The organism is Kosakonia cowanii JCM 10956 = DSM 18146 (genome assembly GCF_001975225.1).
Taxonomy (GTDB): Bacteria; Pseudomonadota; Gammaproteobacteria; order Enterobacterales; family Enterobacteriaceae; genus Kosakonia; species Kosakonia cowanii.
The window spans coordinates 4,423,506-4,481,176 of sequence record NZ_CP019445.1 but is presented as its reverse complement, the minus strand read 5'-3'; the positions used below and the strand labels follow the sequence as shown (position 1 = coordinate 4,481,176).

The 57,671-nt window shown below is 56.9% G+C and carries 55 protein-coding genes (2 of these 55 cut by a window edge); 43 read left to right on the top strand and 12 right to left on the bottom strand.

Going from position 1 to position 57,671, the window contains the following annotated elements; all coding sequences use genetic code 11:
* The 3 genes from fabB to BWI95_RS21205 all read left to right on the top strand — a co-directional run.
* Window positions 1–633, top strand: the 3' portion of a protein-coding gene (fabB, locus tag BWI95_RS21215; protein ID WP_054803328.1) for a beta-ketoacyl-ACP synthase I. Its footprint begins 582 nt before the window's first position; 633 of the gene's 1,215 nt are visible here — the last part of the coding sequence; the start codon falls outside the window, past its left edge; it ends in the stop codon at window positions 631–633.
* A 254-nt stretch (window positions 634–887) separates the two neighbouring features.
* Window positions 888–2,072 (top strand): MFS transporter, encoded by a 1,185-nt coding sequence (locus tag BWI95_RS21210; RefSeq protein WP_054803329.1) that lies wholly within the window; start codon window positions 888–890, stop codon window positions 2,070–2,072.
* 108 nt (window positions 2,073–2,180) lie between these two features.
* Window positions 2,181–3,614 (top strand): 6-phospho-beta-glucosidase, encoded by a 1,434-nt coding sequence (locus BWI95_RS21205; protein ID WP_076770197.1) that lies wholly within the window; start codon window positions 2,181–2,183, stop codon window positions 3,612–3,614.
* A 95-nt stretch (window positions 3,615–3,709) separates the two neighbouring features.
* On the opposite strand, the gene flk is transcribed toward BWI95_RS21205, so the two are convergent.
* On the bottom strand, window positions 3,710–4,717 hold the full coding sequence (flk, locus tag BWI95_RS21200) for a flagella biosynthesis regulator Flk (protein WP_042718481.1): 1,008 nt from the start codon (window positions 4,715–4,717) through the stop codon (window positions 3,710–3,712).
* Between the two features lie 113 nt (window positions 4,718–4,830).
* Here flk and pdxB point away from each other — a divergent pair, with 113 nt between their 5' ends.
* From pdxB to hisP, 15 genes are all read left to right on the top strand, one after another.
* Window positions 4,831–5,967, top strand: coding sequence for a 4-phosphoerythronate dehydrogenase PdxB (gene pdxB / locus BWI95_RS21195; protein WP_076770348.1), 1,137 nt, complete (start codon window positions 4,831–4,833; stop codon window positions 5,965–5,967).
* A 56-nt stretch (window positions 5,968–6,023) separates the two neighbouring features.
* On the top strand, window positions 6,024–7,037 hold the full coding sequence (locus tag BWI95_RS21190) for an aspartate-semialdehyde dehydrogenase (protein WP_076770196.1): 1,014 nt from the start codon (window positions 6,024–6,026) through the stop codon (window positions 7,035–7,037).
* Entirely contained in the window at window positions 7,037–7,849 is an 813-nt protein-coding gene (gene truA / locus BWI95_RS21185) for a tRNA pseudouridine(38-40) synthase TruA (protein WP_023479805.1), read from the top strand. Before BWI95_RS21190 ends, truA begins: the two co-directional genes overlap by 1 nt.
* Window positions 7,850–7,874: 25 nt before the next feature.
* A complete protein-coding gene (locus tag BWI95_RS21180) occupies window positions 7,875–8,534 on the top strand; it encodes a DedA family protein (RefSeq protein ID WP_054803330.1) in 660 nt (219 codons plus the stop codon).
* Window positions 8,535–8,637: 103 nt separating this feature from the next.
* Window positions 8,638–9,552, top strand: coding sequence for an acetyl-CoA carboxylase, carboxyltransferase subunit beta (gene accD, locus BWI95_RS21175; RefSeq protein WP_023479916.1), 915 nt, complete (start codon window positions 8,638–8,640; stop codon window positions 9,550–9,552).
* Between the two features lie 192 nt (window positions 9,553–9,744).
* Window positions 9,745–11,013: a bifunctional tetrahydrofolate synthase/dihydrofolate synthase gene (gene folC / locus BWI95_RS21170; RefSeq protein WP_054803331.1), complete on the top strand. Its 1,269-nt coding sequence runs from the start codon at window positions 9,745–9,747 to the stop codon at window positions 11,011–11,013.
* On the top strand, window positions 11,003–11,704 hold the full coding sequence (dedD, locus tag BWI95_RS21165) for a cell division protein DedD (protein WP_076770195.1): 702 nt from the start codon (window positions 11,003–11,005) through the stop codon (window positions 11,702–11,704). Before folC ends, dedD begins: the two co-directional genes overlap by 11 nt.
* Before the next feature lie 220 nt (window positions 11,705–11,924).
* The gene (cvpA, locus tag BWI95_RS21160) at window positions 11,925–12,413 is read left to right on the top strand and encodes a colicin V production protein (RefSeq protein ID WP_042716765.1); all 489 of its coding nucleotides are present in this window, start codon (window positions 11,925–11,927) and stop codon (window positions 12,411–12,413) included.
* A gap of 116 nt (window positions 12,414–12,529) precedes the next feature.
* Complete coding sequence (gene purF / locus BWI95_RS21155; RefSeq protein ID WP_023479726.1) at window positions 12,530–14,047, top strand: amidophosphoribosyltransferase; 1,518 nt, start codon at window positions 12,530–12,532, stop codon at window positions 14,045–14,047.
* Window positions 14,048–14,141: 94 nt separating this feature from the next.
* Window positions 14,142–14,723, top strand: a complete 582-nt coding sequence (locus BWI95_RS21150) for a UbiX family flavin prenyltransferase (RefSeq protein WP_023479639.1) — start codon at window positions 14,142–14,144, stop codon at window positions 14,721–14,723.
* 268 nt (window positions 14,724–14,991) lie between these two features.
* A complete protein-coding gene (argT, locus tag BWI95_RS21145) occupies window positions 14,992–15,774 on the top strand; it encodes a lysine/arginine/ornithine ABC transporter substrate-binding protein ArgT (protein WP_076770194.1) in 783 nt (260 codons plus the stop codon).
* A gap of 265 nt (window positions 15,775–16,039) precedes the next feature.
* On the top strand, window positions 16,040–16,822 hold the full coding sequence (hisJ, locus tag BWI95_RS21140) for a histidine ABC transporter substrate-binding protein HisJ (RefSeq protein ID WP_054803333.1): 783 nt from the start codon (window positions 16,040–16,042) through the stop codon (window positions 16,820–16,822).
* An 83-nt stretch (window positions 16,823–16,905) separates the two neighbouring features.
* A complete protein-coding gene (locus BWI95_RS21135) occupies window positions 16,906–17,592 on the top strand; it encodes a histidine ABC transporter permease HisQ (RefSeq protein WP_023479875.1) in 687 nt (228 codons plus the stop codon).
* Complete coding sequence (locus BWI95_RS21130) at window positions 17,589–18,305, top strand: ABC transporter permease (RefSeq protein ID WP_023479676.1); 717 nt, start codon at window positions 17,589–17,591, stop codon at window positions 18,303–18,305. The genes BWI95_RS21135 and BWI95_RS21130 overlap by 4 nt, the downstream gene beginning before the upstream one ends.
* A 7-nt stretch (window positions 18,306–18,312) precedes the next feature.
* Window positions 18,313–19,086 (top strand): histidine ABC transporter ATP-binding protein HisP, encoded by a 774-nt coding sequence (hisP, locus tag BWI95_RS21125; protein WP_042712051.1) that lies wholly within the window; start codon window positions 18,313–18,315, stop codon window positions 19,084–19,086.
* 103 nt (window positions 19,087–19,189) lie between these two features.
* On the opposite strand, the gene BWI95_RS21120 is transcribed toward hisP, so the two are convergent.
* From BWI95_RS21120 to yfcG, 5 genes are all read right to left on the bottom strand, one after another.
* The gene (locus BWI95_RS21120; RefSeq protein ID WP_232374399.1) at window positions 19,190–19,792 is read right to left on the bottom strand and encodes a hypothetical protein; all 603 of its coding nucleotides are present in this window, start codon (window positions 19,790–19,792) and stop codon (window positions 19,190–19,192) included.
* Complete coding sequence (locus BWI95_RS21115) at window positions 19,758–20,255, bottom strand: GNAT family N-acetyltransferase (RefSeq protein ID WP_054803335.1); 498 nt, start codon at window positions 20,253–20,255, stop codon at window positions 19,758–19,760. Before BWI95_RS21115 ends, BWI95_RS21120 begins: the two co-directional genes overlap by 35 nt.
* A gap of 68 nt (window positions 20,256–20,323) precedes the next feature.
* Window positions 20,324–20,896, bottom strand: coding sequence for a hypothetical protein (locus BWI95_RS21110; RefSeq protein WP_076770193.1), 573 nt, complete (start codon window positions 20,894–20,896; stop codon window positions 20,324–20,326).
* A gap of 65 nt (window positions 20,897–20,961) precedes the next feature.
* On the bottom strand, window positions 20,962–21,858 hold the full coding sequence (locus tag BWI95_RS21105) for a TIGR01777 family oxidoreductase (RefSeq protein WP_054803337.1): 897 nt from the start codon (window positions 21,856–21,858) through the stop codon (window positions 20,962–20,964).
* Between the two features lie 39 nt (window positions 21,859–21,897).
* Window positions 21,898–22,527, bottom strand: a complete 630-nt coding sequence (gene yfcG, locus BWI95_RS21100; protein WP_054803338.1) for a GSH-dependent disulfide bond oxidoreductase — start codon at window positions 22,525–22,527, stop codon at window positions 21,898–21,900.
* A 134-nt stretch (window positions 22,528–22,661) separates the two neighbouring features.
* On the opposite strand from yfcG, the gene yfcF reads away from it, so the two are divergent.
* Genes yfcF through yfcD form a run of 3 tightly spaced genes read left to right on the top strand, consistent with a single transcriptional unit; the run spans window position 22,662 to window position 24,517 of the window.
* Complete coding sequence (yfcF, locus tag BWI95_RS21095) at window positions 22,662–23,306, top strand: glutathione transferase (RefSeq protein WP_054803374.1); 645 nt, start codon at window positions 22,662–22,664, stop codon at window positions 23,304–23,306.
* A gap of 53 nt (window positions 23,307–23,359) precedes the next feature.
* Window positions 23,360–23,914, top strand: a complete 555-nt coding sequence (gene yfcE, locus BWI95_RS21090) for a phosphodiesterase (RefSeq protein WP_167552475.1) — start codon at window positions 23,360–23,362, stop codon at window positions 23,912–23,914.
* A 54-nt stretch (window positions 23,915–23,968) separates the two neighbouring features.
* Window positions 23,969–24,517 (top strand): NUDIX hydrolase YfcD, encoded by a 549-nt coding sequence (gene yfcD, locus BWI95_RS21085; RefSeq protein ID WP_054803340.1) that lies wholly within the window; start codon window positions 23,969–23,971, stop codon window positions 24,515–24,517.
* 216 nt (window positions 24,518–24,733) lie between these two features.
* Here yfcD and pta read toward each other — a convergent pair whose 3' ends face one another.
* Complete coding sequence (gene pta / locus BWI95_RS21080; protein WP_023479804.1) at window positions 24,734–26,875, bottom strand: phosphate acetyltransferase; 2,142 nt, start codon at window positions 26,873–26,875, stop codon at window positions 24,734–24,736.
* A gap of 82 nt (window positions 26,876–26,957) precedes the next feature.
* A complete protein-coding gene (gene ackA / locus BWI95_RS21075; RefSeq protein ID WP_023479643.1) occupies window positions 26,958–28,160 on the bottom strand; it encodes an acetate kinase in 1,203 nt (400 codons plus the stop codon).
* 336 nt (window positions 28,161–28,496) lie between these two features.
* Here ackA and yfbV point away from each other — a divergent pair, with 336 nt between their 5' ends.
* The 4 genes from yfbV to BWI95_RS21055 all read left to right on the top strand — a co-directional run bounded on the left by yfbV (window position 28,497) and on the right by BWI95_RS21055 (window position 32,181).
* The gene (gene yfbV / locus BWI95_RS21070) at window positions 28,497–28,952 is read left to right on the top strand and encodes a terminus macrodomain insulation protein YfbV (protein ID WP_023479712.1); all 456 of its coding nucleotides are present in this window, start codon (window positions 28,497–28,499) and stop codon (window positions 28,950–28,952) included.
* Window positions 28,953–29,107: 155 nt separating this feature from the next.
* Window positions 29,108–29,602: a YfbU family protein gene (locus BWI95_RS21065; RefSeq protein WP_054803341.1), complete on the top strand. Its 495-nt coding sequence runs from the start codon at window positions 29,108–29,110 to the stop codon at window positions 29,600–29,602.
* Between the two features lie 10 nt (window positions 29,603–29,612).
* Window positions 29,613–30,272, top strand: coding sequence for a sugar phosphatase (locus BWI95_RS21060; RefSeq protein ID WP_076770192.1), 660 nt, complete (start codon window positions 29,613–29,615; stop codon window positions 30,270–30,272).
* Between the two features lie 76 nt (window positions 30,273–30,348).
* The gene (locus BWI95_RS21055) at window positions 30,349–32,181 is read left to right on the top strand and encodes an SLC13 family permease (RefSeq protein ID WP_076770191.1); all 1,833 of its coding nucleotides are present in this window, start codon (window positions 30,349–30,351) and stop codon (window positions 32,179–32,181) included.
* 19 nt (window positions 32,182–32,200) lie between these two features.
* On the opposite strand, the gene yfbR is transcribed toward BWI95_RS21055, so the two are convergent.
* Both yfbR and BWI95_RS21045 read right to left on the bottom strand, forming a co-directional pair.
* Complete coding sequence (gene yfbR, locus BWI95_RS21050; RefSeq protein WP_023479739.1) at window positions 32,201–32,800, bottom strand: 5'-deoxynucleotidase; 600 nt, start codon at window positions 32,798–32,800, stop codon at window positions 32,201–32,203.
* Window positions 32,801–32,879: 79 nt separating this feature from the next.
* Window positions 32,880–34,094, bottom strand: a complete 1,215-nt coding sequence (locus BWI95_RS21045) for a pyridoxal phosphate-dependent aminotransferase (protein WP_054803343.1) — start codon at window positions 34,092–34,094, stop codon at window positions 32,880–32,882.
* Window positions 34,095–35,035: 941 nt separating this feature from the next.
* On the opposite strand from BWI95_RS21045, the gene lrhA reads away from it, so the two are divergent.
* From lrhA to nuoN, 14 genes are all read left to right on the top strand, one after another.
* Window positions 35,036–35,971: a transcriptional regulator LrhA gene (gene lrhA / locus BWI95_RS21040; RefSeq protein WP_054803375.1), complete on the top strand. Its 936-nt coding sequence runs from the start codon at window positions 35,036–35,038 to the stop codon at window positions 35,969–35,971.
* Between the two features lie 630 nt (window positions 35,972–36,601).
* Complete coding sequence (nuoA, locus tag BWI95_RS21035) at window positions 36,602–37,045, top strand: NADH-quinone oxidoreductase subunit NuoA (RefSeq protein WP_034812950.1); 444 nt, start codon at window positions 36,602–36,604, stop codon at window positions 37,043–37,045.
* Between the two features lie 15 nt (window positions 37,046–37,060).
* Complete coding sequence (gene nuoB, locus BWI95_RS21030) at window positions 37,061–37,735, top strand: NADH-quinone oxidoreductase subunit NuoB (RefSeq protein WP_023479723.1); 675 nt, start codon at window positions 37,061–37,063, stop codon at window positions 37,733–37,735.
* Between the two features lie 90 nt (window positions 37,736–37,825).
* A complete protein-coding gene (gene nuoC / locus BWI95_RS21025; protein WP_128482496.1) occupies window positions 37,826–39,628 on the top strand; it encodes an NADH-quinone oxidoreductase subunit C/D in 1,803 nt (600 codons plus the stop codon).
* A gap of 2 nt (window positions 39,629–39,630) precedes the next feature.
* Window positions 39,631–40,131 carry an NADH-quinone oxidoreductase subunit NuoE gene (nuoE, locus tag BWI95_RS21020; RefSeq protein WP_023479890.1) on the top strand — a complete coding sequence of 167 codons (501 nt, stop codon included), beginning with the start codon at window positions 39,631–39,633 and terminating at the stop codon, window positions 40,129–40,131.
* On the top strand, window positions 40,131–41,468 hold the full coding sequence (gene nuoF, locus BWI95_RS21015) for an NADH-quinone oxidoreductase subunit NuoF (RefSeq protein WP_054803344.1): 1,338 nt from the start codon (window positions 40,131–40,133) through the stop codon (window positions 41,466–41,468). Before nuoE ends, nuoF begins: the two co-directional genes overlap by 1 nt.
* Window positions 41,469–41,557: 89 nt before the next feature.
* Complete coding sequence (gene nuoG, locus BWI95_RS21010; RefSeq protein ID WP_076770190.1) at window positions 41,558–44,284, top strand: NADH-quinone oxidoreductase subunit NuoG; 2,727 nt, start codon at window positions 41,558–41,560, stop codon at window positions 44,282–44,284.
* Window positions 44,281–45,258, top strand: a complete 978-nt coding sequence (gene nuoH, locus BWI95_RS21005; protein ID WP_054803345.1) for an NADH-quinone oxidoreductase subunit NuoH — start codon at window positions 44,281–44,283, stop codon at window positions 45,256–45,258. Before nuoG ends, nuoH begins: the two co-directional genes overlap by 4 nt.
* Before the next feature lie 17 nt (window positions 45,259–45,275).
* Window positions 45,276–45,818 (top strand): NADH-quinone oxidoreductase subunit NuoI, encoded by a 543-nt coding sequence (gene nuoI / locus BWI95_RS21000; RefSeq protein WP_023479728.1) that lies wholly within the window; start codon window positions 45,276–45,278, stop codon window positions 45,816–45,818.
* 11 nt (window positions 45,819–45,829) lie between these two features.
* Window positions 45,830–46,384 (top strand): NADH-quinone oxidoreductase subunit J, encoded by a 555-nt coding sequence (gene nuoJ / locus BWI95_RS20995; RefSeq protein WP_054803346.1) that lies wholly within the window; start codon window positions 45,830–45,832, stop codon window positions 46,382–46,384.
* Window positions 46,381–46,683, top strand: coding sequence for an NADH-quinone oxidoreductase subunit NuoK (gene nuoK, locus BWI95_RS20990; protein ID WP_023479838.1), 303 nt, complete (start codon window positions 46,381–46,383; stop codon window positions 46,681–46,683). The genes nuoJ and nuoK overlap by 4 nt, the downstream gene beginning before the upstream one ends.
* On the top strand, window positions 46,680–48,521 hold the full coding sequence (nuoL, locus tag BWI95_RS20985) for an NADH-quinone oxidoreductase subunit L (RefSeq protein WP_023479646.1): 1,842 nt from the start codon (window positions 46,680–46,682) through the stop codon (window positions 48,519–48,521). The genes nuoK and nuoL overlap by 4 nt, the downstream gene beginning before the upstream one ends.
* Before the next feature lie 162 nt (window positions 48,522–48,683).
* Window positions 48,684–50,210: an NADH-quinone oxidoreductase subunit M gene (gene nuoM, locus BWI95_RS20980; protein WP_054803347.1), complete on the top strand. Its 1,527-nt coding sequence runs from the start codon at window positions 48,684–48,686 to the stop codon at window positions 50,208–50,210.
* Between the two features lie 6 nt (window positions 50,211–50,216).
* Entirely contained in the window at window positions 50,217–51,674 is a 1,458-nt protein-coding gene (gene nuoN, locus BWI95_RS20975) for an NADH-quinone oxidoreductase subunit NuoN (protein ID WP_023479817.1), read from the top strand.
* A gap of 656 nt (window positions 51,675–52,330) precedes the next feature.
* Here the strand turns inward: nuoN and BWI95_RS20970 are convergent.
* Window positions 52,331–53,356, bottom strand: a complete 1,026-nt coding sequence (locus BWI95_RS20970) for a chemotaxis protein (RefSeq protein ID WP_023479862.1) — start codon at window positions 53,354–53,356, stop codon at window positions 52,331–52,333.
* Window positions 53,357–53,434: 78 nt separating this feature from the next.
* Window positions 53,435–54,352, bottom strand: coding sequence for a ribonuclease Z (gene rnz, locus BWI95_RS20965; RefSeq protein WP_054803348.1), 918 nt, complete (start codon window positions 54,350–54,352; stop codon window positions 53,435–53,437).
* A gap of 62 nt (window positions 54,353–54,414) precedes the next feature.
* Between rnz and BWI95_RS20960 the strand changes: the two genes are divergently transcribed.
* The 4 genes from BWI95_RS20960 to menD form a co-directional block, all read left to right on the top strand.
* The gene (locus BWI95_RS20960; protein WP_054803349.1) at window positions 54,415–54,876 is read left to right on the top strand and encodes a GNAT family N-acetyltransferase; all 462 of its coding nucleotides are present in this window, start codon (window positions 54,415–54,417) and stop codon (window positions 54,874–54,876) included.
* 53 nt (window positions 54,877–54,929) lie between these two features.
* Window positions 54,930–55,232, top strand: coding sequence for a stress response protein ElaB (gene elaB / locus BWI95_RS20955; protein WP_023479917.1), 303 nt, complete (start codon window positions 54,930–54,932; stop codon window positions 55,230–55,232).
* Between the two features lie 101 nt (window positions 55,233–55,333).
* Window positions 55,334–56,629: an isochorismate synthase MenF gene (gene menF, locus BWI95_RS20950; RefSeq protein ID WP_076770189.1), complete on the top strand. Its 1,296-nt coding sequence runs from the start codon at window positions 55,334–55,336 to the stop codon at window positions 56,627–56,629.
* Between the two features lie 71 nt (window positions 56,630–56,700).
* Window positions 56,701–57,671, top strand: partial view of a 2-succinyl-5-enolpyruvyl-6-hydroxy-3-cyclohexene-1-carboxylic-acid synthase gene (gene menD / locus BWI95_RS20945; protein WP_054803350.1) — the 5' portion only. It continues 700 nt past the right edge of the window; only the first 971 of its 1,671 coding nucleotides appear in the window; its start codon is at window positions 56,701–56,703; the stop codon falls past the right edge of the window.

The window sequence follows — 57,671 nt, the reverse complement described above, 5'->3', positions numbered from 1 at the left end:
GAAATGGCCTGTGAGTTCGACGCCATGGGCGCGCTCTCCACCAGATACAACGAGACGCCGGACAAAGCGTCCCGTACCTACGATAAAGAGCGTGATGGCTTTGTTATCGCTGGCGGCGGCGGCATGGTAGTGGTTGAAGAGCTGGAGCACGCGCTGGCGCGCGGTGCGCACATCTACGCAGAGATCGTCGGCTACGGCGCAACCTCCGATGGCGCCGACATGGTTGCACCATCAGGCGAAGGCGCAGTGCGCTGCATGAAGATGGCAATGCACGGCGTTGATACGCCGATCGACTACCTCAACTCCCACGGTACCTCCACGCCGGTTGGCGACGTGAAAGAGCTGGGTGCGATTCGTGAAGTGTTTGGCGACAACACGCCTGCCATCTCCGCCACCAAAGCGATGACTGGCCACTCACTGGGTGCGGCTGGCGTGCAGGAAGCGATCTACTCTCTGCTGATGCTGGAGCACGCCTTTATCGCGCCGAGCATCAACATTGACGATCTGGACGATCAGGCGGCGGGCATGAATATCGTGACCAAACCGACCGAGCAGACGCTGAACACGGTAATGTCCAACAGCTTCGGCTTTGGCGGCACCAACGCCACGCTGGTGATGCGCAAGCTGAAATAAGTGAGCGATTTCATTCATCTGATGCCACGGCATGACATGAATGATTGAGCAGCTGTATTAAAAAAGGGAGCCCTCGGCTCCCTTTTTTTGGTATTGACAAGCCGTTGTTACGGCAGGCAAACTCCAGCCCAACATTATCGTTTTGATAATGCGTAAGCGTTCAACGTCAACCAACGCACCCTAATCCTGACTGTCAGGCGGAGGGGGCGTGGTCAAAATCTCTTCCCGCCTTGCTCTGCCCTATGGAGTAATGCATGTCCGTTCAAGCAGACGCTGTTCATTCCCCTTCAGCCACGCACTCGCTGTTTCGCATCGCCTTCGCGGTGTTCCTGACCTATATGACGGTTGGCCTGTCGCTGCCGGTCATTCCACTGTTTGTTCATCATGAGCTGGGCTATGGTAACACCATGGTCGGTATTGCCGTCGGCGCACAGTTTCTCGCCACGGTCTTAACGCGCAGCTACGCCGGTCGGCTGGCCGATCAATATGGCGCAAAACGCTCGGCGTTACAGGGCCTGTTTGCCTGTTCGCTGGCGGGTGTCGCCTTGCTGCTGGCGGCACTCTTGCCGGTTGATGTATGGGCCAGGTTTGCGCTGTTGATCGTCGGGCGATTGATCCTCGGTTTCGGTGAAAGCCAGCTGCTGACCGGCACGCTCACCTGGGGTGTTGGCCTGGTTGGCCCGGCACGTTCAGGCAAAGTGATGTCATGGGTCGGTATGGCAATTTATGGCGCGCTGGCCGCCGGGGCACCGCTCGGGTTGCTGATCAACAGCCATTTTGGCTTCACAGCGCTGGGAGCGATCTCTCTTCTCTTACCGCTGTTCGCCTGCCTGTTTAACGGCGGCGTGCGTAAAGTTCCGGCCCATGCCGGTGAGCGCCCGTCGCTCTGGAGCGTGGTCGGCCTTATCTGGCAGCCGGGCCTGGGGCTGGCACTGCAGGGCGTCGGTTTTGCGGTGATTGGCACCTTTATTTCCCTCTATTTCGCCAGCGAAGGCTGGTCGATGGCTGGCTTTACGCTCACCGCGTTTGGCGGCGCATTCGTTCTGATGCGCATCCTGTTTGGCTGGACGCCGGACCGTTTTGGCGGCGTGCGGGTGGCGCTCGTTTCTCTGCTGGTGGAAATCGCCGGGCTGTTATTGCTGTGGCAGGCCAGCGGGTCGTGGATGGCGCTATTCGGCGCGGCGTTAACCGGCTGTGGCTGCTCGCTAATCTTCCCGGCGTTAGGGGTGGAAGTAGTGAAACGCGTACCGCCGCAGGTTCGCGGGACGGCACTGGGCGGCTATGCGGCGTTTCAGGATATTGCCTATGCCGCCAGCGGCCCGCTGACCGGCTTTCTGGCCACCTCGCTCGGTTACGCCTCCGTCTTTCTTGCAGGGGCAATCTCAGCGGCAATCGGGATTGTCGTAACGCTGATCGCGTTTCGCCCGCGCAATAAATAGAAGCAAATACTCTCTTTGCAACCGGTTTCACAAAACGCGACCGCGGCGATGTCATCTCTGCGCGGTCGCGTTTATGCTTTTCGCACTGATGAGCGAAAGGAGAGAGATATGTCCGGTTTTAAAGCGGATTTTCTGTGGGGCGGAGCGGTTGCTGCGCATCAACTGGAAGGCGGCTGGCAGGAGGGCGGTAAAGGCGTCAGCGTAGCGGATGTGATGACCGCAGGCGCGCACGGCGTACCGCGTGAGATCACCGATGGCGTACTGCCGGGGAAAAACTACCCTAACCACGATGCCATCGATTTCTATCACCGCTACAAAGAGGACATCAAACTCTTTGCCGAGATGGGCTTCAAATGTTTTCGCACCTCGATCGCCTGGACGCGTATCTTCCCTAATGGGGATGAGCTGGAGCCAAACGAAGCCGGTTTGCAGTTCTACGACGATCTGTTCGACGAGTGCCTGAAGTACAACATTGAGCCGGTAATCACGCTCTCCCATTTCGAAATGCCTTATCACCTCGTCAAAAAGTATGGCGGCTGGCGTAACCGTGAAGTGATCGCCTTCTTTGTGCGCTTTGCCAACGCCGTCTTCACCCGTTATCGCAGCAAGGTCAAATACTGGATGACCTTCAACGAAATTAACAACCAGGCCAACTACAATGAAGATTTCGCGCCGTTTACCAACTCCGGCGTGAAGTATCAGCCGGGCGAAGATCGTGAAGTGATCATGTACCAGGCCGCGCACTATGAGCTGGTAGCCAGCGCGCTGGCGGTGGAAGCGGGTCATAAAATTAACCCCGATTTCAAGATTGGCTGCATGATCGCCATGTGCCCGATCTACCCGCTCACCTGCGATCCAAACGACATGATGATGTCGGTAGTAGCGATGCATCGCCGCTACTGGTTCACCGATGTACACGTGCGCGGTTACTACCCGCAGCATCTGCTCAACTACTTTGCCCGCCGGGATTTCAAGCTTGATATTACCGACGAAGACTTGCAGATTCTGACCCGCGGTTGCGTCGACTACATCGGCTTTAGCTACTACATGTCTTTTGCCACCAAAGCGACGGAAGATAACCCGCAGCTTGATTACGACGAAACCAAAAGCCTGGTGAAAAACCCGTATGTCAAGGCATCGGACTGGGGCTGGCAGATTGATCCGGTTGGCCTGCGCTACTCGCTGAACTACTTCTACGACCACTACCAACTGCCGCTGTTTATTGTTGAAAACGGCTTCGGCGCTATCGATCAGTTGGGAAGCGACGGCGTGGTCGACGATCAATACCGCATTGAGTACCTGCACAACCACATCCGCGAAATGAAAAAAGCGGTGGTGGAAGATGGGGTCGATTTGATGGGGTATACGCCGTGGGGCTGTATCGATCTGGTTTCTGCCGGCACCGGCGAGATGAAAAAACGCTACGGCTTTATCTACGTCGATAAGGACAACGAAGGGAACGGCACGCTGGCGCGCAGCCGTAAGAAATCTTTCTGGTGGTACCAGGATGTGATCAAACAGAACGGCGATAACATCAAGTAAGAGGGTGATCCGTAGGTCACTAAAGCGCCATCAGGTCTTTGCCTGATGGCGCTTCGCTTATCAGGCCTACGTTTTTTTCACAGGCTTACAGAAAGCTAGATCACCAGCCACAGTACAAACATCACCACCAGCAGGGCAATAAAAAAGAGGCCCGGACGCATCGACATCGCTTTTACCGTATCGACTATCGGCGCGACGAAGGGGCTGTAAATCGGCTGCACATCACGCACTTCGATCATTCCCGACGCGCGCTCGGTGCGTCGTAAAAAGACCTGGTTGAGAATATCCTGCACCTGAGCATTGGTCAGCACCGTCTGCGGCGTCACCTGGAACGTCTGCTGCGCATAGTCGCTGATGCCGCGCCACTCGGCGCTGTCCAGCGGCTGTTTCAGCGTGGCCTGCACCGTTTGCAGTGTCGGTGCCGTATGCGTCGCCAGCGTCTGGCGCGCCTGTAGCCAGGTCATCAGCGGCGTAAAATGTTTCGCCGGGATTAGCTCACCGCTCTTCACGCCGGAGAGCTCCAGCATCGATTGCCAGATAAGCTTGCTCGACTCGCCGGTTGCCGCCGCCAGTTTCGTCACCGCCTGGTTGAGGGAGTTGTGCTCCGCCGCCACCAGAGGACGCTCGGTTGCCGGGCGCTGCTGCGGCTGCGGGATCGCAATCTGGTTGTTCTGCAACATCGTCAGCACAGTCTTTAGCTGCTGCGGCGTAAGCTGGCTGAGCGCCGTCTGGCCGAACTCCTGACGAATAAAATCGCTCACTGCCTGGCGATTGTTCCCCTTGCCGAGCAGCTCGGTCAACTGGGTCACCATCTGGCGCGTGGTGTGATTCTGCGTGGCCGTCTCCATACGCTGAGTCAGATTCTGCTCAGCCGCAGGGAAGTGGCGCGAGAGCAGGGGCGCATCGTTTTTCAGCCCCAGGTCATGCTTTACGCCTGCCCAGACCTCAGCGCTCTGCTGTTGCGTCAGGGCGATCAAACGCGTCACCAGCCGCTCCAGCACCGTACGCTGCTGAGTGGATAATGGCTGCTCGCCGACAGGGTTAGCGGCTTGCGGTGGCTCTTGCCCGGGAGGACGCGCGGGTGCGCCCGGAATGGGTTGAATCATGGGTTTCCTCTTACTCTCGCATGGCGGTGGCCGGCATTGCGGGTATGCCTGGCGGCGAGATTATGGCACACTTGCGCGCTCAACTCCCGCTCTCAAACAGGTACTGTAGTGTGAAAATCCTTGTTGATGAAAATATGCCTTACGCCCGCGATCTTTTTAGCCGACTGGGCGAGGTTAAGGCCGTGCCCGGACGCCCGATTCCGCTGGCGGAACTGGCTGATGCAGAAGCATTAATGGTGCGATCCGTCACGAAGGTGAATAACGATTTACTGCAAGGGACCGGGATCAAATTTGTTGGTACCGCCACGGCGGGTACCGACCATGTTGATGAGGCTTTTCTGAAACAGGCGGGCATCGCGTTCTCCGCAGCACCAGGGTGTAACGCTATCGCCGTGGTGGAGTATGTTTTTTCTGCATTGCTGATGCTGGCGGAGCGCGATGGTTTTGCACTAACCGATCGCACCGTGGGGATTGTCGGTGTCGGCAATGTCGGCGGCCGCTTACAGGCGCGGCTGGAAGCGCTGGGCATCCGCACGCTGTTGTGCGATCCGCCGCGCGCCGATCGCGGTGATGCGGGCGACTTCCGCTCGCTGGATGAGCTGGTAAGTGAAGCAGATATCCTCACCTTCCATACCCCGCTGTTTAAAGAGGGGCCTTATAAAACCCTGCATCTGGTCGATGACGCGCTGCTCAGCCGCCTCAAAGCTGGCACGATTCTGATTAATGCCTGTCGCGGGCCGGTCGTGGATAACGTCGCGCTGTTGCAGCACCTGCAGGCCGGGCAGGATCTTAGTGTCGTGCTGGATGTCTGGGAGCCGGAGCCGGATCTCAACGTTGAGCTGCTGGCGAAGGTCGATATCGGCACGGCGCATATCGCGGGCTACACGCTGGAGGGGAAAGCGCGCGGCACCACGCAGGTGTTTGAAGCTTATAGTGAATTCCTCGGCCAGCCGCAGCAGGTGGCGCTGAATACGCTGCTTCCTGCGCCAGAGTGCAGCCGCATCTCCCTTCATGGTCCGGTTGGACAGGCAATGTTAAAAAGGTTGGTGCATTTGGTGTATGATGTGCGCCGCGACGATGCCCTGCTGCGAAAAGCGGCGGGCACACCGGGTGAGTTCGATAAGCTGCGTAAGCACTATCTTGAGCGCCGTGAATGGTCGTCACTCACCGTTGAGTGCGACGACGCGGACGCCTCGGCGTTGCTGCAAAAACTGGGCTTCGACGCCGTTTATCACCCGGTACGTTAATTCATCTTTATGCTCCCCGTCGCCGACGGGGACGCTTTTTTCTGGAGTGAATCACCATGTCTGAAGGCTGGAATATTGCCGTTCTCGGCGCCACCGGCGCGGTCGGAGAAGCCTTGCTCGAAACGCTGGCGGAGCGCCAGTTCCCGGTTGGCGAACTCTATGCGCTGGCAAGGAGCGAAAGCGCCGGAGAAAACCTGCGTTATGCCGGTAAAACCGTACGCGTAGAAGATGCTGCCGATTTCGACTGGACGCAGGCGCAGCTGGCATTTTTTGTGGCCGGTGCGCAAGCCACTGCCACCTATATTGAAGAAGCGACCAACGCCGGTTGCCTGGTGATCGACACCAGCGGTCTGTTTGCCCTTGAGCCGGACGTGCCGCTGGTGATGCCGGACGTCAACCCGTTTGTGCTGGCGGACTACCGCAACCGCAACGTTATCGCTATTCCGGACAGCCTCACCAGCCAGCTGCTGGCAGGCCTCAAGCCGCTGATTGACGAAGGCGGTCTGTCCCGTATTGCTGTAACCAGTCTGCTCTCTGTTTCCCGCAGCGGTAAACAGGCGGTGGATGCGCTGGCAGGGCAGAGCGCCAAACTGCTGAACGGTATTCCCATTGATGATGATGACTACTTTGGCCGACAGCTGGCATTCAACATGCTGCCGCTGCTGCCGGACAGTGAAGGCAGCGTGCGCGAAGAGCGCATCATTATCGATCAGATGCGTAAAATCCTGCAGGACGACGGGCTGATGATCTCCGCTAACTGCGTACAGTCGCCGGTCTTCTACGGTCACGCGCAGATGGTGAATTTCGAAGCGTTACGCCCGCTGGCAGCGGAAGAGGCGCGTGATGCATTTGCCCGCTTTGAGGATATTGCGCTCTCTGAAGCGAATGCGTTTCCGACCCAGGTAGCAGATGCGTCCGGCCAGGCGCATCTCTCCGTCGGCTGCATACGCAACGACTACGGCATGCCGGAGCAGATCCAGTTCTGGTCAGTCGCTGATAACGTCCGCTTTGGCGGCGCGCTGATGGCAGTGAAAACCGCCGAGAAATTGGTGCAGGAGTATCTGTACTGATGCAGGAAGAAACCACCGCGCCGCGCTACAAAATCGCGCTGGGAATTGAGTATGACGGCAGCCACTACTATGGCTGGCAGCGTCAGCAGGAAGTGCGCAGCGTGCAGGAAAAGCTGGAAAAGGCGCTCTCACAGGTGGCCAATGAGCCGATCTCGGTCTTCTGCGCCGGGCGCACCGATGCTGGCGTGCATGCGACAGGACAGGTGGTCCATTTTGAGACGACTGCGCTGCGCAAAGACGCCGCGTGGACGCTGGGCGTAAATGCGAATTTGCCTAAAGACATCGCGGTGCGTTGGGTCAAAGATGTGCCCGATGATTTTCATGCGCGTTTTAGCGCGACGGCGCGCCGTTACCGCTACGTCATCTACAATCATCGCTTGCGTCCGGCGGTGCTCGGTCATGGTGTTACGCACTATCATCAGCCGCTGGATGCCGAACGCATGCACCGCGCGGCGCAGTGCCTGATTGGCGAAAACGACTTTACCTCGTTTCGCGCCGTGCAGTGCCAGTCGCGTACGCCCTGGCGCAACCTGATGCACATCAACGTCAGCCGCTACGGCACTTATATTGTGGTCGATATCAAAGCCAATGCCTTTGTACATCATATGGTCAGGAATATTGTCGGCAGCCTGATGGAAGTAGGCGCCCACAACCAGCCGGAGAGCTGGATAGCAGAGCTGCTGGCGGCAAAGGACAGAACGCTGGCGGCAGCAACGGCGAAAGCGGAGGGGCTCTATCTGGTGTCGGTGGATTATCCATCCCACTTTGCGCTACCCGCTGCGCCAATGGGCCCGCTGTTCCTGGCGGACTAGTCGCACATTAATAAGGCATAAGTAGATGGACTTAATACGCTTCCTGATTGACTTCATTCTTCACATTGACGTTCACCTCGCTGAGCTGGTGGCGCAGTATGGCGTCTGGGTCTATGCGATCCTGTTTATTATTCTCTTTTGCGAAACGGGTCTGGTGGTGACGCCGTTCCTGCCGGGCGACTCGCTGCTGTTTGTCGCGGGCGCGCTGGCTTCGCTTGAGACCAACGATCTCAATGTGCATATGATGGTGCTGCTGATGTTGATCGCCGCCATTGCGGGCGATGCGGTGAACTACACCATCGGGCGGCTGTTCGGTGAGCGGTTATTCAGTAACCCCAACTCAAAGATTTTCCGTCGCAGCCATCTTGATAAAACACATCAGTTTTATGAGAAACATGGCGGGAAAACGATTATCCTTGCGCGTTTTGTGCCGATAGTGCGTACTTTTGCACCTTTCGTCGCCGGCATGGGCCATATGTCCTATCGCCATTTTGCTCTCTATAATGTCGTGGGCGCGTTGTTGTGGGTGTTACTTTTCACCTACGCCGGATACTTCTTTGGCACCATCCCGATGATTCAGGACAATCTCAAGCTGATGATTGTCGGAATTATCGTAGTGTCTATACTTCCCGGGGTCTTTGAGATTATCCGCCATCGCCGCGCTGCGTCCCGGCAGACAAAATAATCACCTGTTGGCGGTTCGACCACTTTTTTATCCCAAGTTGCGAACCGTTATGTTTTAATGTGCCCCAGTCAAGGGCTACCAGGTTCATGTAGAAAGGTTATCAATGAGCTGGATTGAAAGAATTAAAAGCAACATCACCCCCACCCGTAAGGCGAGCATCCCTGAGGGCGTGTGGACAAAATGCGATAGCTGTGGTCAGGTGCTTTACCGCGCCGAACTGGAGCGTAACCTTGAAGTCTGCCCGAAATGTGATCACCACATGCGGATGTCAGCGCGTAATCGCCTGCATAGCCTGCTGGATGAAGGATCGCTGGTTGAACTGGGCAGCGAACTTGAGCCGAAAGATGTGCTGAAGTTCCGCGACTCGAAGAAGTATAAAGACCGTCTGGCGACAGCTCAGAAAGAGACCGGCGAGAAAGACGCGCTGGTAGTGATGAAGGGCACGCTGCATGGCATGCCGGTTGTCGCAGCGGCCTTTGAGTTCGCGTTCATGGGCGGTTCAATGGGTTCCGTAGTTGGCGCGCGCTTTGTGCGTGCGGTTGAGCAGGCACTGGAAGATAACTGCCCAATGATCTGCTTCTCCGCTTCCGGCGGTGCGCGTATGCAGGAAGCGCTGATGTCGCTGATGCAGATGGCGAAAACCTCTGCGGCGCTGGCGAAAATGCAGGAGCGCGGTCTGCCGTATATCTCCGTGCTGACCGACCCGACCATGGGCGGCGTCTCTGCCAGCTTCGCGATGCTGGGCGATCTCAATATCGCTGAGCCGAAAGCGCTGATCGGTTTTGCCGGCCCGCGCGTTATCGAGCAGACCGTGCGCGAGAAACTGCCTGCCGGTTTCCAGCGCAGTGAGTTCCTGATCGAAAAAGGCGCTATCGATATGATCATTCGCCGCCCGGAGCTGCGCTTTAAGCTGGCGCGTATTCTGGCGAAGATGATGAATCTGCCGGCGCCGGATGCAGACGATACGCATATTGGCACGGTGGTGACGCCAGAGCCGGATCAGGAAGGCGAAGCCTGATAATACACGTCACGCTTTCTGCTGCAGGTGCGTTGATGCGCCTTGCTTAGCTCGCTCTTTCTCCACACAGGAAAGCGGGATGGCTATGTGACCACGCGCCAGCAGCGAAAACGAGCATGTGTATACTCATGAGGGCAGGGCCAAAAGGCACTGCCCTTTTGCTTTTCACACCGCACACTATCAACGGGCATCATGGACACTCTCTCTACTCCGCAAGCCACGTCGCCCCTGGCCGCATGGCTCTCTTATCTGGAACAGCTGCACAGTAAACCTATCGATTTAGGGCTCGATCGCGTAAGCCAGGTGGCGGCGCGGCTTGATGTGCTGCGTCCCGCACCTTTTGTCTTCACCGTCGCCGGAACCAACGGCAAAGGCACCACCTGCCGTACGCTGGAGTCGATCCTGCTGGCGGCCGGTTATCGCGTTGGTGTTTATAGCTCGCCGCATCTGGTGCGCTACACCGAACGCGTGCGCGTACAGGGCGGGGAGCTGGCAGAAAGCGCGCATACCGCTTCCTTCGCGGAGATCGAAGCCGTGCGCGGCGATATCTCTTTAAGCTATTTTGAATTTAGCACCCTGTCAGCGCTGTGGCTGTTTAAGCAGGCGCAACTGGACGTGGTGATCCTCGAAGTGGGCCTCGGTGGACGTCTCGACGCCACCAATATGGTCGATGCCGATGTCGCGGTGGTCACCAGCATTGCGCTCGATCATACCGACTGGCTCGGGCCGGATCGCGAAAGCATCGGCCGTGAAAAAGCGGGCATCTTCCGTGCCGGTAAACCCGCGGTGGTTGGCGAGCCGGATATGCCGCACACCATCGCTGATGTGGCGCAGGAGAAAGGCGCGCAGCTGTTACAGCGCGATGTGGCGTGGCACTACGAGGTTGGCGCGCAGAGCTGGCGTTTTCGCGATGCGCAGGGTGAGCTGAGCGATCTGCCGCTGCCGCAGGTGCCGCAGCCGAACGCGGCTACCGCGCTGGCCGCGCTGCGCGCCAGTAAACTGGCAGTAAGCGAGCAGGCGATCTGCGACGGCATAGAACGGGCGATTTTACCCGGTCGTTTTCAGATTGTGAGCGAATCACCACGTCTGATCCTTGATGTCGCGCATAATCCTCATGCCGCAGGCTATCTTGCCGGGCGGCTGGCGGCGCTGCCAAAAAGCGGCCGCGTGCTGGCGGTGGTTGGCATGCTGCATGATAAAGACATTAGCGGAACGCTTGCCTGTCTGGAGCCGGTGGTCGATAGCTGGTATTGTGCCCCTCTGGAGGGGCCGCGCGGCGCGACGGCGGAGCAGCTGCTGGCGCACCTGACGTCGGGGCAAGCATTCCCGGACGTGACCCAGGCCTGGCAGGCGGCAATGGCGGAGGCCGACGCCTGCGATACCGTGCTGGTGTGTGGCTCGTTCCACACCGTGGCGCATGTCATGGAAGCGATGGAAGCGGGGAGAACCGGTGGCAAGTAAGTTTCAGAACCGTTTAATGGGCACCGTTATACTGGTCGCGCTCGGGGTGATTATTCTGCCCGGGCTGCTCGACGGGCAGAAAAAGCATTATCAGGATGAGTTCGCAGCGATCCCGCTGGTGCCGAAGCCGGGCGATCGTGACGAGCCGGATATGATGCCGGCCGCAACCCAGGCGCTGCCCGCGCAGCCGCCGGAAGGCGCTGCCGAAGAGGTGCGTGCTGGCGATGCCGCGGCACCGTCCCTGGATGCCTCAAGGCTTGCGGCAAACAGCAATCCCGATCCGGAAGTGACCACCACGTCGGTGACGCCAAAGCCAAAACCCGTTGAAAAGCCGCAGCCTAAACCGCAGCCGCAGCCGCAGCCGCAGCCGCAGCAGCCTGCGCGCGAGCAGCCGACGACGGCGAACGCGGCACCGGCTAAAGCGCAGGAGGAGAAACCTGCTCCGACCGGCAAAGCCTATGTGGTCCAGCTGGGCGCGCTGAAAAACGCCGATAAAGTGAATGAAGTGGTGAGTAAACTGCGCGCGGCGGGCTATCGCGCTTACACATCGCCGACTACGCCGGTTCAGGGTAAAATCACCCGCATTCTGGTCGGCCCTGATGCTTCGCGCGATAAACTCAAAGCGTCGCTGGGTGAGCTGAACCAGCTGTCAGGCCTCAATGGCGTGGTGATGAACTACAGCGCCAATTAACCGCGCAACCCTGCGCTATTTTGCTGGCAACGGCCCGTAAAACGGGGCAGGGAAGCCAGATAAATGCGCGGTCATTAAGGCCAATGTTCTGCTGGCGTTGAATATTTTTTCAGCGCCATTTTTATTTCCGCGCGGGAAGGAAATCCCTACGCAAACGTTTTCTTTTTCTGTTAGAATGCGCCCCGAACTGGATGACAGGGCGTAAAATCGTGGGACACATATGGTCTGGATTGATTACGCCATCATCGCGGTGATTGGTTTTTCCTGTCTGGTAAGCCTGATCCGCGGCTTTGTTCGTGAAGCGTTATCGCTGGTGACATGGGGTTGTGCTTTCTTTGTCGCCAGCCATTACTACACTTACCTGTCAGTCTGGTTCACGGGCTTTGAAGAGGAACTGGTACGTAATGGAATTGCCATCGCGGTGCTGTTTATCGCGACGTTGATTGTGGGCGCTATCGTTAACTACGTTATCGGTACGCTGGTGGAGAAAACCGGCCTGTCGGGTACAGACAGGGTGTTGGGGATCTGCTTTGGTGCGCTTCGCGGCGTGCTGATCGTCGCCGCCATTCTGTTCTTTCTGGATACCTTTACAGGCCTGTCGAAAAGCGAAGACTGGCAAAAGTCGCAGCTTATCCCGCAATTCAGCTTCATCATCAGGTGGTTCTTTGACTATCTGCAAAGCTCGTCGAGTTTCTTGCCCAGGGCTTAAGCCCTGAGATGTGGCTTAGAGTTTGGTTTAACAGGCGGTTTTCGCGCGCTGTCCCTCTTCAAGAGGTCTTTGACGATTACGCCTGGTAAACCAAGCTCTTAACGAGGAAAAGACGTATGTGCGGTATTGTCGGTATCGCCGGTTTCATGCCGGTAAACCAGTCGATTTATGACGCGTTGTCGGTGCTGCAGCACCGTGGGCAGGATGCAGCGGGCATCATCACCATTGATGCCAATAACTGTTTCCGTCTGCGTAAAGCGAATGGCATGGTGAATGATGTATTCGAAGCCCGCCATATGCAGCGTCTGCAGGGCAATATGGGGATTGGCCACGTTCGTTACCCTACCGCGGGCAGCTCCAGCGCTTCAGAAGCGCAACCCTTCTACGTTAACTCCCCGTACGGCATTACGCTTGCGCACAACGGCAACCTGACCAACGCGCACGAACTGCGTAAAAAGCTGTTCGAAGAGAAGCGTCGCCACATTAACACCACCTCAGATTCTGAAATCCTGCTCAATATTTTCGCCAGCGAGCTGGATAACTTCCGTCATTACCCGCTTGAAGCGGATAACGTTTTCGCCGCGATTGCCGCGACCAACCGCCAGATCCGCGGTGCCTACGCCTGCGTGGCGATGATTATTGGTCATGGTATGGTCGCTTTCCGCGACCCGAACGGCATTCGCCCGCTGGTGCTGGGCAAGCGCGAACTGGGCGATGGCCGCACCGAATATATGGTGGCATCGGAGAGCGTTGCGCTCGATACGCTGGGCTTTGAGTTCCTGCGTGATGTCGCACCGGGCGAAGCGGTTTATATCACCGAGAAAGGGCAGCTTTACAGCCGCCAGTGCGCGGAAAACCCGGTCAGCAACCCGTGCCTGTTCGAATATGTCTACTTTGCGCGCCCGGACTCCTTTATCGACAAAATCTCCGTCTACAGCGCCCGCGTCAATATGGGCATGAAGCTCGGCGAGAAGATCGCCCGCGAGTGGGAAGATCTTGATATCGACGTGGTGATCCCGATCCCGGAAACCTCCTGCGATATCGCGCTGGAGATCGCCCGCATTCTGGATAAGCCTTACCGTCAGGGTTTTGTGAAAAACCGCTACGTTGGCCGCACCTTTATCATGCCGGGCCAGCAGCTGCGCCGTAAATCGGTGCGCCGCAAGCTGAATGCCAACCGCGCCGAGTTCCGCGACAAGAACGTGCTGCTGGTGGATGACTCCATCGTGCGCGGCACCACCTCGGAGCAGATTATCGAGATGGCGCGCGAAGCCGGGGCGAAGAAGGTTTACCTCGCTTCCGCGGCACCGGAAATTCGCTTCCCGAATGTCTACGGCATTGATATGCCGACCGCCAATGAGCTGATTGCCCACGGTCGTGAAGTGGATGAAATCCGCCAGATCATCGGCGCCGACGGGCTGATTTTCCAGGATCTCAACGATCTGATTGATGCCGTACGCGCAGAGAACCCGGACATTCAGCAGTTCGAGTGCTCGGTGTTTAACGGTATTTACGTCACCAAAGATGTCGATCAGCAGTATCTTGATTACCTCGACTCCCTGCGTAATGACGATGCCAAAGCGGTACAGTTGCAGAACGAAGTTGAAAGCTTAGAGATGCACAACGAAGGCTAATCCCGCCGCGCCCCTCGCATGAGGGGCGCAACTTGTTGCAACACCCTCTATAATCAGGCAAAGTTTGCGCTTATGTTAGCGGGTGGATAAGCAGATGAAACGACTGATTGTGGGCATTTCCGGCGCCAGCGGCGCAATTTATGGCGTTCGCCTGTTACAGGTGCTGCGCGATGTCGCTGAAGTAGAGACCCATCTGGTGATGAGCCAGGCCGCCCGGCAAACTCTCTCCCTTGAAACCGACTACTCCCTGCGCGATGTGCAGGCGCTGGCAAACGTGGTGCATGACGCCCGCGATATCGCCGCCAATATCTCCTCTGGCTCGTTCAAGACCGCAGGCATGGTGATCCTTCCCTGTTCCATTAAAACCCTCTCCGGCATTGTTCACAGCTACACCGACGGGCTTCTGACCCGTGCGGCAGACGTGGTGCTGAAAGAGCGTCGCCCGCTGGTGCTCTGCGTGCGTGAAACCCCACTGCATCTTGGCCACTTACGTCTGATGACCCAGGCGGCAGAACTTGGTGCGGTGATCATGCCGCCGGTGCCTGCGTTTTACCATCGTCCGCAAAGCGTGATGGATATTGTCGATCAGACCGTCAACCGCGTCGTGGATCAGTTTGATATCGAACTGCCGGAAGATCTTTTTGCCCGCTGGCAGGGTGGCGATGCTGCAAAATAGTGCAACGTATCGCCGGATGCGCTTTTTTAGGGCAATTTTGTAAGCGCGATCATATCCTCAACATTTAATCCTCTTTTCCCCCGCTTACTGCTGCGGTTCGTTCCGCAGACCTGCTATCTTTCATCACAACGGTCAATCTGCAACGTTTTATTAACATTTCCCGCGCCGCATCATTTGGCCCTCGGGAAAGTGGCATAAGACGTGCAAGGCTACTGGCTGCAACACAACACATGACACAATAAAAAAACAGCACACTTGAGGGTAATGTATGAAGAAGACGGTCCTCGCTCTGTCTTTACTGCTGGGGCTCTCCGCCACCGCCAGCGTTTATGCAGCGCTTCCCCAGACAGTCCGTATCGGCACCGATGCCACCTATGCACCTTTCTCCTCGAAAGATGCCAAAGGGGAGTTTGTGGGCTTTGATATCGATGTTGGTAATGAGATGTGCAAACGCATGCAGGTGAAATGCACTTGGGTCGGCAGCGATTTCGATGCCCTCATCCCCTCGCTGAAAGCGAAGAAGATTGACGCCATTATCTCGTCGCTCTCCATTACCGAAAAACGCCAGCAGGAGATCGCCTTCTCCGAGAAGCTCTACGCGGCGGATTCACGCCTGATTGCAGCCAAAGGCTCGCCTATCAAGCCGACACTGGAGTCGCTGAAAGGTAAACATGTCGGCGTGCTGCAAGGCTCAACGCAGGAAGGTTACGCCAACGATAACTGGCGCAGTAAAGGTATCGACGTGGTGGCCTACCAGAACCAGGATCAGATCTACTCTGACCTGGCTGCCGGTCGTCTCGATGCGGCATTCCAGGATGAAGTGGCCGCCAGCGAAGGCTTTCTGAAACAGCCTGCGGGCAAAGAGTTTGCTTTTGCTGGCCCGTCGGTGAAAGACAAAAAGTACTTTGGCGACGGCACCGGGATCGGCCTGCGTAAAGATGATACCGAGTTGAAAGCGGCATTCGACAAAGCCTTTACCGAGCTGCGTAAAGATGGAACCTACGACAAGCTTGCCAAAAAGTATTTCGACTTTAACGTCTACGGCGAGTAAGGCTGTATGGCCTGCGCCAGCGGGCCGTGAGGGAAAACGGTGCGCCATGCGCCTTTCGCGGCATGGTGCAGCAAACGGTGTCTGTTCCAGCGTGGTGCAGTGGCTGCATCACAATAGTGCAGCGCTGCATAGCTACGCACTCAGATTGCAAAAAAAGTTATCCTGCCGCGTTTATCTTTTGCCTTGCCGGGGGAGATGATGGCACGATAACGCACCGTTAAGTTGTGAGAATTCCCTTAGGAAAGACAGTCTGTTGAGGATAATGATGAAAAAATTGGTGCTCTCCCTTTCTCTGGTGCTCGCTGTTTCCAGCGTCTCTACTGTATTTGCTGCAATCCCGCAAAAATTACGTATCGGTACCGATCCTACTTATGCCCCGTTTGAATCAAAAAATGCGCAGGGTGAGTTGGTCGGTTTTGATATCGATCTGGCAAAAGAGCTCTGTAAGCGCATTAATACGCAGTGTGTGTTCGTTGAGAACCCGCTGGACGCGCTGATCCCTTCGTTAAAAGCGAAGAAAATCGACGCGATTATGTCCTCGCTGTCGATCACTGAAAAGCGCCAGCAGGAGATTGACTTCACCGACAAACTCTACGCGGCGGATTCCCGCCTGGTGGTAGCAAAAGATTCTGACATTCAGCCGGAGCTGGACAAGCTGAAAGGCAAGCGCATCGGCGTATTGCAGGGCACCACCCAGGAGACCTACGGTAATGTTCACTGGGCACCGAAAGGAGTCGAAATCGTCTCCTATCAGGGCCAGGACAATATCTACGCCGACCTGACCGCAGGCCGTATTGACGCGGCGTTCCAGGATGAAGTGGCTGCCAGCGAAGGTTTCCTGAAAACCGCGATGGGCAAAGCCTATAAATTCGGCGGGCCGTCGATTAAAGATGAGAAGCTGTTTGGCGTCGGCACCGGCATGGGCGTGCGTAAAGGCGATAGCGAACTGCGTGACGCGCTGAATAAAGCTTTCGCCGAGATGCGTGCTGACGGCACCTACGACAAGCTGGCGAAAAAGTATTTCGATTTTAATGTTTACGGTGGTTAATCCCACACCCTATTAACGTGCGACCCCTCCCGCAAGGGAGGGGAAGAGACACGGCAAACACCACACACGACAGGACAGGCTGCATGCTGCACGGGTTTTCTCAAGTGATATTCCAGGGCGCGCTGGTGACCCTCGAGCTGGCGCTCAGCTCCGTGGTGCTGGCGGTGCTGATTGGCCTGGCGGGCGCAGGCGCAAAGCTCTCCAAAAGCCGCGCGCTGGCGCTGATTTTTGAAGGTTACACCACCCTTATTCGCGGCGTGCCCGATCTGGTGCTGATGCTGCTTATCTTCTACGGCCTGCAAATTGCCCTTAACGCCATTACCGACGCGCTCGGCATGGCGCAGCTGGATATCGATCCGATGGTGGCCGGTATCATTACCCTCGGCTTTATTTACGGCGCTTACTTTACCGAAACCTTTCGCGGCGCTTTTATGGCGGTGCCGAAAGGGCAGATTGAAGCGGCGACGGCGTTTGGCTTTACCGGCCGCCAGGTGTTCCGCCGTATTCTGTTTCCGGCGATGATGCGTTTTGCGCTGCCGGGCATCGGCAACAACTGGCAGGTGATCCTGAAAGCGACGGCGCTGGTCTCCTTACTCGGGCTGGAAGATGTGGTGAAAGCGACCCAGCTCGCCGGCAAAAGCACCTGGGAGCCGTTCTACTTCGCCATTGTCTGCGGCGCGATCTATCTCATTTTTACCACGGCCTCCAACGGCGTCCTGCTGCTGCTTGAACGCCGCTACTCGGTGGGTGTGAAGAGGGCCGACCTGTGATTGAGATTATTCAGGAGTACTGGCAATCCCTGCTCTGGAGCGATGGCTACCGCATTACCGGCGTGGCGATTACGTTATGGCTGCTGATCGCTTCTGTGGTGATGGGCGGCATACTGGCGCTGTTTCTCGCGATTGGGCGCGTCTCCAGCAACAAATTTATCTGTTTCCCGATCTGGTTATTCACCTATATCTTTCGCGGCACGCCGCTCTATGTGCAGCTACTGGTCTTCTACTCCGGCATGTACACGCTGGAGATCGTAAAAGGCACCGAGCTGTTAAACGCCTTTTTCCGCAGCGGCCTCAACTGTACGGTGCTGGCGCTGACGCTCAACACCTGCGCCTATACCACCGAGATTTTCGCCGGGGCGATCCGCTCGGTGCCGCACGGTGAAATTGAAGCGGCGCGGGCGTATGGCTTCTCATCTTTTAAAATGTACCGCTGCATTATTTTGCCTTCGGCGCTGCGTATCGCGCTGCCGGCCTACAGCAACGAGGTGATCCTGATGCTGCACTCCACGGCGCTGGCCTTTACCGCGACGGTGCCGGATCTGCTGAAAATCGCCCGTGATATTAACTCCGCCACCTACCAGCCCTTTACGGCGTTTGGTATCGCGGCGGTGCTCTATCTCATTATTTCGTATGTTCTGATTAGCCTCTTCCGCCGGGCGGAAAAGCGCTTTTTACAGCATATGAAGCCCTCTTCGACGCACTGAGAGCATGATGTCTGAGAATAAATTAAACGTTACCGATCTGCATAAGCGCTACGGCGAGCATGAAGTTCTGAAAGGCGTGTCGTTGCGGGCTAACGCCGGGGATGTGATTAGCATCATCGGCTCTTCCGGCTCCGGCAAAAGCACCTTCCTGCGCTGCATCAACTTCCTTGAGAAACCGAGCGAAGGCACCATTGTGGTGAGCGGGCAGAATATCAATCTGGTGCGCGACAAAGATGGCCAGCTGAAAGTCGCCGATAAGAATCAGCTGCGTCTGCTGCGCACGCGCCTGACGATGGTGTTCCAGCACTTCAATTTGTGGAGCCACATGACGGTGCTGGAGAACGTGATGGAAGCGCCGATTCAGGTGCTGGGGTTGAGCAAGCAGGAGGCGCGCGAGCGGGCGGTAAAATACCTGGCGAAAGTGGGTATCGATGCGATGCAGCAGATCAAGTATCCGGTGCATCTCTCCGGCGGCCAGCAGCAGCGCGTGTCGATTGCCCGTGCGCTGGCGATGGAGCCGGAAGTGCTGCTGTTCGATGAACCAACCTCAGCCCTCGACCCGGAACTAGTGGGTGAAGTGTTGCGCATCATGCAGAAGTTGGCAGAAGAGGGGAAAACCATGGTGGTGGTTACCCACGAAATGGGCTTTGCCCGCGATGTCTCCAGCCACGTGATCTTCCTCCATCAGGGCAAAATTGAAGAAGAGGGCACGCCAGATGAGCTGTTCGGCAACCCGAAAAGCCTGCGCTTGCAGCAGTTCCTCAAGGGATCGCTGAAGTAAGCCATGATTGCCTGATGGCGCTGCGCTTATCAGGCCTACGGGGGAGTGCAGTTGTAGGCCGGATAAGGCGAACGCCGCCATCCGGCACTGCACCGTCGCACTGTCACTTATCCGGGCGATTAACCGGCCACCAGCCTTGCGGAATGCCCGAGGCGGAAATAAAACGGTAATGGGTAAATATCGCCCCACGTGCGGAGACCCGCTTCTCAAGCTGAACCGTTCGCGCGCCAGGCGGCACAAGCGCGTCGCGGGTGCAGAGTTCAATCGGGCGGTTTAACCACGCATCATAAAAGCGCAGCCCCGCCGGGCAACGGTTGGTGCGGGTGATGGGCGGGCCTGGGTGACCAATAGTAAAGGTCACCTCCCTCTCTACTATTTCGCTTGCGGTAAACTTTACCCACGCTTCCGGCACGTTCCACAGGGTTGCGAGGCTAAGCAAACACAGGACAACAAAACAAAGCAGCTTATTGCGCAGCGTCGTAAAGGGGCCGCGCCAGGCCGCCAACAATCCCACCAGCACGGCAACGATCAGGATAATCCAGGGATCCGGCTCACCGTTTTTCAGATAGACCTTGTGGCTAAAACCGCTGGAGAAAAGCAGCCATATCACCCACAAAAAGAAGATCACAACCCCGAGAGTGGCTTTCGCTTTGGCTGATTTGAACATCCTCTTAGTGCTTTTCACGGCGATAGATCCAGTCATCATAATATTTCCCGCGCAGCAAATAGGCCTGCTCCAGCACCTGTACGCGCGTGAAACCGCTCTTCTCCAGCACCCGCACCGAGCCGAGGTTGTCCGACAGCACCCACGCGTTAAGGGCGTGAATATCGCGCTCACGAAAAGCGAAGTCGCAGAGTACCGCCAGCACTTCTGAGGCCACGCCCTGGCCTTGCGCTTCAGGCAGGATTGAGTAGCCGACATCCGCTTCCTGCAAAAGATGTGGGCTCGGACGCAGGCCGACATCGCCAATTGCATGACCCTGTTCATCGCGGATCACAAAGGCATTCGGATCGTTAAGCCGATCTTCAAACAGGGTGCGGATCTGGCTTTCAGAGGCGATCTCCGCCATATAGCGCATCACGCTTTTATCCTGACGTATCTGCAAAAAGAAGGGCCAGTCAGACGCCTGAAACGGCGTCAGGGTAAAACGGGGGGTCTGCAACGTCATGACGCATCCTTGTGAGAATCAAACGAAGAAGCTTAGCACTGCAAAGGCGCGCGCGAGTGCCACAAAAATTAGGGGGTAGCAGGCTGCCAGGCGTAGGTTTTGCCATTCTCAGCGATAAAACGGTAGCGGGTAAACCAGGCACCGCGTGCAGCGGTGCGTTTTTCGACCTGCACCGAGCTGGCGTCGCGCGGCACGCTCTCTGTGTGGGTGCACAGCGTGACCAACCGCCCGAGCCATGCATCGTCAATGCGTAGGCCCGCTTCGCAGTGGCTTTTACGCCCGAGCGAAGGGCCGGGGTAGGTGAGGCGAAAGGTTACCTCGCTCCTTATCGTTTCGCCTGCGGTCAGGCGCACCCAGCCTTCCGGCACATTAAGCAGCGTGACGCCAACAAAGGCCGCGACGCAGAGGAAAAGCTGCCACGGGGCTAATGCGTTAAATGCGCTCGCCTCACCGCGTACTGCCCTGCGCCAGCCACACCAGAGGCCAGTCAGCAGGGCAACCGCCAGCAGCACTGGCGTATCGGGCGCATCGTCACGCATAAAAACCGTGACGCCCAGTCGGGTGCTCTCCCACATCCACAGCGCCCATATCAGAAGCAGCAGACAGAGTGCGAAGAGACGGATTTTTTGCGACCTGGTCAATGGCAGCCCTTTTGCTTCAAAAGGCGTAGCTTACCACCATCATCCCAGGCTCAAGGCGACAAAATTTATGTGTTTACCACATCCGTCAACGCCTCTTCGAGATCGTGCCAGCGAAAGGCAAACCCGGCCTCTTGCAGGCGTTTAGGCAGCGCGCGCTGGCCGCCGAGCACCAGCACCGAGGATTCCCCCATCATCAGGCGCACGGCCGTGGCGGGCGCGCGCATAAACGCCGGGCGATGCAGGGCATGGCCAAGCGCATGAGCGAACTGCTCATTACGCACCGGGTAGGGCGCGACCATATTAAACGGCCCGCGCAGATCGTTATCCAGCAGCCAGAGGATAGCGTTGACCATATCGTCGATATGGATCCAGGCCATATATTGCCGACCCGAGCCAATCGGCCCGCCGAGACCAAGGCGGAAGAGCGGCAGCAGCTTGCCGAGAATGCCGCCTTTCGGCGTCAACACCACGCCGGTGCGCAGCAGGCAGACGCGGGTGCGGTCGCTTTGCGCTTCGCAGGCGATCTGCTCCCAGCGCGCGCAGAGCTTATGGGTAAACTCGTTATGCGGCGGCTCCTGTTCTGTTACCACCACTTCGCCGAGATCGCCGTAATAGCCGCAGGCGGAACCGGAGATCAGCACCTGCGGTGGGTTGTCGCTGGCTTTGATCAGATCCGCCAGTTGCTGCGTAATCTGCCAGCGGCTGTTGCATAAGCGCTGTTTCTGCTCCTCGGTCCAGCGCTTATCAGCAATCGGCTCGCCCGCAAGATTGATCACCGCATCAAAGGTGTTGAGATCCGTAAGATCGTTAAGCCCCTTCAGCAAGCTGACGCGGGCATCAAGCTTTTGCTGCGCTTTGGCCGGATTTCGCGTGACCACCGTTACGCTGTGGTGCAGCTCCAGCAGACGGGGGATCAGATGGTGGCCAATCAGGCCAGTACCGCCAGTAACGAGTATCTTCATGCTTCCCTCCGAAGCGTGATTATCCTTAAAACGCGCAGCTTATGGCAGCTGCGCTTTCTGCAATGCACTCTCGGTGGCCGGGCGCGTGCGAATGCGCTCAAACCAGTTAAAGACCGCCGGGTAATCCTCAAGCGTAATACGCTGGCGCGCGTGGGAGTTAATCCAGGGCCAGGCAGCGATATCCGCAATGCTGTAGTGCTGGCCCGCCAGCCATGGCACCTGCTCAAGACGTTTATTCATCACCTGGTAGAGCCGCTGCGTTTCCACCTGGTAGCGCTCAATGGCATAGGGCACCGGCTGTGGCGCGAAGTGGTTAAAGTGATGATTCTGCCCGAGCATCGGCCCCAGTCCCGCTACTTGCCAGAATAGCCACTGTAGCGTGACATGACGCTCGCGCAGTTCACCGCTCAGGAGCTGGCCGGATTTTTCTGCCAGATAGAGCAGGATCTCGCCCGATTCGAACAGGCTGAGCGGCGCGCCGCCGTCGGCGGGTTCATGATCGACAATCGCCGGGATCTTATTATTCGGTGAGATATCTAAAAATTCCGGGCGAAACTGCTCGCCTTTACTAATATCTACGCGGATCAGACGATACGGCAGCCCGGCCTCTTCGAGAAACAGCGTGATCTTATGGCCGTTCGGTGTCGGGGCGAAATAGAGGTCTATCATCGAAACTCCTGTGAGCGGAATGGGCGTCGCCTGTTAAGTATAGGTGTTCCCGGTAATGACAGCGTTTTCCGCGAGTGACAGACGGCAGAAGAGGCTATATTTTGGACAAAACCTACCCGCTAAACGAGGATGTTATGAGCGAACCGGCAATCACGTTGTGGTCTGACAATGAGTACTTCTCCCCGTATGTGCTGTCGGCGTACGTTGCCCTGCATGAAAAGGCGCTGCCCTTCACGCTGAAAACTGTCGATCTGGCGAGCGGCGCGCAGCATAGCGCGGGCTGGCCCGGCTTTCGTCTGACGCAACGTGTTCCCTCCTTAGAGATTGATGGCTTTGTGCTGAGCGAGTCCTCGGCGATTACCGAATATCTCGACGAGCGTTTTGCGCCGCCGGAGTGGGAGCGTCTCTATCCCCATGACCGCGAGAACCGCGCCCGCGCGCGGCAGGTGCAGGCCTGGCTGCGCAGCGATCTGCTGCCGATCCGTGAAGCGCGCTCAACGGATGTGGTGTTTGCCGGGGCGAAAAAAGCGCCGCTCAGCGAAGCAGGCCAGGCGAGCGCCGATAAGTTGTTTACCATCGCGGGTGAATTGCTGGCACACGGCAAGCCGAACCTGTTTGGCGAATGGTGCATTGCCGATGTCGATCTCGCTCTGATGCTTAACCGGCTGGTGATGCACGGTGACCCGGTGCCGGAACGCTTAGCGGAGTACGCGACCTTCCAGTGGCAGCGCTCCTCGGTTCAGCGCTATGTTGCACTTTCCGCTAAGCGCGCGGGCTGATAAGCGGTTCGCGTTCCGGTATCATAAGGGCGTTTTTTTTTCAAAGAGGTGCAGTGATGAAACTGATGTTTGCATCGGATATTCACGGGTCGTTGCCCGCGACGGAACGCATACTGGAACGGTTCGCGCAAAGCGGCGCCCGCTGGCTGGTTCTGCTTGGCGATGTACTTAATCACGGGCCGCGTAACGCGCTGCCGGAGGGGTATAATCCGGCGCAGGTGGCAGAACGGCTCAATACGCAGGCCAGCCGGATTATCGCCGTGCGCGGCAACTGCGACAGCGAAGTGGATCAGATGCTGCTGCGCTTTCCCATTACCGCGCCCTGGCAGCAGGTTTTATTACCCGCGTGCCGCCTGTTTTTGACCCACGGCCATCTCTTCGGCGCGGAGAATATTCCGCCGCTGGAAGCAGGCGATGTGCTGGTGTATGGGCATACCCATATTCCGGTTGCCGAGAAGCGTGGTGAGATTGTGCACTTCAACCCCGGCTCGGTCTCTATCCCGAAAGGTGGGTTTGCCGCCAGCTACGGCATGCTGGAAGAGAATATGTTACGTGTTATCGCACTTAATGATCAGCGGGTTATTGCGCAGGTTGCGATTAATCCGTAATTTACCCGTCAACCGAAACGCGCCGTAAGAGCGCCATAAAGAGAAGATGTCCCGATGGTGGAACAGAGTCATTTTGCAGGCATGGAATGGGTAGATATTGTCAACGAAGACAATGAGGTGATTGCTCAGGCCAGCCGGGAGCAAATGCGCGCGCAGTGCCTGCGTCATCGCGCAACCTATATTGTTGTGCATGACGGGATGGGCAATATTCTGGTGCAGCGTCGTACCGAGCTAAAAGACTTTATGCCCGGTAAGCTGGACGCCACCGCGGGCGGCGTGGTGCAGGCGGGTGAAAACCTGTTGGAGTCCGCGCGCCGCGAAGCGGAAGAGGAGCTGGGCATTGCCGGCGTACCGTTTGCCGAGCATGGTCAGTTCTACTTTGAAGATGAGCATTGTCGGGTGTGGGGCGGGCTGTTCAGCTGCGTCTCCCATGGGCCGTTTGCCCTGCAGGAAGAGGAGGTGAGTGAGGTCTTCTGGATGACGTCGGAAGAGATCACCGCCCGCTGCGACGAGTTTACCGATGATTCGCTGAAAGCGCTGGCGCTGTGGATGAGCCGTAACGCCAGCAATGATGTGGAAAAGCGCGAGCAGGAGACGGAGTAACCTCTTTTGCTTTGCAGAAAAAAGCGACCTTAAGGGTCGCTTTTTTATTGCCGGTTTGCGGCTGCGGAGGGTGTGTTTTTTGCCGGATGGCGCTGCGCTTATCCGGCCTACACTGCTCAGTATAAAAAAGGCGACCCGAAGGTCGCCTTTTTTGTCTGGTGGCGGAGAAGCTTATCAAACCGTAGGTCGGATAAGGCGCAGCCGCCATCCGACATCTTACTGCTGCTGGGACGCCTGAATCGCGGTCAGAGCGATGGTGTAGACGATATCGTCTACCAGCGCGCCACGAGAGAGGTCGTTCACCGGCTTGCGCATACCCTGCAGCATCGGCCCGATGGAGATCAGGTCGGCAGAGCGCTGTACCGCTTTGTAGGTGGTGTTACCGGTGTTCAGATCCGGGAAGATGAACACGGTAGCGCGACCGGCAACCGGCGAGTTCGGCGCTTTGGATTTCGCCACATCCGCCATGACCGCGGCGTCATACTGCAGCGGACCGTCGATAACCAGGTCAGGACGTTTTTCCTGCGCCAGGCGAGTCGCTTCACGCACTTTCTCAACGTCGCTACCCGCGCCGGAGTTGCCGGTGGAGTAGGAGAGCATCGCCACGCGCGGCTCGATGCCGAACGCGGTCGCGGAGTCAGCGGACTGAATCGCGATCTCGGCCAGCTGCTCAGCGGTCGGATCCGGGTTGATTGCACAGTCACCGTAAACATAAACCTGTTCCGGCAGTAGCATAAAGAACACGGAGGAGACCAGCGAGCTGCCCGGCGCAGTTTTAATCAGCTGCAGCGGCGGGCGAATGGTGTTCGCAGTGGTGTGAACCGCACCGGAAACCAGGCCGTCAACTTCATCCTGCTCCAGCATCAGCGTGCCGAGCACCACGTTGTCTTCCAGCTGTTCGCGCGCCACGGCTTCGGTCATGCCTTTGCTCTTACGCAGCTCAACCAGGCGAGCGACGTAGCTTTCACGCACCACGTCCGGATCGACGATTTCGATACCGGCGCCCAGCTCAACACCCTGTGCTGCCGCAACGCGATTGATCTCATCCGGGTTGCCCAGCAGGATACAGGTCGCGATACCACGTTCGGCACAGATAGCGGCCGCTTTCACGGTACGCGGCTCGTCGCCTTCCGGCAGTACGACGCGTTTGCCCGCTTTACGCGCCAGCTCGGTCAGCTGGTAACGGAAGGCTGGCGGCGAGAGGCGACGGCTGCGCTCGGAGGTGGCGGTCAGGGAGTCGATCCACTGCGCGTTGATGTAACGGGCAACGTACTCCTGCACGTTTTCAATACGCTCGTTATCGTCAACCGGCACTTCCAGGTTGAAGCTCTGCAGGCTCAGGGAGGTCTGCCAGGTGTTGGTGTTCACCATAAATACCGGCAGGCCGGTGGCAAACGCGCGTTCGCACAGCTTGCGCACGCTCTCTTCCATCTCGTAGCCGCCGGTCAGCAGCACGGCACCAATCTCAACGCCGTTCATCGCCGCCAGGCAGGCAGCAACCAGCACGTCAGGACGATCGGCAGAGGTCACCAGCAGCGAGCCCGGACGGAAGTGTTCCAGCATGTGCGGAATGCTGCGCGCACAGAAGGTGACGGACTTCACGCGGCGGGTTTTGATGTCGCCTTCGTTGATGATGGTCGCATTCAGGTGGCGCGCCATATCGATCGCACGGGTGGCGATGAGATCGAAGCTCCACGGCACCGCGCCCAGCACGGGCAGAGAGCTGGTCTCTTGCAGCTGCGCCGGATCGATATGCACCACTTTTGCTTTTGAGGAGTCATCAAAGATCTCAGAGAGATCCGGGCGCGTACGGCCCTGCTCATCAACCGGGGCGTTCAGTTTGTTGACGATAACGCCGGTGATGTTGCTGTTTTTCACGCCGCCGAAGCTGTTGCGCGTCAGCTCGATGCGCTCTTTCAGCTGCTCCTGCGTGTCAGTGCCCTGGGACATGACGAAGACGATTTCCGCATTCAGCGTTTTCGCGATTTCGAAGTTCAGGGACTGGGCGAACTGGTGTTTACGGGTCGGGACCAGGCCTTCAACCAGCACCACTTCAGCGTCTTTGCTGCTTTCGTGGTAGCGGGCGATGATCTCTTCCATCAGCACATCTTTCTGATTGCTGGAGAGCAGCGACTCGACGTGGCTCATTTTCAGCGGTTCAGCCGCCGGCAGCCCGGAGTTGGCGCGCACGATAGTGGTGGTCTGGTCAGGCGCATCGCCGCCCGCACGTGGCTGGGCGATCGGTTTAAAGACGCTCAGACGAACGCCTTTGCGTTCCATAGCACGGATCACGCCAAGGCTGACGCTGGTCAGGCCGACGCTGGTTCCGGTAGGGATCAGCATAATAATACGGGACACGGTTAATCCTCTTTCGTTACCGTCGAAGCGGACGGGTTACAAAACAGCACCGCCAGCGTTGGCTGGCGGTGTGGGTAAGCTATCAGGCAGTCAGGCGGCTTGCGTCTTGCGCAATCACCAGCTCTTCGTTAGTCGGGATAACGATCGCCGGGCGGGTGCCTTCTTTGTTGATAAAACCAGACTTGCCGAAACGGGCAGCCAGGTTGCGTTCGTGGTCAACTTCGAAGCCGAGCACGCCCAGTTTGCCCAGGGAGAGCTCGCGTACCATCGCTGCGTTTTCACCGATACCGCCGGTGAAGATCACCGCGTCCAGACGACCATCCATCAGCGCCGTGTAAGAGCCGATGTATTTCGCCAGGCGGTGGCAGTAAACGTCCATCGCGCGCTTCGCGTCTTCTTTGGTTTCGTAGTTATCTTCTACATAACGGCAGTCGCTGGTGACTTCGGTCAGGCCCAGCAGGCCGGACTCTTTGGTCAGCATTTTGTTGATCGCTTCAACGCTCATGCCCAGGGTGTCATGCAGATGGAAAATGATCGCCGGGTCGATATCACCAGAACGGGTACCCATTACCAGGCCTTCCAGCGGGGTCAGACCCATGGAGGTATCGACGCACTCGCCGTTACGGATAGCGGAAACAGAACCGCCGTTGCCGAGGTGGCAGGTGATGATGTTCAGTTCAGAAACCGGTTTGTTCAGCACTTTTGCCGCTTCCTGGGTTACATAGAAGTGGCTGGTGCCGTGCGCGCCGTAGCGACGAACGCCGTGCTCTTTGTACAGTTTGTACGGCAGGGCGTAGAGGTAGGACTCTTCCGGCATGGTGGTGTGGAACGCGGTGTCAAACACGGCAACGTTCTTCTCTTTCAGGCTCGGGAAGGATTTCAGCGCTTCGGCGATACCGATCAGGTGAGCCGGGTTGTGCAGCGGGGCGAAAGAGGCCGCATCTTTAATACCCTGGATCACAGACTCATCGATCACCACGGAACGGGTGTATTTTTCACCGCCGTGGACGATACGGTGACCGATTGCGGTCAGCTGAGCAGACAGTTCTGGTTTTTGTGCCAGAATAGTGTTAACGATAAAGTTAAGCGCTTCGCTGTGAGCGGCACCTGCACCTAAAGCCGCTTCTTGTTTACCGCCATCCATTTTCCACTTGATGCGTGCTTCAGGAAGGTGGAAACATTCGGCTAAACCAGAGAGGTACTCTTCACCGTTAACAGCATCAATAATTGCGAATTTCAGTGAGGAGCTACCGCAGTTCAGAACCAGTACTAACTTACTCGACATGGAAGTACCTATTTATGATACGTGGCTAAAAAAGGTCAGTGAGTCGCACAGCGTAGCGCAGGTTGACGCTGACATTTATGATTAACATCATGTCGAGAGAACTTTCTGACACGATGAAAGAATAGTTAAAATTTTAAGCTATTTTGCGCAATTTTCAGACAGTGGCATAATGAGCTTATTATTTGACGACTCAAACCTATTCGTCTAAGGCCTGGTAAAGGCCGCCACAGAATACCCGATAGCAGGTGGGATTGACAAAAAATTTTAACGTTGTCATTCACAGTTGTTGTTTTGCATAAAATTTTTAATTTTTATACGTGAAGTTGAGGTAAAGCCATGTCAAATCCTGAGATTCGACCCGTCAGTTTCTTCAGTTTATTTCGCCGGGGTCAGCACTATGCGAAGACCTGGCCTATGGAAAAACGCCTCGCTCCCATGTTTGTAGAGAACCGTACCATTCGCGCGACACGCTACGCGATTCGCTTTATGCCGCCGCTGGCAATCTTCACGCTTTGCTGGCAAATCGCCCTCGGCGGGCAGCTCGGCCCGGCTGTCGCCACCGCGCTGTTTGCCCTGAGCCTGCCAATGCAGGGGTTATGGTGGCTCGGCAAGCGCTCGGTCACGCCGCTGCCGCCCTCGATTCTGAACTGGTTCTATGAAGTGCGCGGTAAGTTGCAGGAGGCGGGCCAGGCGCTGGCACCGGTTGAAGGCAAGCCGGACTACCAGGCGCTGGCGGATACCCTTAAGCGCGCCTTTAAGCAGCTGGATAAAACCTTTCTTGATGAGCTGTAAAGTTGTGCGTGATTGATAAGAAGAGAGCATCCCCGGATGCTTTCTTTTTTGGTAGATACGCGCAACACCCCCGGCAAATCAAGAAAGCACCTTTTACTCACAGGTAGACTGAGGCCAACTTATTTTACTGCGCCGAAGTGCCACAGGAGTCGAAGATGGAAATGACCAATGCCCAACGTCTGATCTTATCCAATCAATACAAGATGATGACCATGATGGACCCGGCCAATGCGGAGCGTTATCGCCGTTTGCAAACCATTGTCGAACGGGGATATGGTTTGCAGATGCGCGAGCTGGATCGCGAATTCGGCGAGCTGAAAGAGGAAACGTGCCGCAACATCATCGATATCATGGAGATGTATCACGCACTCCACGTCTCCTGGACCAATATGAAAGATAACGCCACCATTGACGAGCGTCGCGTCACTTTCCTCGGCTTCGACGCCGCGACCGAAGCGCGCTACCTCGGGTATGTGCGCTTTATGGTTAATATTGAAGGGCGCTATACCCATTTTGATGCCGGTACCCACGGCTTTAATGCACAAACGCCGATGTGGGATAAATACCAGCGTATGCTGAGCGTGTGGCACGCCTGCCCGCGCCAGTACCACTTGAGCAGTAACGAAATTAATCAAATTCTCAACGCCTGAGGAGGTGAACGTGCAGTGCAAAGGCTTTCTGTTTGATCTGGATGGAACCCTGGTGAATTCACTCCCCGCCGTTGAGCGAGCCTGGTGCAGCTGGGCCGATCGCTTTGGCATTAGCCATGACGAGGTGCTGAATTTTATTCACGGCAAACAGGCCATCACCTCACTGCGTCACTTTATGGCGGGTGCCTCAGAAGCGGAGATTGCGGCTGAATTTACCCGCCTTGAGGAGATAGAAGCGTCAGACACTAACGGTATTACGCCGCTGCCGGGCGCGATTGAACTGCTTCAGCATCTGGATGCCTCCGCGATTCCGTGGGCCATTGTCACCTCCGGCTCGGTGCCGGTTGCCCATGCCCGCCATCGCGCGACCGGTTTGCCGATGCCGAAAGTCTTTGTCACCGCAGAACAGGTGAAGCATGGCAAGCCTGAACCGGATGCCTACCTGCTCGGTGCTGAGCTGTTAGGGCTGGCACCGGAAACCTGCGTGGTAGTCGAGGATGCAGCTGCGGGCGTGCTCTCCGGCCTCGCCGCCGGGTGTCACGTGATTGCGGTCAATGTGCCGCCGGGTTCACCGGGGCTTGAGAAGGTCGACTTCTCGCTGACCAGCCTCGAGGCGATAAGCGTCACAAAACAGCATGACGGCATCGTCAGCGTCGATCTAAAAGCCTGATTCAATGATGTAACCCCACCCCGGTGGGGTTTTTTTATGGCACTCTTTTACCACTCTCAACAAACAAGGACAGGTTGTGAACGGTGAATTGATTTGGGTTCTCTCTCTGCTGGGTATTGCCGTGGTGCTCTTTGCGACGAGCAAAGTGCGCATGGACGCAGTGGCCCTGTTTGTCATTGTCGCTTTTGTGCTGAGCGGCACCCTGACGCTTCCCGAAGCACTCTCCGGTTTTAGCGATCCAAACGTTATTTTGATTGCCGCGCTGTTTATTATCGGCGACGGGCTGGTGCGCACCGGCGTGGCAACCAATATGGGCGCCTGGCTGGTGACGATGGCGGGCAGCAGCGAAACCAAAATGCTGGTCCTGCTAATGATCACTGTCGCCGGGCTGGGGGCCTTTATGAGTTCGACCGGCGTAGTGGCGATTTTCATCCCGGTGGTGTTGAGCGTCTCGCTGCGCATGCAGGTCTCGCCGTCGCGGTTAATGATGCCGCTCAGCTTCGCCGGGCTGATTAGCGGCATGATGACGCTGGTGGCGACGCCGCCAAACCTGGTGGTAAACAGCGAACTGCTGCGCGAAGGGCTGGAGGGGTTTGGCTTTTTCAGCGTTACGCCGCTTGGCCTGGTTATCCTGCTGCTCGGCATCGTCTATATGCTGTTGATGCGCTTTACGCTGAAGGCGGAGGGGAGCGACGCCCAGCGCGAGAGCTGGAAGCGGCGCTCGTTTCGCGATCTGATCCGCGAGTATCACCTGGCGGGCCGCGCGCGGCGGTTAGCTATTCGCCCCGGCTCGCCGATGATTGGTCAGCGCCTCGACGATCTGCAACTGCGTGAGCGCTATGGTGCCAACGTTATCGGCGTTGAGCGCTGGCGGCGTTTTCGCCGGGTGATTGTTAACGTTAATGGCGTCTCGGAGTTTCGCGCCCGTGACGTGCTGCTGATTGATATGTCCTCTTCGGATGTCGATCTGCGCCAGTTCTGCGTCGAGCAGCAACTGGAGCCAATGATCCTGCGCGGGGAGTACTTCTCCGACCAGGCGCTGGATGTCGGCATGGCGGAAGTCTCGCTGATCCCCGATTCCGAACTGCTGGGCAAAACGGTGCGCGAAATCGGTTTTCGTACCCGCTACGGTCTGAACGTGGTGGGCCTGAAGCGCAATGGCGTGGCGCTGGAAGGGGCGGTCACTGACGAGCCGCTGCAACTTGGTGACATTTTCCTTGTGGTCGGTAACTGGAAGTTAATCAGCCAGCTTGCCGGACACGCCCGCGACTTTGTGGTGCTGAACCTGCCCGTTGAAGAGAGCGCGGCTTCGCCAGCGCACAGCCAGGCGCCGCATGCGATTTTCTGCCTGGTATTGATGGTTGCGCTGATGCTGACCGACGATATTCCCAATCCGATTGCCGCCATTATCGCCTGCATGCTAATGGGGAAATTCCGCTGCATCGACGCCGAGAGCGCCTATAAAGCGATCCACTGGCCGAGCATCATTCTGATTGTTGGCATGATGCCTTTTGCACTGGCGCTGCAAAAAACCGGCGGCGTCGATCTGGTGGTCAAAGGGCTGATGGAGTTGGGCGGGGGTTATGGCCCGCACCTGATGCTGATCTGTCTGTTTGTGATGTGCGCGGCGATAGGGCTGTTTATCTCCAATACCGCCACGGCCGTCTTAATGGCACCCATTGCGCTGGCGGCGGCGAAATCGATGGGCGTCTCGCCTTATCCCTTCGCGATGATGGTGGCGATGGCTGCCTCTGCCGCCTTTATGACACCGGTCTCATCGCCGGTGAACACGCTGGTATTAGGGCCGGGCAACTACCGGTTCAGCGACTTTATCAAACTCGGTGTGCCCTTTACGCTGCTGGTGATGATGGTGTGCGTGGTGATGATCCCGATGCTGTTTCCCTTTTAAACGGGCGTGTTCGCCCTTGTTATAAGGGCGAATCCTGGCTGATCTCATCCAGCGACAGCTGGAAGCTCGGCACAAACACCTGCATAAAGTAGTCCATCTCCGGGCTGCGCCGGGCCTCGAGGGTTTTCTCCAGCCGCGATTTGGCCAGCAGAAACTCATTGTTGCCGGCGGAAAGCTCTTCGAGGCACTTCAGGTAGGCGCAGAGCGCATCCGCCTGTTTAACAATTAATCGCTCCTCCTCGCTGTAGTGATGCTCATCAATCAGCGGGGCGAAAATATCCTGCAACTCTTCGGGTACCATTTCCACCAGCTTCTGCTGGGCGATCTTCTCAATCGCTTTGTACTCCTGGGCAATCTGCGAGTTGAAGTACTTCACCGGCGTCGGAAGATCGCCGGTGATCACTTCAGAGGCATCGTGATAAATCGCCAGCAGCGCAATGCGCTCTGCGTTGAGCGCGCCGCCAAATTTGCGGTTTTTGATCGCTGCCAGCGCGTGCGCGACCATCGCCACTTGCAGGCTATGCTCGGAGACATTCTCGGTGCGCACATTGCGCATCAGCGGCCAGCGGTTGATCAGTTTCAGGCGGGAGAGGTGGGCGAAGAAGTGACTCTGACTCATAGTTAACCTTGTCTTGAATGCGACTGGAACCATTGTGCGCAGAGAGTGGGGGAAGATGCAAACCTTCCCCCAGGGTCAATTATTGATGATAGCCGGAGAGGAAACGCCCGAAGCGGGTGATCGCCATTTCCAGATCGTCCTCGCGCGGCAGGGTGACGATGCGCACGTGATCCGGCCACGGCCAGTTGAAGGCGGTGCCCTGAACCAGCAGCACCTTCTCCTGCAGCAGGAAGTCGAGCACCATCTTCTGGTCATCCAGAATATTGAAACGTTTCGCGTCGATTTTCGGGAACATATAGAGCGCGCCGCTCGGTTTTACGCAGGAGACGCCGGGAATGTCGTTAATCAACTCCCACGCGCGGTTGCGCTGCTCATAGAGACGCCCGCCGGGCACGATAAATTCGCTGATGCTCTGATAGCCGCCGAGCGCGGTCTGAATCGCATGCTGCGCCGGCACGTTGGCGCACAGGCGCATTGAGGCGAGCATCTCCAGCCCTTCGATATAACCTTTGGCGTGCTTTTTCGGCCCACTCAGCACCATCCAGCCCTGGCGGAAACCAGCCACGCGGTAGGTTTTCGACAGCCCGTTAAAGGTGATGGTGAAGAGATCCGGTGCCAGCGCGGCGATAGAGTGGTGCTGCGCTTCGTCGTAGAGGATCTTGTCGTAGATCTCATCGGCGAAAATAATCAGGTTGTGCTGGCGTGCCAGCTCGACAATCTCCAGCAGCAGCTCTTTTGAGTAGACTGCGCCGGTCGGGTTATTCGGGTTAATGATCACAATGCCGCGCGTGCGCGGGGTGATTTTGGCGCGGATGTCGTCCAGATCCGGGAACCAGCCGGCGGATTCATCACAAAGGTAGTGCACCGCTTTGCCGCCGGAGAGCGACACTGCCGCGGTCCACAGCGGATAGTCCGGCGCCGGGACCAGCATCTCATCGCCGCTGTTCAACAGCGCCTGCATCGACTGCACGATCAGCTCAGAGACGCCGTTACCGATATAGATATCTTCGACGGTGACTTCACGCATGCCGCGCGCCTGATAGTGCTGCATGATCGCTTTACGGGCAGAGTAGAGCCCCTTTGAATCGCAGTAGCCCTGGGCGCCAGGGAGGTTGCGGATCACATCGACCAGAATCTCATCCGGGGCTTCGAAGCCGAACGGGGCAGGGTTACCGATGTTGAGTTTGAGAACTTTGTTGCCTTCTTCTTCCAGACGCTTTGCTTCTTTAAGAACCGGGCCACGGATGTCATAACAGACGTTATCTAACTTGCTGGATTTTTCGATGGAGGACATGAACCTTTGCCTTTTTACTGGAATCGCCACTCCCTGCCGTGGAAGTGAATACGGAACAATGTACTCCCACGCCCGCCTGTTTTGAAGGGTTAACAGGAGAAGATTTTGCCAGGCCGGGCAGTTGCCTTTAACGATCTTTTAACTATTAAATGTTCGCTTTTACTCTTTTCCATGCTAACTAATCACAAACTGATAGTAATAAGTTTCAGTTAAATATCTGTTAATGATATTTTTCACCGCATGGAACCCTTCCCCCAGTGCGGGATTTAATTTTTTGCTACCTTCGGCAGGACAATAGAGATGAGATCGAGTGTATAAAGAGGAGATATAAAGTAACGGTTAGCATCCCGCTTTGTTGCTGTGAAGATAATGTTAATTTCTATTAAAGAGATCCATTTCCAGAACCGTTCGCTATTTAATATTGAGAATAGTAACTATGACCATCACTAATATTTATATGTCTCATTTTTTCGTACTGACATTTTAAGAATTTAAGATAATTCGTATTAACGCTTATAAATAAAAAGGTTTTGGGGTAAACTCAGACAGCCTGAAAGGGCGCTCAGGGGCAAAGCCCTGAGTTCAGTAAGGTTGAATTCTTAATTTTACTTAATTGCTATTACTCTTTTTTTACTTCAGAGCCTCTGTTGGGTTCACCTTTATCTGCGACGCGCGATGTTAAATCGGTATTCGCCGCGAAAGACGCGTTTTAAATGCATCAACACCATTTGGCTGGTTTATATATCCCCGAGCGGGATGTTTGCCAAATAAAAGACGTTGAGTTCTGCTTGCATCAGGTGGCGAACAAAAACATCACACACATTGCCTGGCTTCATCGGCAATGGCAGTGCAGGATGCGCTTTTTAAATGGACTTACTTAATCTTATGAACACAGCATAAACCCGGGGCACGCAACGCGAGCAACCCGTAAGTGAAAAATGATGATAAATGCAAATCGTCCGATACTGAATCTCGACCTCGATCTGCTGAGAACCTTTGTTGCAGTCGCGGATTTAAACACTTTTGCAGCCGCCGCTGCGGCGGTTTGCCGTACGCAATCCGCTGTAAGCCAGCAAATGCAGCGCCTTGAACAGCTAGTGGGAAAAGAGCTGTTCGCCCGTCATGGCCGCAATAAATTGCTGACTGAGCACGGTATTCAGCTTTTAGGCTATGCGAGAAAGATCCTGCGCTTTAATGACGAAGCCTGCACCTCGTTAATGTTCAGCAATTTGCAGGGCGTATTAACTATTGGTGCGTCAGATGAGTCCGCCGATACGATCCTGCCGTTCCTGCTTAATCGTATTAGCTCGGTCTATCCAAAGCTGGCGCTGGATGTGCGGGTAAAACGCAATCCGATGAGCAGCGATCAGCTTCAGGAGGATGAAGTTGATCTGGTGGTGACCACGCATCGTGTCAAGCCGTTTGACTATTTAACGCTGCGCACCTCACCGACGCTCTGGTATTGCGCGGCGGAGTATGTGCTGCAAAAAGGGGAGGCGGTGCCGCTGGTCCTGCTGGATGAGCCGAGCCCGTTCCGCGATATGGTGCTTAACGCGCTTAATGAAGCCGAGATTCCATGGCGCATGGCCTATGTGGCCTCAACGCTCTCGGCGGTGAAAGCAGCCGTTAAAGCAGGCCTTGGCGTCACGGCGCGACCGGTCGAGATGATGAGTCCTGACCTGCGGGTACTAAGTCATGCTGAAGGCTTCCCGGCCTTGCCGGAAACGGAATATCTGCTCTCGCGCAACCCGAACAGCGGGAACGAGCTGGCGCAGGTGATTTTCGATGCCATGGAGCACTATCGCGATCCCTGGCACTACAAAGGATCTACTCCGGAAGGGGGAGATGAACAGCTGCTGGTTGATGGCGATTTCTAGCTAACATTTCGCCGCAAACTGGTAACAATTTGTAAGTGTAAAAATGGCCCACTGATGAGAGAAACCATCACAGTGGGCCATTTTTTGCACAAATAATAAGCATCTGAATTATTCCCGCTCTAAATCATTATTTCTTTCAATCTGTTAATCCACCTCACAGCACAATCCCCCTTTATCATCTATAGTCTTTCATGCCCTCTGCTCATGTTAAAAATCAAGCAAGATTGTTGCCGAATCATTGTATGAATTAACAAAAGCGTGTCTCAGATCAAAAAAATACCTCCGCAGAGGGGGAGGAATCCTGGGTAAATCCTGTCAAAATAGGAGGGTAATTTTTGTAATCCTCCACAACGGACTCGATTCAACACCGGATTTTGCCGCAGGAAAAGTTGTTGCTGGTCAATAAAACGGCACTAAATGTTAATGGATTGCTGCCGATGTAAACTAATGTGAGGAAACTTTTGTTAAAGTTGACAAAAGGTTATAGAAAGGAGTAAAAACCCACATCATTTAGCTGTTTTTCAGCTTTTTGCACAGTAAGTATGTGGTTTTTTATTCCTCCCCGTGAATCGATGTGGCGTCATCTGCCAGCAAGAGCAGAGGTTTTAACGCTACCTTTTGAGTTAAGCAATGCGTATGTCAACATCCACTGAAATCATCGCTCATCACTGGGCATTCGCTGTCTTTCTTATTGTCGCCATCGGCCTCTGTTGCCTGATGCTGGTCGGCGGTCGGTTTTTGGGCGGACGCGCGCGCGCAAGGCACAAAAACGTACCTTTCGAATCTGGTATCGACTCCGTCGGTTCCGCTCGCTTACGTCTCTCCGCCAAGTTCTATCTGGTCGCCATGTTCTTCGTCATCTTCGATGTCGAAGCGCTCTATCTCTACGCATGGTCTACGTCCATTCGTGAGAGTGGCTGGGTGGGATTTGCCGAAGCCGCAATTTTTATCTTAGTGCTGCTGGCTGGTCTGGTTTATCTGGTGCGTATTGGCGCGCTCGATTGGACGCCGGTGCGTTCGCGCCGCGCGCAGGTTAACCCTGAGACCAACAGCTACACTGACAGTCAACGCTAACCGCGAGGCAATAAGATGGATTATACGCTCACCCGCATAGATCCTAACGGTGAGAACGACCGTTACCCCCTGCAAAAACAGGAGATCGTAACTGACCCCCTGGAACAAGAGATCAACCGTAGCGTCTACATGGGCAAGCTCGAAAATGTCCTGCACGATATGGTTAACTGGGGTCGTAAGAACTCTATTTGGCCGTACAACTTCGGCCTTTCCTGCTGCTACGTCGAGATGGTGACCTCGTTTACCGCCGTGCACGACGTGGCGCGTTTTGGCGCAGAAGTACTGCGTGCCTCGCCGCGTCAGGCTGACCTGATGGTCGTTGCCGGTACGCCGTTCACCAAGATGGCACCGGTTATCCAGCGCCTCTATGACCAGATGCTGGAGCCGAAATGGGTTATCTCCATGGGTGCCTGCGCAAACTCTGGCGGTATGTACGACATCTACTCCGTTGTGCAGGGCGTCGACAAATTTATCCCGGTGGATGTTTACATCCCTGGCTGCCCGCCGCGTCCTGAAGCCTATATGCAGGCGCTGATGCTGCTGCAGGAGTCGATTGGCAAGGAGCGTCGTCCGCTCTCCTGGGTGGTTGGCGATCAGGGCGTGTATCGCGCCAATATGCAGTCAGAGCGTGAACGTAAACGCGGTGAACGTATTGCCGTCACCAACCTGCGTTCGCCGGACGAGATTTAATTTGCGCCTGTGGGCAAGGGTAAAAAGCGTCGCATTTCAATAATCCAATAACGCGACGCGCTGCCCCACAGTCACCACGGACCCTTTGCAATGGTGAAAAATATGACCGATTTAACTGCGCAAGAAGCCCCATGGCAGACCCGGGATCATCTGGATGATCCGGTCATTGGCGAATTGCGCAACCGTTTTGGGCCGGATGCCTTTTCCGTTCAGGCGACCCGCACCGGGGTACCCGTCGTTTGGGTGAAGCGTGAGCAGTTACTGGAAGTGGTCGATTTCTTAAAGAAATTACCGAAGCCTTACGTCATGCTGTTCGATCTTCACGGCATGGACGAGCGTCTACGCACACACCGCGCCGGTCTGCCCGCCGCGGATTTTTCCGTTTTCTACCACTTCTTGTCGATTGATCGTAACAGCGACATCATGCTGAAAGTGGCCCTCGCAGAAAACGATTTGCATGTGCCGACTATCACTAAACTCTTCCCGAACGCTAACTGGTATGAGCGTGAAACCTGGGAGATGTTTGGTATCACTTTTGATGGCCACCCGCATCTGACGCGCATCATGATGCCGCAGACCTGGACCGGCCACCCGCTGCGTAAAGACTACCCGGCGCGCGCCACCGAATTCGATCCGTTTGAGCTGACCAAAGCCAAGCAGGATCTGGAGATGGAAGCGCTGACCTTCAAGCCGGAAGATTGGGGCATGAAGCGCGGCACCGACAACGAGGACTTCATGTTCCTTAACCTCGGTCCAAACCACCCCTCTGCGCACGGTGCGTTCCGCATCATCCTGCAGCTTGATGGCGAAGAGATCGTCGACTGCGTGCCGGATATCGGTTATCACCACCGCGGCGCGGAGAAGATGGGCGAACGCCAGTCATGGCACAGCTACATTCCTTATACCGACCGCGTTGAGTACCTCGGCGGCTGCGTCAACGAGATGCCATACGTACTGGCGGTCGAGAAACTGGCAGGCATTACCGTGCCGGAACGCGTGGAAGTGATCCGCGTGATGCTCTCTGAGCTGTTCCGCATCAACAGCCACCTGCTCTATATCTCTACCTTTATTCAGGACGTCGGCGCGATGACGCCGGTCTTCTTCGCCTTTACCGATCGTCAGAAAATCTACGATCTGGTGGAAGCGATCACCGGTTTCCGTATGCACCCGGCCTGGTTCCGCATCGGCGGCGTCGCGCACGATCTACCGCGCGGCTGGGATCGCCTGCTGCGTGAATTCCTCGACTGGATGCCGAAACGTCTGGCTTCCTATGAGAAAGCCGCACTGCGTAACTCCATTCTGAAAGGCCGTGCCCAGGGCGTTGCCGCTTACGGCGCGAAAGAGGCGCTGGAGTGGGGCACCACCGGCGCAGGCCTGCGTGCTACCGGCATCAACTTTGACGTGCGTAAAGCGCGCCCTTACTCCGGCTATCAGAACTTCGACTTCGAAATCCCGGTCGGCGGTGGCGTCAGCGACTGCTACACCCGCGTGATGCTGAAAGTGGAAGAGCTGCGCCAGAGCCTGCGCATTCTTGAGCAATGCCTCAACAATATGCCGGAAGGGCCGTTCAAAGCGGATCACCCGCTGACCACGCCGCCGCCGAAAGAGCGCACGCTGCAACATATCGAAACCCTGATTACTCACTTCCTGCAGGTATCGTGGGGCCCGGTGATGCCGGCCAACGAATCCTTCCAGATGATTGAAGCAACCAAGGGTATCAACAGTTACTACCTTACCAGTGACGGCAGCACCATGAGCTACCGTACCCGTATTCGTACGCCGAGTTTCCCGCATCTGCAGCAAATTCCGGCGGCAATCCGCGGCAGCCTGGTCTCAGACTTGATTGTCTACCTGGGTAGTATCGATTTTGTTATGTCAGATGTGGACCGCTAATTATGCACGAGAATCAACAACCAGAAACCGGGGCTTTTGAGCTGAGTGCGGCAGAGCGTGAGGCAATTGAGCACGAGAAGCACCACTACGAAGACCCGCGTGCGGCGTCCATTGAAGCGCTGAAGATCGTTCAGAAACAGCGTGGCTGGGTGCCGGACGGCGCAATTTACGCTATCGCCGACGTGCTGGGCATTCCGGCGAGCGATGTCGAAGGCGTGGCAACGTTCTACAGCCAGATCTTCCGCCAGCCGGTCGGCCGCCATGTGATCCGCTACTGCGACAGCGTGGTGTGTCACATCACTGGCTATCAGGGGATCCAGTCGGCGATTGAGAGCCACCTGAAGATCAAGCCGGGCCAGACCACGTTTGATGGCCGTTTTACGCTGCTGCCAACCTGCTGTCTCGGCAACTGCGACAAAGGGCCGACCATGATGATCGATGAGGACACCCACAGTTCTCTGACGCCGGAAACGATCCCTGACTTGCTGGAGCGGTATAAATAATGAAGACCATTATCCGTACTCCCGAAACCCATCCGCTGACCTGGCGTCTGCGCGATGACAAACAGCCGGTCTGGCTTGAAGAGTATCAGAGCAAGAACGGCTATGCCGGTGCGCGTAAGGCCCTGACCGGGCTGGCACCGGACGAAATCGTCAACCAGGTAAAAGACGCTGGCCTGAAAGGGCGCGGCGGCGCGGGCTTCTCCACCGGTCTTAAGTGGAGCCTGATGCCGAAAGACGAATCGATGAACATCCGTTACCTGCTGTGTAACGCCGATGAGATGGAGCCGGGCACCTATAAAGACCGCCTGTTGATGGAGCAGTTGCCGCACCTGCTGGTGGAAGGCATGCTGATCTCCGCCTTTGCGCTGAAGGCCTATCGTGGCTACATCTTCCTGCGCGGAGAGTACATCGAAGCGGCGGTGCATCTGCGCCGCGCCATTGCTGAAGCCACCGAAGCGGGCTTGCTTGGCAAAAATATTCTCGGCAGCGGGTTCGATTTCGAACTTATCGTCCATACCGGCGCAGGTCGTTACATCTGCGGCGAAGAGACGGCGCTGATCAACTCGCTGGAAGGGCGTCGCGCGAACCCGCGCTCAAAACCGCCTTTCCCGGCAAGCTCCGGCGTATGGGGTAAACCGACTTGCGTTAACAACGTTGAAACCCTGTGTAACGTCCCGGCAATCCTTGCCAACGGCGTGGAGTGGTACCAGAGCCTGTCAACCAGCAAAGATGCCGGTACCAAACTGATGGGCTTCTCCGGGCGCGTGAAAAACCCGGGCGTCTGGGAGCTGCCGTTTGGCACTACCGCGCGTGAAATCCTCGAAGAGTACGCGGGCGGCATGCGCGACGGGCTGAAATTCAAAGCCTGGCAGCCGGGCGGCGCGGGAACCGACTTCCTTACCGAAGCGCACCTCGATCTGCCGATGGAGTTCGAAAGCATCGGTAAAGCGGGCAGCCGTTTAGGTACCGCGCTGGCGATGGCCGTTGACCATGAAATTGGCATGGTGCCGCTGGTGCGTAACCTGGAAGAGTTCTTCGCCCGCGAGTCCTGCGGCTGGTGTACGCCGTGCCGTGACGGGCTGCCGTGGAGCGTCAAAATCCTGCGTGCGCTGGAGCGTGGCGAAGGCCAGCCTGGCGATATCGAAACCCTGGAGCAACTCTGCCGCCAGCTTGGGCCGGGTAAAACCTTCTGCGCACACGCGCCGGGTGCGGTTGAACCGTTACAGAGCGCAATTAAGTATTTCCGCGAAGAGTTCGAAGCGGGGATCAAGCAGCAATTCAGCAATACCCATGCGATTGGCGGTATCCAGCCAAACCTGCTGAAAGCGCGCTGGTAATGGTTCCCCCTCATCGTGAGCAGGTGAGGGGACGCGGAACGAATTTTGATTAATTCTCAGCTCCGGCTGAGACAACTGGAAGCATGCTAATGGCTACTATTCACGTAGACGGCAAAGAATACGAGGTAAACGGCGCAGACAACCTGTTAGAGGCTTGTCTCTCGTTGGGCCTTGATATTCCTTATTTTTGCTGGCATCCGGCGCTGGGGAGCGTGGGTGCGTGCCGCCAGTGTGCGGTGAAGCAATATCAAAACGCGGAAGACACGCGTGGCCGCCTGGTTATGTCCTGTATGACACCGGCATCCGACGGCACATTTATCTCTATTGACGATCACGAAGCGAAAGAGTTCCGTGAGAGCGTGGTGGAGTGGTTGATGACCAACCACCCGCACGACTGTCCGGTCTGCGAAGAGGGCGGCAACTGCCACCTGCAGGATATGACCGTTATGACCGGTCACAGCTTCCGTCGCTACCGTTTCACCAAACGTACGCACCGTAACCAGGACCTCGGCCCGTTCATTTCTCATGAGATGAACCGCTGTATCGCCTGCTACCGCTGTGTGCGCTACTACAAAGATTATGCCGACGGTACCGACCTGGGCGTCTATGGCGCACATGACAACGTCTACTTCGGCCGCCCGGAAGAGGGCACGCTGGAGAGCGAGTTCTCCGGTAACCTGGTTGAAATCTGCCCGACCGGCGTTTTCACCGACAAAACCCACTCCGAGCGCTATAACCGTAAATGGGATATGCAGTTCGCACCGAGCATCTGCCAGCAGTGCTCGATCGGCTGTAACACCAGCCCGGGCGAGCGTTACGGCGAACTGCGTCGTATCGAGAACCGCTACAACGGCACGGTTAACCACTACTTCCTCTGCGACCGCGGTCGTTTCGGCTATGGTTACGTCAACCTGAAAGATCGTCCGCGCCAGCCGGTACAGCGTCGCGGCGACGATCTCATCACCCTCAACGCCGAACAGGCGATGCAGGGCGCGGCGGATATTCTGCGCCAGTCGAAGAAAGTGATCGGCATCGGTTCTCCGCGCGCAAGCGTTGAGAGCAACTTCGCGCTGCGCGAACTGGTCGGTGCGGAGAACTTCTACACCGGTATCGCGAAAGGCGAGCAGGAGCGACTGACGCTGGCACTGAAAGTGCTGCGCGAAGGTGGCATCCGTACTCCGGCGCTGCGTGAAATCGAATCTTACGACGCAGTGCTGATCCTCGGCGAAGACGTGACCCAGACCGGCGCGCGCGTCGCGCTGGCGGTACGTCAGGCGGTGAAAGGCAAAGCCCGCGAAATGGCGGCGGCGCAGAAAGTTGCCGACTGGCAGATTGCGGCGATCATGAATATCGGTCAGCGCGCTAAACATCCGCTGTTTGTCACCAACGTCGACAGCACCCGTCTGGACGACATCGCTGCGTGGACCTACCGCGCGCCGGTGGAAGATCAGGCACGTTTAGGCTTTGCCATCGCCCATGCGCTGGATAACTCCGCACCGGCGGTTGACGGCCTGAGCAGCGATCTGCAGGGCAAAGTGGATGTCATTGTCCAGGCACTGGCCGGGGCGAAGAAACCGCTGATTATCTCCGGCACCAACGCCGGTAGCACCGACGTAATCCATGCGGCGGCGAACGTGGCGAAAGCGCTGAAAGGGCGCGGTGCCGATGTCGGCATCACCATGATTGCCCGCTCCGTTAACAGCATGGGCCTCGGCCTTATCGGCGGCGGCAGCCTCGATGATGCACTCTCCGAACTGGAGAGCGGCAGCGCCGACGCGGTTGTGGTGCTGGAAAACGATCTGCACCGTCACGCTTCTGCTGCGCGCGTAGATGCTGCGCTGGCGAAAGCGCCGCTGGTGCTGGTGGTCGATCACCAGCGCACGGCGATTATGGATAACGCCCATCTGGTGCTCTCTGCGGCAAGCTTCGCGGAAAGCGACGGCACGGTCATCAACAACGAAGGCCGCGCTCAGCGCTTCTTCCAGGTTTATGACCCGAGCTACTACGACAACAAAGCGCTGATGCTGGAAAGCTGGCGCTGGCTGCACTCGCTGCACAGCACCGTGCTGAACCGCGAAGTGGACTGGACGCAGCTCGATCATGTGATCGACGCCGCCGTCGCCGCGCTGCCGCAGCTGGCGGGCATCAAAAATGCCGCACCGGATGCCAGCTTCCGCATTCGCGGGCAGAAACTGGCGCGTGAGCCGCACCGCTACAGTGGTCGTACCGCAATGCGCGCTAATATCAGCGTCCACGAACCGCGTCAGCCGCAGGATAAAGACACCATGTTCGCCTTCTCAATGGAAGGGAACAACCAGCCTTCAGCTCCGCGCTCGCAAATTCCGTTTGCCTGGGCACCGGGCTGGAACTCCCCGCAGGCCTGGAACAAATTCCAGGACGAAGTGGGCGGCCACCTGCGTCACGGCGATCCGGGCGTACGCCTGATTGAAGCGACGGAGAACGGGCTGGATTACTTCACCGTCGTTCCGGGCGCCTTCAGCGCACGGGATGGCGAGTGGCGTATCGCGCCTTACTATCACCTGTTCGGCAGTGATGAGCTGTCGCAGCGTTCGCCGGTGTTCCAGAGCCGTATGCCGCAGCCTTACATCACGCTTAACCCGGCTGATGCCGCGAAGCTTGGCGTAAACGCAGGCGCGCACGTCTCCTTCACCTACGAAGGGCAGACCCTCAGCCTGCCGCTGCAGGTATCGGAAGGTCTGACGGCGGGGCAGGTCGGTTTGCCGATGGGCATGCCGGGTATTGCACCGGTGCTGGCCGGGGCACGTCTTGAAAATCTGCGGGAGGCGCAAGCATGAGCTGGTTAACACCGGATGTTATCGACATTCTGTTAAGCATTCTGAAAGCGGTGGTCATCCTGCTGGTGGTTGTCACCTGCGGCGCCTTCATGAGCTTTGGCGAACGTCGCCTGCTCGGCCTGTTCCAGAACCGTTATGGGCCGAACCGTGTGGGCTGGGGTGGTTCACTCCAGCTGGTCGCGGACATGATCAAGATGTTCTTTAAAGAGGACTGGATCCCGCGCTTCTCCGATCGCGTGATCTTCACCCTCGCGCCGGTGATCGCCTTCACCTCGCTGCTGTTAGCCTTCGCCATTGTGCCGGTCAGCCCCACCTGGGTGGTGGCCGACCTCAATATCGGGGTCCTCTTCTTCCTGATGATGGCGGGTCTGGCAGTCTACGCGGTGCTGTTCGCTGGCTGGTCCAGTAACAACAAATACTCCCTGCTCGGCGCGATGCGTGCCTCTGCGCAAACCCTGAGCTACGAAGTGTTCCTCGGGCTGTCGCTGATGGGCGTGGTGGCGCAGGCCGGTTCATTCAATATGACCGACATCGTCAACAACCAGGCGGGTTTGTGGAACGTCATTCCGCAATTCTTTGGCTTCGTTACCTTCGCTATCGCGGGTGTTGCGGTGTGTCACCGTCACCCGTTTGACCAGCCGGAAGCGGAGCAGGAGCTGGCGGATGGTTACCATATTGAATACTCCGGCATGAAGTTCGGTCTCTTCTTCGTCGGCGAGTATATCGGTATCGTCACCATCTCTGCGCTGATGGTCACCCTCTTCTTTGGTGGCTGGCAGGGTCCGCTGTTACCGCCGTTTATCTGGTTCGCGCTGAAAACCGCGTTCTTTATGATGATGTTCATTTTGATTCGCGCCGCACTGCCGCGTCCTCGCTACGATCAGGTGATGTCTTTCGGCTGGAAAATCTGTCTGCCGCTGACACTGCTTAACCTGTTGGGCACGGCGGCAGTCATTCTTTGGCAGGCGCCGTAATAAGGGGTGATGAGACCATGACGTTAAAAGAGTTATTCGTGGGCTTTGGCACCCAGGTTCGCAGTATCTGGATGATCGGCCTGCATGCGTTCGCCAAACGCGAAACGCGTATGTACCCGGAAGAGCCGGTTTACCTGGCCCCGCGCTACCGTGGCCGTATCGTGCTGACGCGCGATCCGGACGGCGCAGAGCGCTGCGTGGCCTGTAACCTGTGTGCGGTTGCCTGTCCTGTCGGCTGTATCTCGCTGCAGAAAGCGGAAACCGTTGATGGCCGCTGGTATCCGGAGTTTTTCCGTATCAACTTCTCGCGCTGCATCTTCTGCGGCATGTGCGAAGAGGCGTGCCCGACAACAGCGATTCAGCTGACGCCGGACTTCGAACTCGGTGAGTTCAAGCGCCAGGATCTGGTGTATGAAAAAGAGGATCTGCTGATCTCCGGTCCGGGCAAATACCCGGAATATAACTTCTACCGGATGGCAGGTATGGCAATCGACGGCAAAGATAAGGGCGAAGCGGAAAACGAAGCCAAGCCTATCGACGTCAAAGGCCTGTTACCGTAAGGAGAGGGGCAATGGAGTTCGCTTTTTATATCTGTGGCCTGATCGCCATCCTGACGACGGTACGCGTTATTACGCATACCAATCCGGTGCATGCGCTGCTGTACTTGATCATCTCTCTGCTGGCGATTGCCGGGGTCTTCTTCTCCCTCGGCGCGTACTTCGCCGGGGCGCTGGAGATCATCGTCTACGCCGGGGCCATCATGGTGCTGTTCGTCTTCGTGGTGATGATGCTGAACATGGGCAATTCGGTGGTCGAGCAGGAGCGTAACTGGCTCACGCCGCAAATCTGGATTGGTCCTGCGGTACTCTCTGCGGTGCTGCTGGGCGTCATGATCTACGCCATTATCGGCGTTAACGATCAGGGCATCGAGGGCACGGCGATTGGCGCGAAAGCGGTCGGTATCACGCTGTTTGGTCCTTACGTTCTGGCGGTTGAGCTGGCCTCAATGCTGCTGCTGGCAGGTCTGGTTGTCGCGTTCCACCTTGGACGTGAAGAGAGACCTGGCGAATTGCTGAGCAATCGCACGGATGACCGCGCGAAAAGAAAAACGGAGGAGCACGCATGATCCCGTTACAACATGGATTGATCCTCGCGGCGATTTTGTTTGTGCTGGGTCTGACTGGTCTGGTTATTCGCCGCAATCTGCTGTTTATGCTGATTGGGCTTGAGATCATGATCAACGCCGCCGCGCTGGCCTTTGTGGTCGCCGGCAGCTACTGGGGCCAGACCGACGGTCAGGTAATGTATATTCTCGCCATTAGCCTTGCCGCTGCGGAAGCGAGCATTGGCCTGGCGCTGCTGCTGCAACTTCATCGTCGCCGCCAGAGTCTGAATATCGATTCAGTAAGTGAGATGCGTGGATGAACATGCTCGCCTTAACCATTATTTTTCCTCTTATTGGCTTTGTGTTACTGGCTTTCTCCCGTGGTCGCTGGTCGGAGAATCTCTCCGCCGCCGTTGGCATGGGCTCCATTGGTCTCTCGGCGCTGGTCACGGCGCTGGTTGGCGTTGAGTTCTTCAATAACGGCCAGCAGGCGTTTGTTCAGCCGTTGTGGACGTGGATGGCGGTCGGTGATTTCAATATCGGTTTCAACCTTGTGCTGGACGGCCTGTCGCTGACCATGCTCTCGGTAGTAACCGGCGTTGGCTTCCTGATCCATATGTTCGCCTCCTGGTATATGCGCGGGGAAGAGGGCTACTCCCGCTTCTTCGCCTACACCAACCTCTTTATCGCCAGCATGGTGATTCTGGTGCTGGGCGATAACCTGCTGCTGATGTACCTCGGCTGGGAAGGCGTGGGTCTCTGCTCCTATCTGCTGATCGGTTTCTACTACACCGATCCGAAGAATGGCGCAGCGGCGATGAAAGCGTTTGTCGTCACCCGCGTTGGTGATGTCTTCCTCGCGTTCGCACTGTTCATCCTCTACAACGAGCTGGGCACGCTAAACTTCCGCGAGATGGTCGAGCTGGCGCCGCAGCACTTCGCCAACGGCAACCATATGCTGATGTGGGCGACGCTGATGCTGCTGGGCGGCGCGGTCGGTAAATCGGCACAGCTGCCGTTGCAGACCTGGCTTGCAGACGCGATGGCTGGTCCGACACCGGTCTCTGCGCTGATCCACGCCGCAACGATGGTTACCGCAGGTGTCTACCTGATTGCCCGTACCCATGGTCTGTTCCTGATGACGCCGGAAGTGCTGCATCTGGTCGGTATCGTTGGTGCGGTCACGCTGCTGATGGCTGGTTTCGCCGCGCTGGTGCAGACCGATATCAAACGCGTGCTCGCCTACTCGACGATGAGCCAGATTGGTTACATGTTCCTGGCGCTTGGCGTACAGGCATGGGACGCGGCGATTTTCCACCTGATGACGCACGCCTTCTTTAAAGCGCTGCTGTTCCTCTCCTCCGGTTCGGTGATCCTCGCCTGCCACCACGAGCAGAACATCTTCAAGATGGGCGGCCTGCGTAAGTCGATTCCGCTGGTGTATGCCTGCTTCCTGGTCGGTGGCGCGGCGCTCTCTGCACTGCCGCTGATTACCGCGGGCTTCTTCAGTAAGGATGAGATCCTCGCAGGAGCGGTAGCGAACGGTCACGTTAACCTGATGATTGCGGGTCTGGTCGGGGCGTTTATGACCTCGCTCTACACCTTCCGTCTGATTTTCATTGTCTTCCACGGCAAAGAGCAGATTCACGCCCACGCAGGGAAGGGGATTACCCATCACCTGCCGCTGATTGTGCTGCTGATCCTCTCCACCTTTGTTGGCGCGATGATTGTGCCACCGCTGCGCGGTGTTCTGCCGGAAACGGCTGAGCTGGCGCACAGCAGCGTGGTGATGCTGGAAGTGGCCTCTGGCGCAGTGGCGGTGATCGGCATTCTGCTGGCCGCCTGGCTGTGGCTGGGTAAACGCACGCTGGTGACATCGATTGCCAACAGCGCGGCGGGCCGCTTCTTCGGCACCTGGTGGTTCAATGCCTGGGGCTTCGACTGGCTCTACGATCGCATCTTCGTGAAACCGTATCTGGGCGTGGCCTGGCTGCTGAAGAGCGATCCGCTGAATGCGCTGATGAACATTCCGGCGATCCTCTCCCGCTTTGCCGGAAAAGGGCTGCTGTTCAGCGAGAACGGTTATCTGCGCTGGTATGTTGCTTCCATGAGTATCGGTGCCGTTGTGGTGCTCGGTCTGCTGATGGTGTTGCGCTGAGTTCCTGGGCCGGGGAGCAGAGTTGTTCTCCGGCCTAAGAGCAGAATCTGAATTTTGTGAAAATTCGTTGAAAATCAGGTCCGAAAGGACAGGCAGTTACGGTGAAGTCAGATGACGAGCCAGAAAGCCTGAGCTGGACTTAAACAAGGAATATGAATCGCCATGTTATTACCCTGGCTAATATTGATTCCCTTTATCGGTGGTTTCCTGTGTTGGCAAACCGAGCGCTTCGGCGTGAAGGTGCCGCGCTGGATCGCCCTGATCACCATGGGACTGACGCTGGCGCTCTCTCTGCAACTCTGGTTGCAGGGTGGCTACTCTTTATCGCAGGCTGCCGATTTCCCGACGTGGCAGGAGAGCTTTAAACACGACTGGATCCCGCGCTTCGGCATCACTGTCCATCTGGCGATGGACGGTCTGTCGCTGCTGATGGTCGTGCTGACCGGCTTTCTTGGCGTGCTGGCGGTTCTCTGCTCCTGGCGTGAAATCGAGAAATATCAGGGCTTCTTCCACCTGAACCTGATGTGGATCCTCGGCGGCGTTATCGGCGTGTTCCTTGCCATCGACATGTTCCTGTTCTTCTTCTTCTGGGAAATGATGCTGGTGCCGATGTACTTCCTGATTGCGCTGTGGGGCCATAAAGCCTCCGACGGGAAGACGCGTATCACCGCGGCAACGAAATTCTTCATCTATACCCAGGCAAGCGGCCTGGTGATGTTGATTGCCATCCTCGGCCTGGTGTTTGTGCACTACAACGCCACCGGCGTGTGGACCTTCAACTATGAAGAACTGCTGAAAACGCCGATGTCCCACAACGTTGAATACCTGCTGATGCTCGGCTTCTTTATCGCCTTTGCGGTGAAAATGCCGGTGGTGCCGCTGCACGGCTGGCTGCCGGATGCGCACTCGCAGGCACCGACCGCTGGTTCCGTTGACCTCGCGGGGATCTTGCTGAAAACCGCCGCTTACGGCCTGCTGCGCTTCTCGCTGCCGCTCTTCCCGAACGCTTCGGCGGAGTTCGCACCGATTGCCATGTGGCTGGGCGTAATTGGTATCTTCTACGGCGCGTGGATGGCCTTCACGCAGACCGATATCAAACGTCTTATCGCCTACACCTCCGTTTCCCACATGGGCTTCGTACTGATTGCCATCTACACCGGCAGCCAGCTGGCCTACCAGGGCGCGGTGATTCAGATGATTGCCCACGGTCTTTCGGCGGCAGGTCTGTTTATTCTCTGCGGTCAGCTTTACGAACGTCTGCATACCCGCGATATGCGCATGATGGGCGGTTTGTGGAGCAAGATTAAGTGGCTGCCGGCGCTGTCGATGTTCTTCGCTGTGGCGACGCTGGGTATGCCGGGTACCGGTAACTTCGTCGGTGAGTTCATGATCCTGTTCGGTAGCTACCAGGTTGTACCGATGATTACCGTGATCTCCACCTTCGGTCTGGTCTTCGCCTCCGTTTACTCGCTGGCGATGCTGCATCGCGCTTACTTCGGTAAAGCGAAGAGCGAAATCGCGAACCAGACGCTGCCGGGTCTGTCACTGCGCGAGCTGTTTATGATCCTTATCCTGGTCGTGCTTCTGGTACTGCTTGGCTTCTATCCGCAGCCGATTCTGGATACCTCGCACGCTGCGATGGGCAATATCCAGCAGTGGTTTGTTAACTCCATTACTACAAGGCCGTAATTCGCCATGACAATAACTCCACAACACCTGATTGCGCTGCTGCCGCTGCTAATCGTCGGATTGACGGTGGTGGTTGTGATGCTCTCCATTGCGTGGCGACGCAACCATTTCTTCAATGCCACGCTGTCGGTCGTTGGTCTGAACGTTGCACTGCTCTCGCTGTGGTTCGTTGGCCACGCCGGGGCAATGGATGTGACGCCGCTGATGCGCGTCGACGGCTACGCCATGCTCTACACCGGGCTGGTGCTGCTGGCGAGCCTCGCCACCTGCACCTTTGCCTATCCGTGGCTTGAAGGTTATAGCGACAACAAGGAAGAGTTCTACCTGCTGGTGCTGATTGCCGCGCTGGGTGGCATTCTGCTGGCTAACGCCAATCATATGGCGTCGCTGTTCCTCGGGATTGAGCTGATCTCGCTGCCGCTGTTCGGGCTGGTGGGCTACGCCTTCCGCCAGAAACGCTCGCTGGAAGCCAGCATCAAATACACCATTCTGTCGGCGGCCGCCTCCTCATTCCTGCTGTTCGGGATTGCGCTGGTCTACGCTCAGAGCGGCGATCTGTCGTTTGTTGCCATTGGTAAAAACCTCGGTGAAGGCGTGCTGCACGAGCCGCTGCTGCTGGCGGGTCTCGGTCTGATGATTGTCGGCCTCGGCTTTAAACTGTCACTGGTGCCGTTCCATCTCTGGACGCCGGATGTTTACCAGGGCGCGCCTGCGCCGGTCTCCACCTTCCTGGCGACCGCCAGCAAAATCGCCATCTTTGGCGTGCTGATGCGTCTGTTCCTCTATGCGCCGGTAGGTAACAGCGAAGCCGTACGCGTGGTGCTGGGCGTTATCGCCTTTGTCTCCATTATCTTCGGTAACCTGATGGCGCTGAGCCAGACCAATATCAAACGTCTGCTCGGCTACTCCTCCATCGCTCACCTCGGGTATCTGATGGTGGCGCTGATTGCCCTGCGCGGCGGCCAGATGTCAATGGAGAGCGTTGGCGTTTACCTGGCCGGCTATCTCTTCAGCAGCCTGGGTGCCTTTGGCGTAGTAAGCCTGATGTCCAGCCCGTATCGCGGTCCGGACGCCGAGTCACTCTACTCCTATCGCGGCCTCTTCTGGCACCGTCCGATTCTCTCGGCGGTGATGACGGTGATGATGTTGTCGCTGGCGGGTATCCCGATGACGCTGGGCTTTATCGGTAAGTTCTACATTCTGGCTGTCGGTGTGCAGGCCAACCTGTGGTGGCTGACCGGTGCGGTGGTGGTCGGTTCTGCAATCGGTCTCTACTACTACCTGCGCGTCGCGGTGAGCCTCTATCTCAACGCCCCGCAGCAGCTGAACCGCGATGCGCCGTCCAACTGGGCCTACAGCGCGGGCGGTATTGTAGTACTCATCTCCGCTCTGCTGGTGCTGGTGCTCGGTATCTATCCGCAGCCGCTGATTAGCATCGTCCAGCTGGCGCTGCCGATGATGTAATCGCGCCCTGCGCAAATGAAAAAACCGCCGGGTTTGCAGCCTGGCGGTTTTTTTTGCGCATAAAAAACCCCAGCGGTGAAGCTGGGGTTTTAACGGTATAGCGCAAACTGGTGAGGGATGCGCCACGCCGTTGTTTACGTTTCCGGCCCGTCAGGGGGTAAGAGCGTATGCAATACTCAACGCGTTGAAGCTTCCGATATATGCTGTTTTATTTCAAGCGCAAACAGTTGGGTTATCGGATGTTTAAGAAAAACGCCCGAAAACAGGTCGTTTTACCTGATGTTTTTTAATTATATTTCAGTTGTTTAGGCGAGGTGTAGAATCAAATTCGTTGGGGTTACTGCATCTAACTTTCGGGCCGGGCAAAGGATTTCCCCCGCTGTAACACGTGGTGGTGACAGGGTTCAGGCCTGGAAGGGGCGTAAGTAATACTCAACATCTGCTCGCCCTGATTCGGGGGAGTTTGAGGACCAGTCCGGGCGGCTCCTTCCTCGGTTGAGGAAAACGGATGATGGATAACCGTGAATTCGCGAAACGCGTAATCACGATCATCATTGCTGTGTTACAGCTGATCTTGTCGTTCTTGTAATGACCTGAAACGTACTTAAGGCGCTACCGTTTGACCGACGGTAGCGCCTTTAATCGTTGTGCCGGCGTTACTTCGCCAGCAGCGGGGTCGGGGCCATCTGGCGGTGGCTGATCAGCGGGCCGCGAACGTTGTTCGCTGCGCGATCGAGCACCTCCTGGATCACCGCTGAAAGTTCGTTAATTTCGAACTTCGCGACATAGCCATCGGCCTGCACTTTACGGACGTGATCTTCGTTGGCGCTGCCGGAGAGGGAAGAGTGGATCACCACCGGAATATTCTTCAGGCGCGGATCGGTTTTGATCAGGCGTGTCAGGGTAAAGCCATCCATCTCCGGCATCTCCAGATCGGTCAGCACCATTGAGATCTTATCGCTTACCGGCACACCCTCTTTTTCCGCCTGCTGGGCAATGAGCTGGATTTTCTCCCACGCATCTTTGCCGGTGATGTGCATCATGCTCGGGATCTCCATGGCGTTCAGGCCTTTTTCCAGCATGGCGCGCGCCACTTTGGAGTCTTCAGCCACAATCGCGATGGAACCCGGTTTCAGGTTGAATTTCTTATCCGGCACATGATCGCCGTGAACGTCATGATCCGCCGGAACGATGTCATAGAGGATCTGTTCAACGTCCAGCACCATCGCCAGGTTGTTGGTGTCCTTATCATCATCGAGGCAGGCAATACTGGTGATATAGCGGCCATTGATCGCTTTCTCCGCCGTGTGCACCTGTTTCCAGTCCAGGCGCGTGATGTTCTCGACGGACTCGACGGCAAAAGCCTGCACGCTACGGGCATATTCAGTGATCAGCAGAATGTTTAAGCCGGTCTCCGGTTTACACCCGGCGACGGCGGAGAGGTCAATTACCGGGATCACCTGATCGCGAATATTGACCATCCCCATCAATGGCGGCTTCATTCCCGCAGGGCGAGTAAATGTGGGCATCGGTACGATTTCGCGCAACTTAAACACATTGATGCCAAACAGCTCAGATTTCGTCGCATCTAATGATGTGCCAAGGCGAAACAGCAACAGCTCAAACCGGTTCGACAGAGTAAGATTCGCCCTGTCATCGATGTCTTTCTGGAAATTATCCATCATGCCCTCAAAGAAGAAATGCCTGCGTATAACTTATTATCGGCATGACGGCGAAAAAATAGAGTGCCTAAATTAAAATCAAATGCGAACTACGTCAAAATCTGCTGCTAAGGTCGTCTCCGGGAAGATTTCACGACACTCTTTTAGCAGCGCCTGGCTCCCCTCGGCGTCATAACGCGAACTGATATGGGTAATCACCAGACGTGAAGCACCAGCCTGCTGAGCCAGTTGCGCCGCCTGCCGCGCTGAGCTGTGCCCGCGGCTGTTGGCCTTCTCTTCCATGGCACTCTCAAGCGTTGCTTCATGCACCACCACATCAACATCTTTCGCTAACTCCAGCGCGGCGGGGCAGGGTGAGGTATCGCCGAAGATTGCCACCCGTTTACCCGGCTCGGAGGGTGCCAGGTAATCTTTACCCTCAATAACGCGCCCGTCATCCAGCGTCACCGTACCGCCCGCCTTTAATGTCTGGAACAGCGGCCCGGCGGGAACGCCTGCGGCGACAAGCGCAGCGGCATTCAGCGCACCTGGTTTATCGTGCTCTTCTACGCGGTAGCCGTAACACTCCACCGGATGGGCCAGCGGGAAGGCCGTCACTTTGTGCAGCCCATCATCCATCACCAGCCCCGGCTTGACCTCTTCAATGGTCAGCGGATAGTCGGTCCACGAGCCGCTCAGGCGCAGCGCGGTCTCAACAAACTCCTTGATGCCATGCGGGCCGTAAATGTGCAGCGGCTGCGTATTGCCCGCCATCGACCGGCTGCAGAGCAGGCCCGGCAGGCCAAAAATATGGTCGCCATGCAGATGGGTAATAAAAATTTTGTCCAGCTTGCCCGGATTAAAAGTGGTGTGCAGCAGTTGATGCTGCGTACCTTCACCACAGTCGAAAAGCCACAGCCCGGCGCTCGTCGGGTGCTGAAGATTGAGCAGAATGGCGGTGACGTTGCGCGCCCGCGTCGGGACGCCTGCTGAAGTACCTAAGAAGATCAGTTCCACATGCTTTGCCTGAAATGAAAAGAATCTAGTATAACCACATGAGTCTATTTGAGGAGATAACGATGATCCGCTGGCAAGACCTGCACCATTCCGAACTGACCGTACCTGCGCTCTATGCGCTGTTGAAACTGCGCTGCGAAGTATTTGTGGTCGAACAGACCTGCCCTTATCTCGATATTGACGGCGACGACCTGGTGGGAGAGAACCGCCACCTGCTCGGCTGGCAGGGTGATGAGCTGGTGGCGTATGCGAGGATTCTGAAAAGTAACGATGATTTCTCGCCCGTTGCCATCGGCAGAGTGATTGTCAGCGCCAGCGTACGCGGGGAAAAACTGGGTTATCAACTGATGTCGCGCGCGGTGGCCTCCTGCCTGCAATACTGGCCGCAGCACGCGCTATACCTGAGTGCACAGGCGCATCTGCAACCCTTTTATCAACAGTTCGGTTTCCAGCCAGTTACCGATATCTATGATGAAGATGGCATTCCCCACATCGGCATGGCGCGCGAGGTCGCCCAGGCGTAAACGCCAGCCATTGTCTATAGTTAGCGTACAGGTGCATAACATGGAGAAAAGAGATGACTAATCAATTCGATTCACATATTGACGACGACCTGACCCTGCTGAGCGAAACGCTGGAAGAAGTTCTCCGCTCATCGGGCGATCCCGCTGATCAGAAGTACATTGAGCTGAAAGCACGTGCCGAGCAGGCGCTGCATGATGTGAAAAACCGCGTCAGTAGCGCGTCTGATACCTACTACTATCGTGCGAAAAAAGCGGTTTACCGTGCCGATGACTATGTGCACGAAAAACCGTGGCAGGGCGTTGGTGCTGGTGCTGCTGTAGGTCTGGTGCTGGGTCTGCTGTTAGCCCGTCGCTAATCTTTATCTCCCCTCCCTGGAAGGGGGTACTGCTATTCATCGTAGTACCCCGTATACTGTGTGGTTTTTAAAACCGTGCCGTTTTTCCGGGAGGGGTTCGCATGTTTTCTCTGTCCTCTGCGCTTGGCGATCTACATCAGCGTCTTGCCGACACGTTTCCTGATACCCCTGGTTTTACCCTCTTTGACGTTCCCTTCCCCCTAAACAATGCATTCGACCCGCTGACATGGCTTTCGGCTCAGCGTGTTTTCCCACAATTTTACTGGCAGCAGCGCAGCGGTGATGACGAAGCGGCCGCCTTTGGCGCGTTACGCACGTTTACTTCACTTGCTGAGGCGCAACAGCAATTGCAGGTGTATCCCGACGATGTGCGCGTCTGGGGGCTTAACGCCTTTGAGCCAAGCGAGAGCGCGCTCTTTTTGCCCCGCCTCGAATGGCGGCGCGAGGGGGGCAAAGCGATGCTGCGTCTCTATCTCTATAGCGCCACCTCGCTGCGTGATGATGCGCAATGTGCTGCCGATTTTCTTAATGCGCTTTCCCCTGCTACTCCACTGGCGATGAGCCCAGCGGGCTGTGTTGAACAGCACCACTTCCCGACGCGTGAGGGGTGGGAAACGCTGATAAGCCAGGCGCTTGAGACCTTGCAGCGCGGCGAACTGGATAAAGTCGTGCTCGCCCGCGCCACTGATTACCGCTTCGATGCGCCAATTAATGCTGGCGCGCTGATGGCCGCCAGCCGCCGCCTCAACCTGCACTGCTTCCACTTTCTCTATCGCTTCAATGACCAGACCGCTTTTCTTGGATCGACCCCCGAGCGGCTGTGGCGGCGGCGCGGCATGGCACTGCGCACCGAAGCGCTGGCCGGGACGGTGGCTAATCATGATGACGATGCACAGGCACAGCAGCGGGCGGCATGGTTAATGAGTGACGATAAAAACCAGCGTGAAAATATGCTGGTGGTGGAGGATATCTGCCAGCGTTTGCAGCAGCAAACCGGCGCGCTGGATGTGTTGCCGCCGCAGGTGGTGCGGCTGCGCAAAGTGCAGCACTTGCGCCGCTGTATCTGGAGTGACCTGCGGGTGGCGGACGATGCCCTCTGTTTAGACCTGCTCCAGCCGACCGCGGCGGTGGCGGGTTTACCGCGCCCTGAAGCCCGGCGCTTTATCGCCCGCCACGAACCCTTTGCCCGCGAGTGGTACGCCGGGTCGGCAGGTTATCTTTCGCGTAAGCAGAGTGAGTTCTGCGTGACGCTGCGCTCGGCGAAGGTGAGCGGCGAGACGGTGCGGCTCTATGCCGGAGCAGGCATTGTGCCCGGTTCCGACGCCGGGCAGGAGTGGCAGGAGATCGATAATAAAGCCGCCGGCCTGCGATCGTTGTTGCTACAGACGCACCCATAGACGACCTATATCAAAAACTCATCATTTCAGAAAATTTATACTTAGTCCCAATATTGATACCGGACAAATTCATGTCGATAAGCTCATTCAACCGACGCTGGGCCGCGGTGATTCTGGAAGCCTTAACGCGCCACGGCGTCAGGCATATCTGCATTGCGCCAGGCTCCCGTTCGACGCCGCTGACGCTCGCCGCCGCCGAAAACCGCGCATTTATTCATCACACCCATTTTGATGAACGCGGGCTGGGCCATCTTGCGCTCGGGCTGGCGAAAGCGAGCCGTGAACCGGTGGCGGTGATCGTCACCTCCGGTACCGCCGTGGCGAACCTCTATCCGGCGCTGATTGAAGCGGGGCTGACCGGCGAAAAACTGGTGCTGCTGACGGCAGATCGGCCGCCGGAGCTGATTGATTGCGGCGCCAACCAGGCGATTCGCCAGCCCGGCATTTTTGCTTCCCATCCGACAGAGGCCATCGCCTTACCGCGCCCGTCACAGGACATTCCGGCGCGCTGGCTGGTCTCGACGATTGATAATGTGTTAGGCACATTGCAGGGCGGGGCGGTGCACATTAACTGTCCGTTCGCCGAGCCGCTGTATGGCGAGATGGATGAGACCGGGCTTGGCTGGCAGCAGGCGTTAGGCGACTGGTGGCAGGATGATAAGCCCTGGTTACAGGCTGGCGCGCCCTGCGGCATTAATACCCAGCGGGACTGGTTCTCCTGGCGGCAGAAACGTGGCGTTGTGATTGCCGGGCGTATGAGCGCTGCCGAAGGACGCAAGTTGGCGGAGTGGGCGAAAACCCTCGGCTGGCCGCTGATTGGCGATGTGTTATCGCAAACCGGGCAGCCGCTGCCCTGCGCCGATCTCTGGCTTGCTAATAGCCAGGCCGTTGAGGCGCTCAGCGAGGCGCAGATTGTGCTGCAATTTGGCAGCAGCCTGACCGGAAAACGTCTTTTACAGTGGCAGGCGACCTGCGCGCCGCAAGAGTACTGGCTGATTGATAACCTTCCCGGCAGGCTCGATCCGGCGCATCATCGCGGCCG

Excerpts from the sequence above, each read along its gene's own strand:
- BWI95_RS21210 (WP_054803329.1), top strand. The coding sequence starts at position 888 with ATGTCCGTTCAAGCAGACGCTGTTCATTCCCCTTCAGCCACGCACTCG.
- BWI95_RS21205 (WP_076770197.1), top strand. The coding sequence starts at position 2,181 with ATGTCCGGTTTTAAAGCGGATTTTCTGTGGGGCGGAGCGGTTGCTGCG.
- BWI95_RS21190 (WP_076770196.1), top strand. The coding sequence starts at position 6,024 with ATGTCTGAAGGCTGGAATATTGCCGTTCTCGGCGCCACCGGCGCGGTC.
- truA (WP_023479805.1), top strand. The coding sequence starts at position 7,037 with ATGCAGGAAGAAACCACCGCGCCGCGCTACAAAATCGCGCTGGGAATT.
- BWI95_RS21180 (WP_054803330.1), top strand. The coding sequence starts at position 7,875 with ATGGACTTAATACGCTTCCTGATTGACTTCATTCTTCACATTGACGTT.
- accD (WP_023479916.1), top strand. The coding sequence starts at position 8,638 with ATGAGCTGGATTGAAAGAATTAAAAGCAACATCACCCCCACCCGTAAG.
- folC (WP_054803331.1), top strand. The coding sequence starts at position 9,745 with ATGGACACTCTCTCTACTCCGCAAGCCACGTCGCCCCTGGCCGCATGG.
- cvpA (WP_042716765.1), top strand. The coding sequence starts at position 11,925 with ATGGTCTGGATTGATTACGCCATCATCGCGGTGATTGGTTTTTCCTGT.
- purF (WP_023479726.1), top strand. The coding sequence starts at position 12,530 with ATGTGCGGTATTGTCGGTATCGCCGGTTTCATGCCGGTAAACCAGTCG.
- BWI95_RS21150 (WP_023479639.1), top strand. The coding sequence starts at position 14,142 with ATGAAACGACTGATTGTGGGCATTTCCGGCGCCAGCGGCGCAATTTAT.
- argT (WP_076770194.1), top strand. The coding sequence starts at position 14,992 with ATGAAGAAGACGGTCCTCGCTCTGTCTTTACTGCTGGGGCTCTCCGCC.
- hisJ (WP_054803333.1), top strand. The coding sequence starts at position 16,040 with ATGAAAAAATTGGTGCTCTCCCTTTCTCTGGTGCTCGCTGTTTCCAGC.
- BWI95_RS21135 (WP_023479875.1), top strand. The coding sequence starts at position 16,906 with ATGCTGCACGGGTTTTCTCAAGTGATATTCCAGGGCGCGCTGGTGACC.
- hisP (WP_042712051.1), top strand. The coding sequence starts at position 18,313 with ATGTCTGAGAATAAATTAAACGTTACCGATCTGCATAAGCGCTACGGC.
- BWI95_RS21120 (WP_232374399.1), bottom strand. The coding sequence starts at position 19,792 with ATGATGACTGGATCTATCGCCGTGAAAAGCACTAAGAGGATGTTCAAA.
- BWI95_RS21115 (WP_054803335.1), bottom strand. The coding sequence starts at position 20,255 with ATGACGTTGCAGACCCCCCGTTTTACCCTGACGCCGTTTCAGGCGTCT.
- BWI95_RS21105 (WP_054803337.1), bottom strand. The coding sequence starts at position 21,858 with ATGAAGATACTCGTTACTGGCGGTACTGGCCTGATTGGCCACCATCTG.
- yfcG (WP_054803338.1), bottom strand. The coding sequence starts at position 22,527 with ATGATAGACCTCTATTTCGCCCCGACACCGAACGGCCATAAGATCACG.
- yfcF (WP_054803374.1), top strand. The coding sequence starts at position 22,662 with ATGAGCGAACCGGCAATCACGTTGTGGTCTGACAATGAGTACTTCTCC.
- yfcD (WP_054803340.1), top strand. The coding sequence starts at position 23,969 with ATGGTGGAACAGAGTCATTTTGCAGGCATGGAATGGGTAGATATTGTC.
- ackA (WP_023479643.1), bottom strand. The coding sequence starts at position 28,160 with ATGTCGAGTAAGTTAGTACTGGTTCTGAACTGCGGTAGCTCCTCACTG.
- yfbV (WP_023479712.1), top strand. The coding sequence starts at position 28,497 with ATGTCAAATCCTGAGATTCGACCCGTCAGTTTCTTCAGTTTATTTCGC.
- BWI95_RS21065 (WP_054803341.1), top strand. The coding sequence starts at position 29,108 with ATGGAAATGACCAATGCCCAACGTCTGATCTTATCCAATCAATACAAG.
- yfbR (WP_023479739.1), bottom strand. The coding sequence starts at position 32,800 with ATGAGTCAGAGTCACTTCTTCGCCCACCTCTCCCGCCTGAAACTGATC.
- BWI95_RS21045 (WP_054803343.1), bottom strand. The coding sequence starts at position 34,094 with ATGTCCTCCATCGAAAAATCCAGCAAGTTAGATAACGTCTGTTATGAC.
- lrhA (WP_054803375.1), top strand. The coding sequence starts at position 35,036 with ATGATAAATGCAAATCGTCCGATACTGAATCTCGACCTCGATCTGCTG.
- nuoA (WP_034812950.1), top strand. The coding sequence starts at position 36,602 with ATGCGTATGTCAACATCCACTGAAATCATCGCTCATCACTGGGCATTC.
- nuoB (WP_023479723.1), top strand. The coding sequence starts at position 37,061 with ATGGATTATACGCTCACCCGCATAGATCCTAACGGTGAGAACGACCGT.
- nuoC (WP_128482496.1), top strand. The coding sequence starts at position 37,826 with ATGGTGAAAAATATGACCGATTTAACTGCGCAAGAAGCCCCATGGCAG.
- nuoE (WP_023479890.1), top strand. The coding sequence starts at position 39,631 with ATGCACGAGAATCAACAACCAGAAACCGGGGCTTTTGAGCTGAGTGCG.
- nuoF (WP_054803344.1), top strand. The coding sequence starts at position 40,131 with ATGAAGACCATTATCCGTACTCCCGAAACCCATCCGCTGACCTGGCGT.
- nuoG (WP_076770190.1), top strand. The coding sequence starts at position 41,558 with ATGGCTACTATTCACGTAGACGGCAAAGAATACGAGGTAAACGGCGCA.
- nuoH (WP_054803345.1), top strand. The coding sequence starts at position 44,281 with ATGAGCTGGTTAACACCGGATGTTATCGACATTCTGTTAAGCATTCTG.
- nuoI (WP_023479728.1), top strand. The coding sequence starts at position 45,276 with ATGACGTTAAAAGAGTTATTCGTGGGCTTTGGCACCCAGGTTCGCAGT.
- nuoJ (WP_054803346.1), top strand. The coding sequence starts at position 45,830 with ATGGAGTTCGCTTTTTATATCTGTGGCCTGATCGCCATCCTGACGACG.
- nuoK (WP_023479838.1), top strand. The coding sequence starts at position 46,381 with ATGATCCCGTTACAACATGGATTGATCCTCGCGGCGATTTTGTTTGTG.
- nuoL (WP_023479646.1), top strand. The coding sequence starts at position 46,680 with ATGAACATGCTCGCCTTAACCATTATTTTTCCTCTTATTGGCTTTGTG.
- nuoM (WP_054803347.1), top strand. The coding sequence starts at position 48,684 with ATGTTATTACCCTGGCTAATATTGATTCCCTTTATCGGTGGTTTCCTG.
- nuoN (WP_023479817.1), top strand. The coding sequence starts at position 50,217 with ATGACAATAACTCCACAACACCTGATTGCGCTGCTGCCGCTGCTAATC.
- BWI95_RS20970 (WP_023479862.1), bottom strand. The coding sequence starts at position 53,356 with ATGGATAATTTCCAGAAAGACATCGATGACAGGGCGAATCTTACTCTG.
- BWI95_RS20960 (WP_054803349.1), top strand. The coding sequence starts at position 54,415 with ATGATCCGCTGGCAAGACCTGCACCATTCCGAACTGACCGTACCTGCG.
- elaB (WP_023479917.1), top strand. The coding sequence starts at position 54,930 with ATGACTAATCAATTCGATTCACATATTGACGACGACCTGACCCTGCTG.
- menF (WP_076770189.1), top strand. The coding sequence starts at position 55,334 with ATGTTTTCTCTGTCCTCTGCGCTTGGCGATCTACATCAGCGTCTTGCC.